This window comes from Allobosea sp. P4_E12, from assembly GCF_056401655.1.
In genome coordinates, this window is the sequence record NZ_JBFUIY010000045.1 from 1 (window position 1) to 41882 (window position 41882).

General features: G+C 64.6%; 48 protein-coding genes and 1 pseudogene. 18 read left to right on the forward strand and 31 right to left on the reverse strand.

Annotated features, from left to right (window positions below):
* Positions 1–449: 449 nt before the first annotated feature.
* Both AC1DW9_RS32285 and AC1DW9_RS32290 read right to left on the reverse strand, forming a co-directional pair.
* Entirely contained in the window at positions 450–1226 is a 777-nt protein-coding gene (locus AC1DW9_RS32285) for an FkbM family methyltransferase (protein ID WP_476777022.1), read from the reverse strand.
* Between the two features lie 161 nt (positions 1227–1387).
* Positions 1388–1555, reverse strand: a complete 168-nt coding sequence (locus AC1DW9_RS32290; protein ID WP_476777023.1) for a hypothetical protein — start codon at positions 1553–1555, stop codon at positions 1388–1390.
* 70 nt (positions 1556–1625) lie between these two features.
* Between AC1DW9_RS32290 and AC1DW9_RS32295 the strand changes: the two genes are divergently transcribed.
* On the forward strand, positions 1626–1892 hold the full coding sequence (locus tag AC1DW9_RS32295; RefSeq protein ID WP_476855305.1) for a hypothetical protein: 267 nt from the start codon (positions 1626–1628) through the stop codon (positions 1890–1892).
* 7 nt (positions 1893–1899) lie between these two features.
* Here AC1DW9_RS32295 and AC1DW9_RS32300 read toward each other — a convergent pair whose 3' ends face one another.
* Genes AC1DW9_RS32300 through AC1DW9_RS32315 form a run of 4 tightly spaced genes read right to left on the reverse strand, consistent with a single transcriptional unit; the run spans position 1900 to position 4553 of the window.
* The gene (locus AC1DW9_RS32300; RefSeq protein ID WP_476777024.1) at positions 1900–2172 is read right to left on the reverse strand and encodes a hypothetical protein; all 273 of its coding nucleotides are present in this window, start codon (positions 2170–2172) and stop codon (positions 1900–1902) included.
* A complete protein-coding gene (locus AC1DW9_RS32305) occupies positions 2169–3230 on the reverse strand; it encodes a hypothetical protein (RefSeq protein WP_476777025.1) in 1062 nt (353 codons plus the stop codon). The genes AC1DW9_RS32300 and AC1DW9_RS32305 overlap by 4 nt, the downstream gene beginning before the upstream one ends.
* The gene (locus tag AC1DW9_RS32310) at positions 3230–3574 is read right to left on the reverse strand and encodes a hypothetical protein (RefSeq protein ID WP_476777026.1); all 345 of its coding nucleotides are present in this window, start codon (positions 3572–3574) and stop codon (positions 3230–3232) included. The genes AC1DW9_RS32305 and AC1DW9_RS32310 overlap by 1 nt, the downstream gene beginning before the upstream one ends.
* 10 nt (positions 3575–3584) lie before the next feature.
* Positions 3585–4553 (reverse strand): hypothetical protein, encoded by a 969-nt coding sequence (locus AC1DW9_RS32315; protein WP_476777027.1) that lies wholly within the window; start codon positions 4551–4553, stop codon positions 3585–3587.
* Positions 4554–4671: 118 nt separating this feature from the next.
* On the opposite strand from AC1DW9_RS32315, the gene AC1DW9_RS32320 reads away from it, so the two are divergent.
* Positions 4672–5094 (forward strand): hypothetical protein, encoded by a 423-nt coding sequence (locus tag AC1DW9_RS32320; protein WP_476777028.1) that lies wholly within the window; start codon positions 4672–4674, stop codon positions 5092–5094.
* 32 nt (positions 5095–5126) lie between these two features.
* Here the strand turns inward: AC1DW9_RS32320 and AC1DW9_RS32325 are convergent, their stop codons facing one another.
* Positions 5127–5525 (reverse strand): hypothetical protein, encoded by a 399-nt coding sequence (locus tag AC1DW9_RS32325; protein ID WP_476777029.1) that lies wholly within the window; start codon positions 5523–5525, stop codon positions 5127–5129.
* Between the two features lie 934 nt (positions 5526–6459).
* Here AC1DW9_RS32325 and AC1DW9_RS32330 point away from each other — a divergent pair.
* The 4 genes from AC1DW9_RS32330 (at position 6460) to AC1DW9_RS32345 (ending at position 7927) form a co-directional block, all read left to right on the forward strand.
* Complete coding sequence (locus tag AC1DW9_RS32330; RefSeq protein WP_476777030.1) at positions 6460–6732, forward strand: hypothetical protein; 273 nt, start codon at positions 6460–6462, stop codon at positions 6730–6732.
* Between the two features lie 28 nt (positions 6733–6760).
* On the forward strand, positions 6761–6955 hold the full coding sequence (locus AC1DW9_RS32335; RefSeq protein WP_476777031.1) for a hypothetical protein: 195 nt from the start codon (positions 6761–6763) through the stop codon (positions 6953–6955).
* A gap of 156 nt (positions 6956–7111) precedes the next feature.
* Positions 7112–7396 carry a hypothetical protein gene (locus AC1DW9_RS32340; RefSeq protein WP_476777032.1) on the forward strand — a complete coding sequence of 95 codons (285 nt, stop codon included), beginning with the start codon at positions 7112–7114 and terminating at the stop codon, positions 7394–7396.
* A gap of 219 nt (positions 7397–7615) precedes the next feature.
* Entirely contained in the window at positions 7616–7927 is a 312-nt protein-coding gene (locus tag AC1DW9_RS32345) for a hypothetical protein (protein WP_476777033.1), read from the forward strand.
* Here AC1DW9_RS32345 and AC1DW9_RS32350 read toward each other — a convergent pair.
* From AC1DW9_RS32350 to AC1DW9_RS32385, 8 genes are all read right to left on the reverse strand, one after another.
* Complete coding sequence (locus AC1DW9_RS32350) at positions 7881–9692, reverse strand: hypothetical protein (protein WP_476777034.1); 1812 nt, start codon at positions 9690–9692, stop codon at positions 7881–7883. The two genes, AC1DW9_RS32345 and AC1DW9_RS32350, sit on opposite strands and share 47 nt — an antisense overlap.
* Positions 9673–11196 carry a cell wall hydrolase gene (locus AC1DW9_RS32355; RefSeq protein WP_476777035.1) on the reverse strand — a complete coding sequence of 508 codons (1524 nt, stop codon included), beginning with the start codon at positions 11194–11196 and terminating at the stop codon, positions 9673–9675. Before AC1DW9_RS32355 ends, AC1DW9_RS32350 begins: the two co-directional genes overlap by 20 nt.
* A 269-nt stretch (positions 11197–11465) precedes the next feature.
* Positions 11466–12158 (reverse strand): hypothetical protein, encoded by a 693-nt coding sequence (locus AC1DW9_RS32360; protein ID WP_476777036.1) that lies wholly within the window; start codon positions 12156–12158, stop codon positions 11466–11468.
* Positions 12159–12170: 12 nt separating this feature from the next.
* The gene (locus AC1DW9_RS32365; RefSeq protein WP_476777037.1) at positions 12171–12446 is read right to left on the reverse strand and encodes a hypothetical protein; all 276 of its coding nucleotides are present in this window, start codon (positions 12444–12446) and stop codon (positions 12171–12173) included.
* Positions 12446–13861 carry a hypothetical protein gene (locus AC1DW9_RS32370; protein WP_476777038.1) on the reverse strand — a complete coding sequence of 472 codons (1416 nt, stop codon included), beginning with the start codon at positions 13859–13861 and terminating at the stop codon, positions 12446–12448. The genes AC1DW9_RS32365 and AC1DW9_RS32370 overlap by 1 nt, the downstream gene beginning before the upstream one ends.
* On the reverse strand, positions 13861–14253 hold the full coding sequence (locus AC1DW9_RS32375) for a hypothetical protein (RefSeq protein ID WP_476777039.1): 393 nt from the start codon (positions 14251–14253) through the stop codon (positions 13861–13863). The genes AC1DW9_RS32370 and AC1DW9_RS32375 overlap by 1 nt, the downstream gene beginning before the upstream one ends.
* A 71-nt stretch (positions 14254–14324) precedes the next feature.
* Positions 14325–15584, reverse strand: coding sequence for a P22 phage major capsid protein family protein (locus tag AC1DW9_RS32380; RefSeq protein ID WP_476777040.1), 1260 nt, complete (start codon positions 15582–15584; stop codon positions 14325–14327).
* Positions 15585–15596: 12 nt separating this feature from the next.
* The gene (locus tag AC1DW9_RS32385) at positions 15597–16466 is read right to left on the reverse strand and encodes a hypothetical protein (protein ID WP_476777041.1); all 870 of its coding nucleotides are present in this window, start codon (positions 16464–16466) and stop codon (positions 15597–15599) included.
* Between the two features lie 232 nt (positions 16467–16698).
* On the opposite strand from AC1DW9_RS32385, the gene AC1DW9_RS32390 reads away from it, so the two are divergent.
* Together AC1DW9_RS32390 and AC1DW9_RS32395 are read left to right on the forward strand one after the other, a co-directional pair.
* Positions 16699–16947, forward strand: coding sequence for a hypothetical protein (locus AC1DW9_RS32390; protein WP_476777042.1), 249 nt, complete (start codon positions 16699–16701; stop codon positions 16945–16947).
* 111 nt (positions 16948–17058) lie between these two features.
* Positions 17059–17757, forward strand: coding sequence for a DJ-1/PfpI family protein (locus tag AC1DW9_RS32395; RefSeq protein WP_476777043.1), 699 nt, complete (start codon positions 17059–17061; stop codon positions 17755–17757).
* A gap of 67 nt (positions 17758–17824) precedes the next feature.
* Here AC1DW9_RS32395 and AC1DW9_RS32400 read toward each other — a convergent pair whose 3' ends face one another.
* On the reverse strand, positions 17825–18055 hold the full coding sequence (locus AC1DW9_RS32400; protein ID WP_476777044.1) for a hypothetical protein: 231 nt from the start codon (positions 18053–18055) through the stop codon (positions 17825–17827).
* A gap of 118 nt (positions 18056–18173) precedes the next feature.
* Positions 18174–18638 carry a GNAT family N-acetyltransferase gene (locus AC1DW9_RS32405; RefSeq protein WP_476855306.1) on the reverse strand — a complete coding sequence of 155 codons (465 nt, stop codon included), beginning with the start codon at positions 18636–18638 and terminating at the stop codon, positions 18174–18176.
* Between the two features lie 283 nt (positions 18639–18921).
* On the opposite strand from AC1DW9_RS32405, the gene AC1DW9_RS32410 reads away from it, so the two are divergent.
* Complete coding sequence (locus tag AC1DW9_RS32410) at positions 18922–19419, forward strand: N-acetyltransferase family protein (RefSeq protein WP_476777046.1); 498 nt, start codon at positions 18922–18924, stop codon at positions 19417–19419.
* Between the two features lie 341 nt (positions 19420–19760).
* Here the strand turns inward: AC1DW9_RS32410 and AC1DW9_RS32415 are convergent, their stop codons facing one another.
* Positions 19761–20339: a cytochrome P460 family protein gene (locus AC1DW9_RS32415; RefSeq protein ID WP_476855307.1), complete on the reverse strand. Its 579-nt coding sequence runs from the start codon at positions 20337–20339 to the stop codon at positions 19761–19763.
* An 851-nt stretch (positions 20340–21190) separates the two neighbouring features.
* Between AC1DW9_RS32415 and AC1DW9_RS32420 the strand changes: the two genes are divergently transcribed.
* Entirely contained in the window at positions 21191–21619 is a 429-nt protein-coding gene (locus AC1DW9_RS32420; protein ID WP_476777048.1) for a CBS domain-containing protein, read from the forward strand.
* A 66-nt stretch (positions 21620–21685) separates the two neighbouring features.
* On the opposite strand, the gene AC1DW9_RS32425 is transcribed toward AC1DW9_RS32420, so the two are convergent.
* The 7 genes from AC1DW9_RS32425 to AC1DW9_RS32455 all read right to left on the reverse strand — a co-directional run bounded on the left by AC1DW9_RS32425 (position 21686) and on the right by AC1DW9_RS32455 (position 31499).
* Positions 21686–22168: a methyltransferase family protein gene (locus AC1DW9_RS32425; RefSeq protein ID WP_476777049.1), complete on the reverse strand. Its 483-nt coding sequence runs from the start codon at positions 22166–22168 to the stop codon at positions 21686–21688.
* Between the two features lie 260 nt (positions 22169–22428).
* On the reverse strand, positions 22429–24801 hold the full coding sequence (locus tag AC1DW9_RS32430) for a S8 family peptidase (RefSeq protein ID WP_476777050.1): 2373 nt from the start codon (positions 24799–24801) through the stop codon (positions 22429–22431).
* Between the two features lie 97 nt (positions 24802–24898).
* Positions 24899–25930 carry an AAA family ATPase gene (locus AC1DW9_RS32435; RefSeq protein WP_441507602.1) on the reverse strand — a complete coding sequence of 344 codons (1032 nt, stop codon included), beginning with the start codon at positions 25928–25930 and terminating at the stop codon, positions 24899–24901.
* A 478-nt stretch (positions 25931–26408) separates the two neighbouring features.
* Positions 26409–28700: a portal protein gene (locus AC1DW9_RS32440; protein WP_476855308.1), complete on the reverse strand. Its 2292-nt coding sequence runs from the start codon at positions 28698–28700 to the stop codon at positions 26409–26411.
* Positions 28697–30436 carry a PBSX family phage terminase large subunit gene (locus AC1DW9_RS32445; RefSeq protein ID WP_476777052.1) on the reverse strand — a complete coding sequence of 580 codons (1740 nt, stop codon included), beginning with the start codon at positions 30434–30436 and terminating at the stop codon, positions 28697–28699. The genes AC1DW9_RS32440 and AC1DW9_RS32445 overlap by 4 nt, the downstream gene beginning before the upstream one ends.
* 117 nt (positions 30437–30553) lie before the next feature.
* Positions 30554–30775: a hypothetical protein gene (locus AC1DW9_RS32450; protein WP_476777053.1), complete on the reverse strand. Its 222-nt coding sequence runs from the start codon at positions 30773–30775 to the stop codon at positions 30554–30556.
* Between the two features lie 421 nt (positions 30776–31196).
* Positions 31197–31499, reverse strand: coding sequence for a hypothetical protein (locus AC1DW9_RS32455; protein ID WP_476777054.1), 303 nt, complete (start codon positions 31497–31499; stop codon positions 31197–31199).
* A gap of 263 nt (positions 31500–31762) precedes the next feature.
* On the opposite strand from AC1DW9_RS32455, the gene AC1DW9_RS32460 reads away from it, so the two are divergent.
* From AC1DW9_RS32460 to AC1DW9_RS32480, 5 genes are all read left to right on the forward strand, one after another.
* Entirely contained in the window at positions 31763–32860 is a 1098-nt protein-coding gene (locus AC1DW9_RS32460) for a YeiH family protein (protein ID WP_476777055.1), read from the forward strand.
* A gap of 562 nt (positions 32861–33422) precedes the next feature.
* The gene (gene dapF, locus AC1DW9_RS32465; protein WP_476777056.1) at positions 33423–34271 is read left to right on the forward strand and encodes a diaminopimelate epimerase; all 849 of its coding nucleotides are present in this window, start codon (positions 33423–33425) and stop codon (positions 34269–34271) included.
* Positions 34272–34475: 204 nt separating this feature from the next.
* Positions 34476–34733, forward strand: a complete 258-nt coding sequence (locus AC1DW9_RS32470; protein ID WP_441507609.1) for a helix-turn-helix domain-containing protein — start codon at positions 34476–34478, stop codon at positions 34731–34733.
* 147 nt (positions 34734–34880) lie between these two features.
* Positions 34881–35171, forward strand: coding sequence for a type II toxin-antitoxin system RelE/ParE family toxin (locus AC1DW9_RS32475; RefSeq protein ID WP_441507610.1), 291 nt, complete (start codon positions 34881–34883; stop codon positions 35169–35171).
* Positions 35172–35174: 3 nt separating this feature from the next.
* The gene (locus AC1DW9_RS32480) at positions 35175–35456 is read left to right on the forward strand and encodes an addiction module antidote protein (RefSeq protein WP_476777057.1); all 282 of its coding nucleotides are present in this window, start codon (positions 35175–35177) and stop codon (positions 35454–35456) included.
* Positions 35457–35639: 183 nt separating this feature from the next.
* On the opposite strand, the gene AC1DW9_RS32485 is transcribed toward AC1DW9_RS32480, so the two are convergent.
* The 4 genes from AC1DW9_RS32485 to AC1DW9_RS32500 all read right to left on the reverse strand — a co-directional run bounded on the left by AC1DW9_RS32485 (position 35640) and on the right by AC1DW9_RS32500 (position 38156).
* Positions 35640–36167 carry a hypothetical protein gene (locus AC1DW9_RS32485; protein ID WP_441492825.1) on the reverse strand — a complete coding sequence of 176 codons (528 nt, stop codon included), beginning with the start codon at positions 36165–36167 and terminating at the stop codon, positions 35640–35642.
* Between the two features lie 95 nt (positions 36168–36262).
* Positions 36263–37168 carry a YdaU family protein gene (locus tag AC1DW9_RS32490; protein WP_476855309.1) on the reverse strand — a complete coding sequence of 302 codons (906 nt, stop codon included), beginning with the start codon at positions 37166–37168 and terminating at the stop codon, positions 36263–36265.
* Positions 37165–37788, reverse strand: coding sequence for a helix-turn-helix domain-containing protein (locus AC1DW9_RS32495; protein ID WP_476777059.1), 624 nt, complete (start codon positions 37786–37788; stop codon positions 37165–37167). The genes AC1DW9_RS32490 and AC1DW9_RS32495 overlap by 4 nt, the downstream gene beginning before the upstream one ends.
* On the reverse strand, positions 37785–38156 hold the full coding sequence (locus AC1DW9_RS32500) for a hypothetical protein (RefSeq protein ID WP_476777060.1): 372 nt from the start codon (positions 38154–38156) through the stop codon (positions 37785–37787). Before AC1DW9_RS32500 ends, AC1DW9_RS32495 begins: the two co-directional genes overlap by 4 nt.
* Positions 38157–38340: 184 nt before the next feature.
* On the opposite strand from AC1DW9_RS32500, the gene AC1DW9_RS32505 reads away from it, so the two are divergent.
* A complete protein-coding gene (locus AC1DW9_RS32505) occupies positions 38341–39024 on the forward strand; it encodes a helix-turn-helix domain-containing protein (RefSeq protein WP_441492821.1) in 684 nt (227 codons plus the stop codon).
* A gap of 99 nt (positions 39025–39123) precedes the next feature.
* Positions 39124–40059 (forward strand): EF-hand domain-containing protein, encoded by a 936-nt coding sequence (locus AC1DW9_RS32510; protein WP_476777061.1) that lies wholly within the window; start codon positions 39124–39126, stop codon positions 40057–40059.
* Positions 40060–40262: 203 nt separating this feature from the next.
* Here the strand turns inward: AC1DW9_RS32510 and AC1DW9_RS32515 are convergent, their stop codons facing one another.
* Together AC1DW9_RS32515 and AC1DW9_RS32520 are read right to left on the reverse strand one after the other, a co-directional pair.
* A complete protein-coding gene (locus tag AC1DW9_RS32515; RefSeq protein WP_476777062.1) occupies positions 40263–40778 on the reverse strand; it encodes a peroxiredoxin in 516 nt (171 codons plus the stop codon).
* A 330-nt stretch (positions 40779–41108) separates the two neighbouring features.
* Positions 41109–41324 (reverse strand): hypothetical protein, encoded by a 216-nt coding sequence (locus tag AC1DW9_RS32520; protein ID WP_476768987.1) that lies wholly within the window; start codon positions 41322–41324, stop codon positions 41109–41111.
* A 411-nt stretch (positions 41325–41735) separates the two neighbouring features.
* Here AC1DW9_RS32520 and AC1DW9_RS32525 point away from each other — a divergent pair.
* Positions 41736–41882 (forward strand): annotated as a pseudogene (locus AC1DW9_RS32525) (IS630 family transposase); the annotation flags it as partial.

Sequence of the window (41882 nt, forward strand, 5' to 3'; positions counted from 1 at the left end):
CCCTCAGGCTCAAGTCTATGGTCAAGCCTAGACACAAAACGACCCTCCAAATCAGGATCGTCAGAGTGGGCGCTCAACGCGCTGCGAAGAAGGTGCGGTCGGAACAGCGCTTACCGACGAGCGACTGATGCAGCTGATTGAACTGGCGTGCGCGAATGCGGGTAAGCCGGCTGGATGGCCTGCGAGGGGTTGCAGCACTCGCCGTCGTGTTCTCGCACCTCGCAGCCGGGTTCAGGCCTGGACTGTGTTTCGGCGCTTGATGCGCTTGGTGCGACACATGTCATCATTCAGAGGTCGGAAGCCTCTGAAGCCAATCCGAATGTCCTCAACAAGGCTTCAGCAGAGCTAGGTCATCGACTGGCAATGAGAAGCGACTTTCGCAAGCTCGATAACAGCCCAGGAAATTAGGCGATGTTCTTTCAAGCGCGTTTCGCGACAGGAACGGCAAACTAGACCCGGGCGACGATGTTTCGGCTCATTCCACGGGGCATACGCTCGACAATCTGCTTCAGGCTCTTTCCTATCGGTCGCCCAGACTCCGTGTAATAACTGTATCCGAGATTATCGAAAAATGACGTGTAGCGGTCTATGTCACCGCCGCGCTCAATGAGCTCGAACGGCATCAATTCCATAATGAAGATAGGTCTGTGACGCTCAAGGAAACCATTGCTACCGTCAAGAACCTGCATCTCGAAACCATCGACATCGAGCTTCACGACGTCCACTCTCTCAATTCCGTGCGTCTGTGCCACCGAACTTAGAGTGCTGCTAACAGCATCCTTGCTAGTCATAAGTTGGCCGAGGTGCTGTTCATGTAGGCTCGTGGTTTCGTCAGCGACCAGGGGCCAGCTCGAGTAGATTTCGGTTGGCCGATCATCGGAGTCGTTCGCCGTCACAAACTGGTTAAGCGCAACGATTCTGCCGGCAAGATCAGGGTTGAGTTCTATATTAGCCGTGAGCTTGCGGAACGCATAACTCGTCGGCTCGAAAGCGAACACTTTTCCAGAGGGGCCAGCAGCCTTGGCCAATGTGAGCGTATGCGCGCCTACATTTGCGCCAATATCCAAAACTGTATCGCCTTCCTTGACAATCCCGGTGATCGCTTGGCGTGTCCTGGGCTCAAAGCTTCTCAGAAGATATATCGAAAAGTCGATCCCTTCTTTAAGGTTGAGCTGATAGCGAATTCCATGCCGTTCGCAAACAAAATCGTCGCTCTTGCCAAGCATAGACCGCATTCCACTTACGGCCCGATAAGCATTACGAGCAAGGAATATCTTATGGGCCGTTTTCATGCTTAGCGCCACCAATGCTACGCGAGTTCGAGGCCGTCAGCGAAGCCATCCTAGCGTAATCCGGTATGGACGATTCTCTCAGATTGAGTCCAGCATCAATTCGCCAGGGGGTTTTGACTCGATATTAGGGCCGCGATGTCCTGATTGGAGGCAAGGAAGGCCGCCAGCTTCTCGACCGGCGATAGTGCCGGCACGACGACCGACTCCTGCCAGCCCTCCTCCGCCATGACGGCTTCGACGGCCGCGATATGCGCCTCCCGCACGGCGGCTCCAGAGACTGTGACAGCAGCGACGCGCAACCCTATTTTCGGCGGCGCCGCAGGACACATGTCGATGCCAATTCCGCTGACGAAAGTTCTTCGCGATACCTGGGAGCTGCCCTCTTCAGCGCTTCAATATTTCCGCTCGCCCAGGCCGCGTCATGCGCAGTGGCATGAGTACAATCCCCCGCCCTTCGAAAAGATCAGGGACGCCAACGGCAAGGTCATGCGCACCTACGAGACGGAACGCCGGTATAGGAACGGGAATTGGGAATACCGAGAGATAGTCGAGACCGATGAAGAAGCGGATGAGCGCGGCGGCAGACCGCTGGTAGGCTAGACAATCACTAGACGGTCCTCAGCGCCTGCGGAGACAACTGCAGAAGCGCCCGTACATCCGGGTTCGAGTTGAGGAATGCCACCAACTTGTCGACGGGGTCTGCCTGCGGCGGCGGGGGCGGCGGCACGTAGGCAGACGGCTCGCCCCACGCGAGCATTGCGACCCACTCTTCCGGCGTATCAACCGCTGAAATCAAAACGGCTGCGGCCTCCTCTGTCATCAGAATAGCCGCGGAGTTGCCGTCATTGGCGTACGCTGCCGAAATGATCGTGTACGTCATGCTTTGATCTCCTCTATGACGAGCGTCGCGCGCTGAGCCCCGCCGAGGTAGCGCAGCAATGTCTGCCCATTGAGAGCGATACTTCCGGCGCTTGCTCCAACTCGGATCGTGAAAGTCTGGGCTGAGGTTGAACCCGGCACGAATTCGTACTCAAGGGTCACATCATAGCCGCCAGAAGCGGTTGTCCCATACGCGGCCGACGCTGCGACGGCGTTCGCCGCACCGTTCACGAACATGGCAGGGATTATAAAGGCGACCGACGCCGGGTACAGAGTCCCGCGGAATCTGGCCCGGAGCTTGTTAGCTGTTGAGGTCGGGGTGATCACAACGGACAGGATCTGCGTTCCCTCACCAACCTGCGGTATCGTGTCGTCGATTGGGATAGTGGCGGCTAGGGCCGCATTGGTCGTGTATTCGCCATAAGCCGAGTTCACGATCGAGCCCGTTGCGGCGACTCCGGATGACGAAAGCTGACCGCCCGAGAGCGTCAGGCCGGCGCCGATCGTGACAAGTCCGCCGCCGCCGGCCGTGCTCGCCCCGAAAAGGCCTGCGCTCGCGAAATTTTGCACCTTGGCGAAGGTGACGGCGTCGTTGACGATGTCGGCGGTCTGAACGCCCGTTGACGCGATGGAGCTCAACCGTGGGCTCATCGGCTGGTAGAAGAGGCTCCCATCCCCGTACGTCACTAGCGATGTCGCCCCACCGCCGCCGATCGTGCGCTTGGCGAAAGTGTTTGTGCCGGTCTGCTCAACGGCGCCTGGCGACGTATCAAGTGTCGCAAGCGAGTCGATCTTTGTTGGCCGGTTCTGGATATTGGCCCAGTCGGTCGAGCCGGTCGGAAGATCGGCAAGGAGCGTGCGGACGAACGCGCCTGTCGTCTGGTTCTGGAGCACGAGAGCATAGGCGCCCAGCGCCGGGGCCGCTTCCTCGCCAACCGGCCGGTAATCGGCCGTGAACAGGTACGTGCCGGCCGTCTTCGTGACGGCGATGGGCGCCGTTGCCTGCACCTGGGCAGGGAAACGAGGGAGGATGCGCAAGCGCATGGCGGGGCGTGGCATTAGCGAAAGCCTCCCTCGAGCACGGGCAATTCAGCGATGACGGGCTCTCCGACGAAGCCCGTGGCGCTGTCGGTGAAGCGGATATTGACGGTGTAGGAGCCGGCGCAGACGCAGCGCATCGAGGCGGCCGGGAACGCGAACTCGAAACCGGTCGGGGTCAGGGCGAGGTTGCCGTCAGCGGTTGAGCCGAACAGGCGCCGGCAGCCATTTTGATCGACCACCTCCATTTCGATCAGGTAGGTCGCGAGCGGCCATGCCATGCCGGTGTCGTCGTCGGTGACTGAGATGGCTTGCGCCCAGTCAGCGGCGTTGGGCGCGGGTTCGAAGGTGCCGAGATAATTCATCGCCCTGCCCTCACAGCTTCAAATGCCAGGTGACGAGCCCGAAGCCCGGCATGTTGTTGAAGGCCGCGCTGGAGCCGAGCGCGTTGCCTGTGAAAGTCAAAGGAGAGCTGAAGGTCACCGGGAGGCTCGACGAATACAGGCCTTGCGCCGCAGAGGTGCCAGCACCACCCGGCGTAATGGAGACCGAGCCGGCGCCCGTGACCGCCGTAATATTGTTGAGTGTCCCCGTCACGGTGCCAGTGGGGGCCACTGCCGGCAGGTTCGCTTGCGCGAGGGTATTGGTCGCCCGGCCGCCATACGAACCTGAAGTGGACGAATTCCCCTGATCGAACGTTGCGCCCGCCAGGCGGTTCGCCGCCGAGTTGCCCATCGTGTCGAGGCCGAAGGGCGCGCGGCCGCGCCAGTCAGGCAGGCCGAGCGTCTTGCCCGCGGCATAGTCGACGGCGCCGCTCACACCGCGCCCGCCAGCGACCGGGCAGACCGTGCTGTCCAGCCGGCTCCACAACCAGATGAAGAGGGCTTCCGTGTCAGCGTTCGCGCGCTCCGTCGCCCCTGACGCCGCATTGCCGATGGTCAGCGCGTTGAGCCGGACGAAGCCCGAAATCTGCCCCGGCTCGAACGACCATTTCGGGTCGCCGGTCTTGAAGCGCTCGCTGTCTGGAACCGTGCCGCCGCCACCGGAGGAGGCCGGCGCCGGGTTGGCGATGCCGTCGTCGTTCCAGAGCAGCACGCCGGCTGCAGAGCGCACCTCCTCCTTGTAGCTCCCGTATGGCAGATAGACCCGCGGCCACCTCCCATAAGCATCCGAGGGGATGAAATCGGGATAGGCCGGCAGCGGCACCGAGAGCGCATCATCGGCATAGGCGATGAGAGGCGTCGTCGTGCCCGCGAGGAAGAAGCGCAACTGCGCCCCGGCCACCGCATTGCCGTTGAGATCGAGCACCGTCTGTCGCGACAGGGGCCATGAAAAGGCTGGCATGAGGGCATGTCTCCAAAAGAAAAGGCCGCTCCGGTGAGAGCGGCCTGGGGTGGTTGGCCTGGCGTGGACTCGTGCCCACGCGTCAGGCAGGATCGGCGCGGCTTGGGGGGCTGGACTGATGGACGACAGATTCTACGCGCTGAAAGCCATGGAGATCGGCCTGACCGAGGACGGCGCCCAGGCGGAAATCACGCTCGAGATGCACGAGACCGCGCCCTCGCGCTTCTATGTGAACCCTGACAGCCTTGGCGTGCTGATCTCGAACCTGCGCTCGCTTGCGGGGGAAAGCACAAGGCGGCTTGTCGCGAGCGGCAAGGCCGAGGACTACAACCTCGCCACTCCAGCGGATGAGGCTGGCGAGGTGATCTCCACCCAGGTGGCGACGGATGACCAGGGCTTTCTGTCGCTTGCGCTCCAGACAGAGGACGGGGCGTTGGTTCGGGTTCGCCTGGCTTCCGAGGCCGCCCGATCGCTGCAATCCGCCTTGACCGAGCGTCTTCCCGAACTGGCGCCAACCGAGCCTTCCAAAAAGGTTCAGTGACCATGCTGCACTCCTGTTGTGCATGGGCAGGATCAGCCACGGTCCTGGCCAAGAAATGCCGTGGACGGACGGCGCTCGATCCGGCAGTTTGCCGCGCGATGACAGAGATCATTCCACCAAGGATTCGTGAGCATGCCCCGCACGAGACGCAGCTGGGGCCGATAACGCCTGCGCGGCGGGTGTTGTGCGGCGTGGTGGGCGGCGCCCTGCTGATCGCGGCCGTCTCCATGCTCGGCCTTGCTGCTGTAGGCGCGCCCGCTCGGGGGTTTTTCTTCCTGGGCGGGCTGTGGGGCGGCTTCGGCGGTCTCGTCCTTCTCGGGTCGGCGCTGTTTCCGCGCTTCACGCTTGCCCGGAAGCCGGTCGATCCCGGCCAGTAGGCGAGAGCGCATCATCCGCGTATCCGGGCCGGCAACGAGCGCGGCCAGCGTCATGGTGCTCCCGCCGCAAATGGCCAGGATCTCCGCCCGGCTGAACCAGGCTGTGATTTGTCAGCACGTGCCGTGGACACGTGCATGCCCCTGCGGCAGGATCGGGAAAGCTGGGGGAACGAAATGGTTGCTGACATCATCGCCGGAAGGAGCGCGCTCGTCCGCGCCATCGCGACAATGCGCTTCGTGCTGCCGAGCGCGAAACCTCACGCCATGGCCCCTTCCCGTCGATGAACCGGAGCGCGCAGCCTTCGCCCATCGGCAGGTCTTCACCCGTGAAGACGCCCTCCAGGCCGCGACCTCGGCGCAGGCGGTCCTGGGCGCGGCTTGGCTTGGCTTTGGCCATTCTCCTTGGATTTATTTCGCTGGGCGGCACCGCAGCGTTCGGCGCCATGTTGGCGCTCGGCACGCTCGACGATGTCGGGGTGGAGTGAGATGCGCACCTGGCTTCTGGCTCTACCACAGCGCAGGTCCATGCCAGGATCAACGACTAGCCGTTCGACGATCGACCCGCTGGACGGCGCTGACTGGAGTTCGGCTGGCATCCCCCGAGATCCCTGTCCGGGCGCAGAGCCTAACCTGAAACGACATGGTTCCCCCTTGTGATGCGCACCACATCCCTCGGCCCCATCATCCCCCCGGAGTCGGCGAGTTGAACTCATCTTGGCGATACCTTGACTGCTCCGGACCGGTCTCGCAGCGACCAGTCAAAGACATCCCCGGGTGCGCGACACAGGTCGTCATGCGCGTGGTTGAAACATCCGGAGACGCAACGCTTGGTGATTACAGCACGGTTCTGATGCTCGCTTTGATCAGCTTGCCATTCGCATTCTGCGCTTGGGTCGTCCTTGGGAATCTCATCTATTGGGCCAGCGGAGCAGGTCAAAAGACGCCGAAATGAGAAGCAAATGACTCTTGCAAAGCTTGGAGGCGGCTAATGACGCTGGTTGAGTGGCTGCTGCTGATCATCGCTATTCCGTGCGCCGCCTTGACTATCGCAGGGCTCGCGATCGGCTATATGGCTGTAGTCATTTGGTGGCGCGACTGGTCGTACAGGATGAAATGCAGGCTTTGGCCTGGATATGAGGAGTACGCGTCCAACAAGTTGAAGAAGGAGATCAAACGCATGATCGCAAAGGCGGAGAAGGAGTTCCGCGAATCGGAAGATGCCCCTCGTGATCCGAAGCTATCCACGAGACGGTCAAGGTGACGCTGCATATCAGTAAAGATGTTCGTCAGTGAAACTCTCCGCCCTTCGCCGTCTGATCAGCCTCGTCCTTTGCCTTGCCATGATCGGGGGCGGGATCTGGCTGTTCAGTCCGGTCATCTCGGGAACCTGGCCGCATAAATGGGTCATGCTTGCTGCGGCCGGCCTGATCGGACTGGGAACCGCCTGGCTCTGGAGCGATTATGCCGAACGGGGAGAAGGCTAGATGACACCTTTTCCAGCAGCCGCACTGTGCAATCACGCTCCGGATTTGCGATTCCGTTCGGAGCTTGGCGCTCACGGATGAGGACGTGGATTAACGCGGACACAAGGCCGGCGTGGTAGTGTTCGCCGTAGACGAAGCAGGGTCGAGGAGGACTGCGTGGTGCTGAAGCTCGACGAGCACGATATCCGCGACGGCGAGAGCAGCCGCGATTATTTGCGGCGGATCCCGCTTTGGCGGCAGGCCCTGTTGCTGTTGATTGGCGTCAGCGCGATCATCGTCCCGGTCTTCGGCCTGGCGTTCGTGTTCGTAACTGCGGAACGGATAATCGAGCAGTTGCCGCTATGGCTGAACCTCACCATCACCGCGAGCTTTCTGGTTCCTTGTGCCGTGGTTTCATTCGTGACGGAGTGGCCCGTCCGGTGGCGACCGCCAGGCCGGTAGCAAATCTCACGATACTCTCGGCAACGAGCGCGCGAATTGGAGAGGGGCGCGGTTGTCGCGGTTGGCCTGATCGGGATCGGACTCGCCTGGCTCTGGAGCGATCATGCCGAACCGGGGGAGTGCTAGATGACGCCCTTTCCTGAGCAGCTGCGCCGTGCAACGGCGATCCACCTGGCGCGAACGGATGAGGGCGTGGATTAACCCCGACAACCCGCTGACATGGCCGCGTTCGCCGTGCCGAAGCGTGAGAGACAGGAGGACTGGTTGGTGCTGAAGCTCAACGAACACGATATCCGCGGCGAGAGCAGCCACGATTATGTGCGGCGGATCCCGCTTTGGCGGCACGCGCTGTGGCTGCTGATCTGCGTCGCGACGATCATCATCATTGTCATCGGCGTGGCGTTCGTGTTCGTGACCGCGCGACAGATGTTCGAACGGCTCCCGCTCGGGCTGAACCTCCTCATCATCGCAAGTTATTTGGTTCCTATTGCCGTGGCAGCCATTGTGATGGCGCTTCGCGCCCGGCGGTAACCGCCAGACCGGTCGCAAATCTCACGATTCTCTCGGCCTTCTGACGTTCAACGCCCTCGGCAACGAGCGCACGTACAAACCGATCGCGCTCGGATCCTGTCGCTACGGAAACGCGGGCCAGTTCCAGGGCAACGCGTTCAGCCCGCCCCGCCCCCAGATCGGACGCGAGTCCTTTGGCGATGAGCTGAAGCCCCGCCTTTTTTAGGCCGTCGAGGCTCAGATCCTTTGGGAGGATGGGTCCGCGCGCCAGCTCGTCCAGTCTATTCGCGAAGCGCTTGTCAGGAGCCGCACCAAGCCCGTTGCGCACGTCCTGCATCGTCTCGGCAAAGCGCACTTCGCGTGCCATGGCGTTCGAGACATTGTCCGTCGGCTCTTTGCCAAAGATGCGCCGCGCGTTGGCGTTGTTCCACTCGACATCCGGTATCGCTTGTCTGAGGGCTGCTGGGTCCTGCGCCTGCGTTCCGACGCGGCGATCGATATCTGCCCGCGCAGCCTGCCGAGTGTCAGCTTGTCGACCAGGCGTCAGCGCATTCCACTGCTCTTCGAACGCAACGGGGTGCACGGCGTCCTCACCGGTGGCAAAAACCTTGCGGCCGCTACGCAGAGCGTCCGAGCGCGCCTGAATTTCCGCCAGTTCGGCATCGATCGCCTTGAGATCGGGGAGCTTTCCGCCGTCGGGAAGTGATGCCCGCCCCAACTCCCGCCTGCGAGCAAGCAATGCGGCGCGTGCCTCCTCGAGGCCGTTTTCGACCTGGGAGAGCACAGGAGCAGGACCAAGATTGGCATCCAGATCGGCGCGAATGCGCGGCAGCCACTCCGCAGAGCGCGTGGCGAACGCGTCGGCGACCTCGTCGCGCGCTCCCTGATACTTGGCCACACCGCCCGCGACATCCTTCCACTCGCCGGAAACATCGGCCAACATCGCGTGGTCGCCAAGCTTGCTGATCTCATCCATCTGACGTTGGACGGCGGCAGGGTCGGAGAGCTTGTCACGGATTTCACGCCGGGTTTGGCGCGAAAAATCGTCGAGCGGGGGAGCGCCCTTCGGCCCGACCATGTTGCGGATGCCGGATACAGCCTTGCCCACTCCTGTGACCAGAAGCGGGCCGCCCAGACCAAATGCACCGCCAATCACTCCACCGTCGATTGCGCCTTCCGCGCGGTCGACAAACCCGCCCTCCGCATCCCCAGCGTTGGACGCTGCGCCTTGCAGAGCGCCCGCCGTCAGCCCGAGTCCCATTGCACCGGGTAGTGTCTTGGCACCGGTCCCAAGCAGCAAGTTGCCGGCTGTGTTCCAGGCACCGGCCGCGCCGGCCGCCGGCGCAGCGGCAATGGTCCCGGCAATGCCCCCGACTACCTTCGTACCCATGGATTGCCAGGGATTGTCCTCGTCGAAAGTGCGGTCCTTGGCGCGCTCATAGGCGAGATTGTCCTCGACCCGATCATCGTAGGTCTCGGCCTGGGAACCACCGACGAAGCCGCCCCCGGCGGCATTCATCCGCGCATTCATCTCATCTCCGAACGAGCCGATGAAGGGGACGCCGCGCGCAAGGCCACGAATCTTGTCGTCGAAGAAGCCGCGCTCCTCGCGCGCCATGATGTCCTGCTCCTCCTTCGACAGCCTGGAAAACCGCTCGCCGGACTTCAGGGCCTGCCCCAGCTCCTTGTAGGAACGCGCCTTCCCGCCTCCCGACCGCTGCGGGGAACCAGGCAGTGCAGCGTTCAGCTGCGCCAGGAGATCGGGGTCAGTGATCGGCTGCGCCATGAGCGGTTTCCTCCTTGGGGTACCAATCCCCATTGCGACGAATGTAGGTCGTGCCGCCGATTGTCTTTTCGTTCGGCTGCTTGTCTTTGCGGACGTCCCCGTCCTTGGGCGCCGCGTGCCTTCGGAACAGAGCCCTTTCATCCTGGCTCTCGAAGAGCGATGTCCGGTCGATCTCGGCGATAAGCCTGCGCGCCTCGCGGGGTCGCAAGTTCCCCGCGTCCCACTGATCGGCGATCTGCGACCGCTTCAGATAAAGTTTGCTCTGCCGAGCAATGGCGGACTGGATGAACTGGCGCCCTTCCTGCGTCTTCGCCAGGCCGTGCAGCCCCTCGAGCAAGCCCTTGAACTCGATGCCCGAAGTCGAGTTGGCGCCTTCTTCACGTTCGGTAGGGACGAGCCTCTTTACCGTGGCGTCGATGTCGTCAGATGCCGCCGCCAGCTTGCCCGGCGAAAGCCCGATAGAGGCCCCATGCCGGTCAAGAAAGACGCGCCGGCTTGTTATGGCGCCGGGAGGCAGGTCGCCGACGGCCGCGGATAGAGCACGCATATGGTCGAGGCGCTGCGAGATCTTCGGGCCGGCCTCGAAGACACCGCTCAGGAACGTTGCATCGATCTTGTCGCGATCGCGATTATCGACCAGTGGTCTCCCCCGCGTTTCGTTGGCGATCGTCGCGCTTGCTGGCCCGACTTTGACGCCGCCGGGCTGCGCTGGGGCTGGAGCGACCTGGGCAGGCGGCGCGGTGAAGCGGCCGGCGGCAGGCGGTTCGTTGGCGAGGAACCTCTGCCCCCCTTGAGCGGCTTGAACAGGCGGCCCCTCGCCCCCGCCCTGCGCGATGATGGTCGCCGCGCTTGGCGCCGGTGTTCCACCGCCCGGCCCGTAGCCATGGGCGAAGAAGCGATGATTGCCGAGGTCGGTACCGGTTCCGTCATCCCAGCGCGGCGCGGGCCGACCGAGCGCCGCCTGCACCTTCGGGGCGTAGAAATGCGTCGCGCCGCCGGTTGGATCGAGCCCCTGCTCGATGACGGGCGCCACCGTGCCGGCGATCTGGTCGAAACGCCGCTGCGGGATCGCCTCCATGCGCGCGCGGGCGTCCGGATCGCCCCAGGGCTCGAACTGCCAGTTGCGCCCGTCATTCTGCTGCGTGATCTGCTCGGGCGTGAGCCCGGCCTGGTTGGCGCGGTTGCGGATGACGGCGGCGACCGCGCGTTGCCCCTCGGGGCTTTCGCGGTCCGCCTCGCCATAGACCGTCCTGACGATGGCATCCCGGTCGGCGTCGGTCGTGACCATGCCGGTTGCGCGCTCGAGGCGCGCCTCATCCTCCGGGGTCAAGGCGACGTGGGCGCCCTGCCTCAGTGCCGGCCCTCGCGCCGTTGCAGCAACACCAGCGTTTGCATCGCCGCCGAGATAGGGGTTCGCCCTGCCCGCCACGCGCTGCGGGGCTTGCCTGACTTTCCCACCGAGGCCGATCACCGTGGCCCCGTCGGAAATCGCGCCCAGCGCCATAAGGCCCCGGCCGACCCTGTCGTAATCGGGATCGCGGGAGGTGAGGTTCCCCAGCAGCTCCTGCTTCTTCGCCTCAACCTGCTGTTTCTGTGCCTCAAGCTGCTGCTTCTGCGCCTCAGCTGCTGCTTTTGGGCCGTTTCCTGCAGCTTGCGGCCGGTCTCGAGCCCGCTGGTGAACTGCTCGCCGATTTTGCCCGCGAGCGTGCCGAGCTGCCCGTAATCGGTCTGGCGCTGGCTGATCTGGAGCGGCGTGATCTGAAATGCCATGGCTCAGCCCTTCTTGGGGGAGAGGATGTTGGTGAACAGGCCGCCGGCGCCGAAGCCGCCGCCCAGCGCCGTGCCGGCGAGGCCCGCGACGCTGCCGAGCGCGCCCAGCATCATCTGCTGGTTCGCGGCCTTGGCCTGGTCGCCGGCCTTGAACGCGTCGGTGCCGAGGCCGACGATGCTCTTCGTCGTGTTGTCCATGATGGAGCCGCGATTGCCGTAATAGTCGCTCGCGGCGGCGGCCTGCTGGCCGTACACGCCGGCCTGGCCGCCAAGCCCCTGCTGGTACATGCCCAGATAAGGCTGCAGCGCCTGCCGCTCCTGATTGAGCGTGTTGCTGGCGAGCCCGCTGGCGAAGGACATCGTGTCGGTGTCGGTATTGCCCGAGTTCAGCATGCCCTGGGCGGCACGCGTGCGCTGCAGCGCCTGCAGGCCCTGATCCATGTTGAACTGGTAGCCGCCAGAACCCTCCAGAGCCTTCTGGATATCCGCACCACTGCCCAGCGTCAGGGCGTTGTAGCGGTCGAGGCCCTGCTGCCCCTGCCCCGTCATGCCGGCATAGAGATCGCCCGCCTGCCCGAGATAGCCGTTTGCGGCACCGTAGCCCTTGTCCAACTCGCCAAGGACGCGTCCCTGGCCGTCGTTGAGCATGTCGGCGCCCCACATCGCGGCGTTTCTGGCGCCCTTCGCTGAAGCCATGGCGATTTCTCCTCAGTTCAACAGAACGCTTTTCAGCGTCCCGCCATCGTTGACGTAAAGGCGCACGGTGCCGGCGCCGGTGTTCTTCCAGATGCGGATGTCGCCCGACGGGATGTCGGCTGCGCCGGGCGCGCCCGGGCTCGTCGTCAGGCTGGTCGCCACGATGCGGTCGTTCAGCGCCGAGAGCAGCGCGGCGAGGAAAATGAAATAGAGCGGGTTCAGAACCGCGGTTCCGGGCTGCAGCACGGGCGTGTCCGAGCCCGGCAGCCCCTTCGTCGCTTGCGTCATCAGCTTGATCCCGGCGTGACGGCGAGATCGCCGCCAAACAGCGAGAAGGCGACCGGGTCCGAGACCTCGACGGCGATCTGGATGCCCTTGGCGCTCGCCATGCCGAGCCGGTTGACCGAGACGACGCGGGCATATTGCCCCTGCCGGCCGATCTCGCGCCGCACGGGGCTGCCGAAGCTGACGCCGCCATCGCGGCTCCAGGCGATCGTGCAATGCGGGTTGGTGGCGATCGGGTCCGGCCCATCGGCCTCGCCGACGCCCGCCATGATGTCGAGCACCAGCCGCGAGGGAAACGCCCTGACCGGGAAGCCGCTCATCGTGGCGGAAACGACCCTGGCGACCAGCGGGTCGCCGAATTCGAGGTGGTGATCGGGGTCGATCACCCCGAATTTGCCGGTCGTCGCGTCGCCAACCACCCATTTGCCGAAGCATTTGACGGAAGCGCAGGCGCGCCAGCGGCGCGAGCCATAGCTCGCCCGCTCCACCCAGGAGCCCGTCGTCATGTCGCAGCACCAGGTCCAGTCCGGCGCGCTCAGCGCCCAGACCGCATGCCCTTCATGGGCATAGACCATGGCCCGCAGCGTCGACATGTCGTCCAGCCGCTCCAGCGCCTTCTGCACGGAGGGTGTCGAGACCGGCTCGGCGACCAGGCCGTTGATACGGTAGACGACATTGTCGTTCCCGGCGAAGACGATGGTGTTCGACCATTCGCTCTCGTGGCCGGCGACCGCGTCCGCACTGGCCAGCCCACGCGGGATGGTTTCCAGTTTCGAGAACGGGAAGCCCACCGGGTTGCCGTTGTTCTGCCAGGCCTCGATCGTCTGGGATCCGAAGGCGAACAAATAACGGCCGATCGAGATGACCCTCAGCAGGCCATCGGGCTTGCTCTCGGCGAAGGCCGTATCGAGCGTGTTGATCGCGGTGTCGTTCAGGCCCGTCGTCCGCATCCGGGCATTGCCGTAGCTGAAGCAGAAATAGCCATCGAACGACGTCACGGAATTCGGCGAGCCGATATCTGCATCGGGATAGGACGAGGCGCCGGTCGTCATGCTGATGACAAAGGCGGTCGAATCCGTCACCGCCACGATATCGGGCGTCGGCGCCTTGTTATTCCGGGCGAAATAGACCGTCTTGGAGCCCGCGAAGGCCCCGATATCGCGGATGATAAAGGCGCCGCCCGACCGGGTGAGCGTGTAGAGCCGGTCATCCAGCGCAGCCAGCACCACGCCGTTGATCTCGATCATGCCGCGGCAATGGGAATGCGCCGTCGTCTCGATGATGGCGCGGATGCCGGCGGCGCCGCTGATCTTGGTGCGGCCATCGGTGAGCGTCTCCACGGAGGCGTTGATCAGCCGGCCGCCGCTTTCGGCAAGCCGGCCTGGCGCCGAAGTACGGGGGAAAGGAACGGCGACCATCAGCCCGAGATCCGCGTGAAGGCACTGATGCGGCGCGGGCGGAACAGGCTGTCGAGACGCAAGCCCCGCGACGGGCTGCGGTTGACCCGGCCGATCAGGCGCAGCCTGTCCTCGGCCTCGTCGGCGCCGGCCTTGAGCGCCCCGTCGTTGCCGAGGCCGAAGCGCGGCGCAATCCGGCGCGCCAGCACGCAGGCGAGATGGTCGAAGATCTCGTCATCGATCTCGTCGCCGACCGGCTGGAGGATGACGTTTCGGGCCAACAGCTCGGCAAAGACCGTGTCCATGCGCGCAAGCACGGTCTGGCGGTCCTCCGCCGATGGCGGCTCATTGACGCCGGTGCGCTGGATCTCCTCCAGCACCGCCTGCACCAGCTCATCGCGGCTCTTACTCATATCCGGCCCCTCCATGGAAAAAGGGCGGCTCCGGAGAGCCGCCCCTGTGATTGTCGCGATAAGCCAGCGACTTACGCCGTGCCGTTCAGGCGCACCGCGAGGTTCGGCCGCACCGGGGTCACGCCGTAGAGCACGTCGAAACGCCAGGTGCTGATATCGTCGGTGATGCCGTAGCCGGAGACGATGCGCACCGAGATGCCATCCTCATTGATCCGCGCCTTGAAGGCCGCGCCCTCCGGCATCTCCATCGGGACGACCGCGAGATGGAAGGCGTCCTTGTGGAAGATCATCGGCTGGCGATAGCCGGTGCCGCCGGTTCCCCCGACCGTGATCGGGGCATTGTCGGCGGGCGCCGCGCTCACCGTCTTGTAGGGGCCCGACGTGATGATCGGCGGCGAGATCGTCAGCGCCGCCGGCCCGGTCGAGGCGCCGGAATCGGCATCGGCCCGGACCACGAACTGGCGCAGGAAGGGCAAGACGTCGCCATCGACCGGGTTGACCGCATAGACGCCGGCAATGGTGACGATGTCGCCCGCCTTGAGGATGCCGGTGGTGGAGTTCGTCCAGCCATCGGTGTTCAGGGTCTGGGTGTAGCTCGCCTTCGAGGCCGCGTAGGTCACGGCCTGGCCGGCACCCTGGACCAAGGGCGTACCGGTCGCGACACCGACGGTATGCGTCTTGACGTTCTGCGACATGTAGACGTCGGAACCGTCCAGCATCGGCAGCCGCGCCTTCTGCAGGGCGTTCCGCGAGACGGCGGTGTCGTAATAGTTGTTGAAGGCGCCCTTCAGGCCGGCATCATCGGCCGGGCTGAGCAGGCCGTAGCGCGCATCCATCGGCACCGCGAGCTCGTTCAGGCGCTCGGTGCCCTTGAGATAATCCGGGTAGGAGTCGATCGTCAGGCCGGGCGTGCCGACATGGTTCGGGACATGGCGATAGAGCCCGGCCAGATCGGAATCGATCCGGTTGGCGAAGGCATGCATCAGCGGCTTGATCTTCTCCTCGCCGATGCGCCTGGCGCCCTTCGGGCCCGACAGGAACAGGGTCAGCTCCTTCGAGGTGAAGGACAGGCCCTTGTTCAGCTGGGTGTCGACGACGACATCCATCGTCGCTTCCTCGGCTTCGGCGACCGAAAGCGTCGCGCCCTCGCCCGGGATGAAGTTTTCGGGGCGCTTGACGCGCACCTTGTCGCCCTTCTTCCAGCCGTCGATATCGGAGGCGAACTCGCCCTCATGGACGCGGGAGACGAGATTGCCGAGCACCAGCGCGTTCTTGAGCTGGTACTGCGCTTCCCGGACGATGATGTCCTGGACCTTCAGATCATTGGCCATTGCGGCTTTTCCTTATGAATTGCGCCAGCGCTCGTAGTCGCTCATCGACTTGCCGAGGCGGGTTGCGGGGGAAGCACTGCCCCGGACCGCCGAGAGCGGGGGGCCAGCGCGCGTGGCAGTGTTTTTGGGGAGCAGAACCCGCCCCTCGATGCGGCCGATCTCACGTGCCGCCGCGAGCGGAGACATCGCGTTGATGCGGGCGCAGAGCTTGGGGTTCTGAGCGAGGTTATAGGCGACCAGCGGGGCCTTATCGCCGGCATCCAGGATGAGACGCTTGACCAGGTCGGTGGTCATGAAACTCGGCGAGGTCACGACCGTCTTGAAATCGGGGATCGATTTCGCGACCTCCTCGCACTGCTCGACATAGTCGTCGAGCATCTCGGAGACACGGGCCTGTTCGGCGTGGTGATGCTGCTCCACGCTTTCCAGAACCTGGCGCGAGACCTGCCGCCTGTCGGCCTCATAGGCGGTCATGGCGCGCTCATAGGCGAACCAGTCTCCGCCATAATCGGCCTCGCGCGGCGGCTCTCCGACTTTTCGGGCAACCGCGGCCTCGAAGCCGGCCTGATCCTGCACGGCTGCGGCAGCCGACCCGGATTTCAGCACGGCAAGCTCTGCCTGCAATCGCTCGTTCTGCCGTCTCAGGCGCTCGGACCGCGATTTTTTGCGCGGCCGGTTCTCGTCCTGGTTCTGGTCGCCGTTCTCGCCCTCTTGGCCCTCTTGGCCCTCGTCGTCATCGCCCTCGCCCGCCTCGCCTTCCGGCAGGGCGGCTTCAGTCGATTGCGCCTCGGGCCCCGCCCCTGGACGGGCGGCCTTGTCCCAGGTCTCCGACAGCGCGCTATCCGCGGCCTCCGGGGCAGCCTGGTTGAAATCCTCGCTCATGCTCTGCTCATGAAAAAAGCCGCCCGGTCAGGGGCGGCGCGGTCATCGCGGCGGCCTCCGCATCATGCGAAGACCTGCCCGAAGCTTTGGGAACGGCGGGGGCTCGCCCCGCGGTTCAGGAATGGAAAGGGCCGCCGGCCAAACGCGGCCAGGCGAAGCCGCTTCATCCACTCGGTCGTTGCGGCAGGTTCCTCAAAGTGTTCAGCTGATCGCTCACGAGGGAGACGGAGCGATGCACGAAGATGACGCTGACGTCCTGGCAGACCTGAGCAGCAGCCAGATCCTGATCGTCACGACCCTGATCGACCTGTTGATCGACAAGGGGCTTGTTCAACGCGGCGAGGTCGTGGCCCGCTACGACCAGCTCCTGGCGAATACCAAGGGCAATGCGGCCAGTATCTCGGTGCTGCAGCCCATCGTCAGCGTGCTGAGCTATCTCGCCCATGACGACACGCGAGGGCTCTCGAAACCGTCCCATTGAGTAACGCGCGCGAACTGCGGCAGCTCTGGTCCTGGTTTCGACGTCATCACCCATGGCGGCCGTCGCGCTGCACGCTATAAGTGCGGCCGGCTCGCCAGCGGGGATCACGAGATGCAGATTGGTTTGGTGCTCTTTCCAAAATTGACGCAACTCGACCTGACGGGCCCTGCGGAGGTGTTTTACCGCATGCCCGGGGCCAAGGTTCATCTGCTTTGGAAAACCATGGAGCCGGTTACCTCCGACCGTGGCCTGTCGATTCTGCCGACGATGCGCTTTGACGATTGCGCCGCGCTCGATCTGATCTGCGTGCCCGGCGGCCCCGGCCAGATCGAGTTGATGAGCGACGAAGAGACCCTTGGCTTTCTCAGGCGGATCGCAGCCGGCTGTCAGTTGGTGACCTCCGTCTGCACCGGTTCGCTGGTGCTGGCTGCTGCCGGCCTGCTCGAGGGTTACAGGGCGACCTCGCACTGGTCCTCGATCGACCAGCTTGCCTTGCTCGGCGCCATCCCGGTCGCAGAGCGTGTCGTGAAGGACCGCAACCGCATCACCGGCGCGGGCGTCACGTCGGGAATCGATTTTGCGCTCACCGTCGTGGCAGATCTCCTGGGAGAGGACATCGCCCGGGAGATCCAGCTCCAGATGGAATATGACCCAAAGCCTCCCTTCGACGGCGGCTCGCCGCGTTCGGCCCCCGCGGCACTGGTCGAGGCGACCCGGCAGAAGATCGCGCCCTTCATCGACCGGCGGCGGGTTGCGACCGAACTTGCCGCCGCCCGCCTGCGCGAGCGAGCTGAAGGTTCGGTCCGCTGATCACGGGACATAAGCTGCGGCGGGCGCCAGGGAGAGATCTCCTCCCCGTCTGGAACCTTGCCCCGCCTCAGCGCTCCCGTCGCGCAATCTCCCGGGCCACATCCAGCCACAGCTTCGTGGCCCGTTTGTCACCGCGCTGACGGGCAAGCAGCGCGATCTGCTGTGCGGTCTCGAAGGCAGAAGGGCCTGCCCGCTTGATCAGCGCGCCAGCTTCCTGCCTGACCAGTTTATGCCGATCGGCAAAATACTCACCACCCCACGACGCGATGTCGTTCAAGAATTGAAGGACGTCGAACATCGCAGAGCCTGGGCGAGGAGAAGTGCCTCAAGGGGCCATATTCCGGTGAGGCCTGCAAGGGCATCCGATGAACCACGATCACGCGAACGGGCTCCATTTGCCTGTCCTTTAAGCCGGCTTATGGTTCATCCCGATCCTGCGGGTCCGTCAGGTTCCGCTCCATGACGATGGTGCGTTCATCGCCATGGTAGCTGTCGCGAACGGCCGTGAAGCCGAGCCTGGCATAAAACGGCTCGGCCGTGACGGAGGACGGAACGGCCAGGACCGCGACGCCCCTGTCGCGCGCCGTCTGTTCGATCTCTTCCATCAGACGCCTGCCGACACCCTGGCCTTGAAGATCGGGGCGCACGAAGACACTCCGCACAACCCGCCCATCCAGGCTCGCCGTGCCGACAAGCTGTTCTGCCTGCATGGCAACGTACATCGTTCGCCTGGCCATCAACTCCGACACGGCAGCGGGGCTGAAGCTTTTCTCCACCCGTTCAATGATGTCCGGGGAATAATCCCTGGCATTGGTCTCGCGCAGCGCGGCGAGGATCACGGCGCTGATTGCGCCGGCATCGTCGGCTCGCGCAGAACGCACCTGGATTCTCATCACTCGCCTCAGCCGAACACGGGAGGGCCAGACCTAGCAGCCGATCCGGCAGACGCCAACGGCTGCCTTCGCCACGACCGAGACACTCACAGCGCCGGACTGCTTGTCTCCTGCCAATCGAGAAGCCGGAATACGGGCGTGCGGTCATCGTGGCGGCATCTCCGCCATCGGTCGCGGCGGACACAGGCTCGCCCCTCCCCACCCTTCCCTCTGGTCGTCGCTTACGGCTCTACTCTGCCCGAGACATGCTGGCCTGAGGCTGAGGACTGAGATGAGTGTCGAATTACGCGATGCCGCCGCGAGCGATCTCGCCGGCTGTCACCGCTGCCTTGATGACGTCGCCCGCGAGGGCCGCTGGCTCTCGCGCCTGAGCGCGCCGCCGATCGAGCGCTACGCGGATTTCATTGCCGGCCTGCGCGAGGCCAACGCGCCGCAGCTCGTGGCGGTCGATCGCGAGGTGGTCGGCTGGTGCGATATTGCCCCGGATGCCTCCCCCGTCCGCGCCCATGTCGGCAAACTGGGGATGGGCCTGCTCGCAAGCCATCGCGGCTTTGGGATCGGCCAGCGCCTGCTCACGCTCGCGCTCGACCGGGCGCGGCAGCGCGGGCTGGAGCGCGTCACACTGTCGGTGCTCCACGACAACGAGCCGGCGCGCGCCCTCTATGAGCGGCTTGGCTTCCAGATCGAAGGACGGCGCCGACGCGACTGGAAACGCGACGGCGTCTATCGCGACAGCATCCTGATGGCGCTGGATCTCGGGGCGCCCTAAAGCATCGGCCCGAAAAGTGGATTGCGGTTTTCGGAAAAGCCGATGCAATCACAAAAGGTTAGATCATCGGACCGGATACGATTTCCTGTCCGATGATCTAGTGGCCGCTCTCCCCTTGTGTTCCTGTGACGCCGCCTCATGAAGGAGCAGACATCGAACCAGGCCCTGGTAAGCAACCGGCCCGGACAAGCTCTGCCCGGTTCCGACCTCCGCCGACGCCCGCCGCTGCGCCGGTCGTCACCGCTGCCTGGCGACATGGCCCGGAAGGCAGCCACGGCGCGCATGATCCCGTGTCCTAAGCGATCGCTGAGCCTGATCGGGCCCATTCACCCTTCCGCCCCTCAGCGCTTGCCGTACTCGGTGAAGACGTAATCCCGGGCCTTCACGCCCGTGTGGCAGGCGAAGCCGCACTTGGCGTCGTTCCCCTGCGGCGGCTGGTCAGTCAGGGTGCCCGGCGTGAACGTATTGGCCGCGGCGTCATGGTTGAACACGGCCCATCCCCATCCGCCGCTATCTGAAAACCTGGTGCTGTCCTTCACCATGAAGTCGACGTCATGGAGTGTGCCCGGCACCGTCGTGTCCGGGAAGTACTGGTTCTTTGCCGGGTTCCAATGGATCTTCGCCATCTTGGCGCCATCGGGGAAAGCTTTGCCGTTTCCGGGAATGCCGGCCAGGTAGGCCTCGATCATCACGGGATTGGCGAGGATCACGGCGACCAGCCTGTCATTCTGGCTGGTGGCGACGACCTGCCAGCTTTCGTATCCCCTGAATTCGGAGAACGCGAGCCCACCCGGCACGCTCAGCGTGTACTTGTCCTGTTGCGCGAGCGCCATGCCGCCCAGGACGACGAGCGCCGCACCAAAGGCGACGGCGGAAGCGGCCGGCAGTTTGCGGGAAGGCGAGCGAGGCTGTTCAGACATGGCTCCCTCTGATGAAGGCGCTCGGAGCGACGCGCCCGTCGCACCATACCATGCCTGCCTTCACCCAGCTTGCCTCGCCCCGGCTGCGCCTCGGCCGCCGCCCGCTGGACGGAGGCCCAACTCGCGGCGCGCGCCCTCTATGAGCGGCTCGGCGTCCAGACCGAAGGACGGCGCCGGCGCGACTGGACGCGCGATGGTGTCTACCGCAACCCATCCTGATGGCGCTGGATCTTGGGGCTGGCCAAGGGTGAGCTTCGCCGCGCGCGGACAGCGGGACCATGCTGGTTCAGATGCAGCTGGGGCCTTGGCGTCGCGCACGGATGCGCCGCGTGAGGCGCCGACAGTCTCGTGGCCAGACATCGTCGCGCGGCCTGTTCGGCATTCCGTCCTGGTCGTTTTCCCCTGCGCGGGTCCTTTCTCGGCTTATTCGTGCGACGTTGGTCGGCTTCTGCAGCCTCGATTCCCCCTCTGTTCCGGTTGCCGAACGCAGGTTCGCGAAGCGTTCTCCCGCCACGGTTGCACAGGCAGGTCACGAGGAGACGCGCAGGTCGATTGAGGTCGCGTCAACTCCTGAGCCCCCGGCATGGCTCCGCTCGCAAGCCATCCCGGCCAGGGGCGCGCGGCAGCTGCGGCGGCCATCCCTGCGCAACATTCCGAGGCGCCATCGGGAACACTCGCCCGCGTTCTTCGTTGGCTGGGGAGTGCCGCCGGGGCAGGACATGCGCAAAGCGGATCGTCTTCGCAACCCGTCATGTCCTCGGTCCCGCCGCATCGATCGCCCGCAATCAGGATCAGCCGAACGGCCTGCCCGAGGCTTTAGGCGCTATCCCGAAGGAATGGAGGTTCAGACCATGATCGTATCGGATGTGATGACCAGGGGCGCCCAGATCGCCCGGCCGGACGAGACCTTGCAGCAGGTCGCCCGACGCATGGCGGCCGAAGATATCGGTTTCATGCCTGTCGGTGACAACGACCATCTGGTCGGCATGATCACCGACCGCGACATCGTCATCCGCGCCGTCGCCGAGGGGCGCGGCCATGACACGCTCGTGCGCGAGATCATGACACGCGACGTGAAATACTGCTTCGACGACGAGAACATGGACGATGTCGCGCAGAACATGGGCGAGCTCCAGGTGCGGCGCCTGCCGGTGGTCAACCGCGACAAGCGCCTCGTCGGCGTCGTCTCGCTGGCCGATGGTGCACTGAAGGACGACCCGGAAGCCATCGGCATCGCGCTGTCGGCTGTGGTCGTGCCCGGACACGCCCAGGCGGCCTGAGGCAATCGGTGCCGGAGCGAAACGAGCAAGGGCCCCTGAGAGGGCCCTTCTCAGCGCCGTGCCTCGCTACAGCCAGCGCCTGACGCGGACCTTGTAGGCGCGATAGACGTCCCCGAATTTGCGATCGAGATAGGCCTCCTCGCGGGCGACCACGCCGTAGCGGATGACGAGATAGAACGGCACCAGCAGGACGAAGAGCCACAGGCTGTTCACGGCGACGGCGAGGCCGATGAGGCCGAGCCCCATGCCAAGATAGATCGGATTGCGCGTGAAACGGTACGGCCCCTCCTCGACGATCGTCGTCGTCGGCTGGGTGGTCTGGATTTGCGTACCTGCGCGGCGAAAAATCGTCGCCGCCCAGATCAGCAGGGCGAGGCCCGCGAGGAACAGGATGCCGCCGAGCGCGCCCGCCGGCATCTCCGGCGCCAGGAACGGAAGCGGAGAGAGCCAGTCGAGCCCGAAACCGACGAGCACCGCGATCGCCCAGGCGATCGGTGGCCGTATCACGGCGCCCGAATTGTCGCGCACATTCCCTTTTGCGTGGCTCATACCGCTGCCTGTCCGAAGCCCGTCCCCACCAGGGACGCCACGGCGTTCGATGTCTATCACCAGCCAGTGTCCGGGGCGCGCCCGAAGGCAGGGTTGGTCCATCGGCATCATGCCGGCCATCGGCTCACAACCTGGTTTCTCGACGACAACGCAACGGCGTGTGCCCTCTACGAGGGCTCGACTTCCAGATTGAAGGGCGGCGCCGGCGCGACTGGAAGCGCGACGGCGTCTACCGCGACAGCATCCTGATGGCGCCGAACTCAAGGCCGCGCGGCAGCGCGGATCGGCGGCCTCACGCGCGCATAGACTTCATCGTACAATGCTACCTCGCCGGGCATGGCCAGTGTGACGGCCAAGCCGAAGATCACGGGCTCGTCAATCGGGGTGCCTTGGTCCGGATCGCGCTGTACGATCAACGGAATGGTCATATCAGCAGCGACGACAGGGGCATCGCTCCCATCCCAGCATCGAGAGAAGATTGTTCCCCGGTTCGTCTGGTTTTCGTCTGGCTGCCAACTGTGGCTGCTCACTCCAAGCTCGCCGATTGACGCGGGTTTCAGAATTTTCAGGCGACACGTGCGATAGCTCTTGCGACCGGGCGCGACCGGCGTGAACCAGGCGAGAGTTGCCGATAGACTGTGCGGGCGCGCTTTGCCACCCATGGCGATAGGCACGGGTACCTCGATCGTGACGTTTCGATCGTTCCGCAGGCTGCCGGTTACGAAGAAAGTGGCGCGATCCGCCGCGCAGGCCACCGCATCCGTGGCATCGACGCAGCCGAAGCCAATGAAACGGCGGATATTATCCTTCTGCTTGCTGGCCTGGCCGCGGCCCCATGGCCCCACCGTCGCCTTGATGAGGTCAGCGACGTTGCGAGGCCAGCGTGCAGGGTGAACGAGCAAGGCCTTCAGCAAGACCGCTCGCTCGATAGGCGGAAGCAAAAGGAATGCATCGCCGTAACTCGCCTCGAGCGCGTCGTGAATCTGATGGCAGGTGCGCGACGCTAGGGCAGCCGCCGCGCTAGTGCCGTTAGTATAACCGTCGAGGTTCTCCCGTCCCCCCGCGGGAGGCGCCGCGACCTTAAGGCCCGCGCCGCGTGACGCCCGCCCAGGACGCACTTCGATATGAGCGTGGTTGCGGACGATCTGCATATGCTCGCGCGCGCCCGGCATCAAGATATCGGGCTTCACTGATCGGGCAAAACCAGGCCCAAGTGTACTCGATGGATTCGCCGCCTCATGCAAAGGATAGGGGTCGATAAGTGCTCGGGCGAGAGCGCGCTCAGCAGGCGGTACGGCATCCCGATTGGACGCGCCGATCGTTAACCCGTTCACAGTCTCGCCTGGAGAGAATATCCGGCGTTCGCCGATGAGCGCGTGGAGCGCACCGATCATCGACGTTGCGCGGTGGTTCCCGTCTGCGACTTCATAGTCGAACCCGGTTGCATAAGCGGGCACACCGAAGTCAGTGGTCGCATTGCCGGCGCTGACGATAAATAGCAAGCCGAAGCGGCCCGCCAGACGGTCGAGAAGGCGAGCCCACGGCGACAATTGCCCGTGGAAGGGCCGAAACCGATTGCCCAGCGACAGGTTCACAATGATTACGTTTGGGCGCTGCTCGCGCAATCGAACGACCGCCAGATAGATGAGATCGACAATCAGCCGATCGCTTGGAAATTCGTCATTGTTGCCCATCACCGGTACAACGTGGATGCGACGCGGAAGCGCTGCTTCCGCCTGGTTGCGATCGCCATGCACGATCAGCGACGCCATCGCCGTGCCGTGAGAGCGACTGGTTACTAGCGCCTCAGGCTCGAGGCCAAAGGGATCGTCGAGATCCATATGGTCTGCGAGTAAGCGGTGGGCCGCGACCGGGACCCCGTCGAGCAGCGCGAGGATCGGGTCTCCCAGCGGGCGTCTCGCTGCGGCGGCTTCGCGTTCCTCAGCCACATCGGCGATTTCGATCGTGGTCGGTGCGCTTTGGGGTCGAATGTGTAAGACCGGCTCGAGGCCGGCAATGCCCTCGGAACGTCGGTCCAAGATCTCCCGGACCGCTCGCACCGGAATGTCCGCCAATAGTGCATGATAGCCGATGTCGCCGATGCGGGCGCGAGTGACGACCGCTCCTCCGCGACCGATAATAGCCGCCCGGACATTCGCCTCCTGCTCATTCGCTACGGCCTCCCGCTCGCGGTAGACCAACTCAACCTCGAGCCTAACCAACTCCTCATCGTCACGGCCATCGATTACAACAGCGAGAAAACTTGCATCGATGCTACTGACGCGATCAAGCGGCCCCCAAGGCCGTAAGTCCCTCAGCAGATCGAATACATTCGCCCAAGGTGTTTCGCCTCGGACTAACTGGCCATTCTGCCAACGGCGCCAGAGGGACTCGAGATTGCGTAGCGCGACGATGTCCGGAACGAGCAGATAAGCATAGGGCTGCTGGTCGCCTTCGTCGGTCTCGAGCTCTTCCTCATCGACAAGTTCGAGCCCGGCGACATTTTGTACGGCGTTGGCGAACGCGCCGATCGAGCCTCGAACTTCGAAGACGAGCAATCGTTCAGGCGCAAGTCCGGACGGATCGGCGCGCAGCTCAAGCGCATTGGCACCGCGCGCAAGAACCTCCGCCAATCGGGTAAATTTGGGACCGAAAGTCCCCGTCTGGCGATCGCGCGGAAATGAGTCAGGAGGTGGGACGTATGCGGGCCGTCCAAGTAGACGCGGTTGATCAGGTTGCGGCGTCAGCCTCAGGAGTGGCTTCGTCGGATCGCTCGGCATTGATGACCTCTGGCGTTACTCGCGAAACCCACAAGTCAAGTTCGGCTCGCAACGCGTCATCAATAGCCATCTCCCCCAACCCCAAAATCTGGCGTCGTCTTACGTTCTGACAGAAATCGAGCGCCTCAGCATAGCTGACCTTGCCCAACCTGGCGGCGATTCTCGCCGGAGTCATCTTCGGCGTATTCGGCCAATCGGACAAGATGCGATCAAGGAAAACCGTCACTTCCTTTAGGTGCGGCGCCGGTATAGCCAAGCGCATCTGGAAGCGGCGCCACACCGCACGGTCCAGCAACTCGCCATGATTGGTGGCCGCGATAACTACAACGTAGCTAGGCAATTGATCCAACTGCATCAGCAGGAAGGATACCACCCGTTTGATCTCGCCCGTTTCGTGGGTGTCACCGCGCTCCTTGCCAATCGCATCGAACTCGTCGAAGAACAAGATGCTCGGCGTCGTACGTACATAGTCGAAGAGCTTGCGCAACCGAGCATTGGTTTCACCCAAATAGCTGCCGATCAACGCATCATAGCGCACGACGTAGAATGGCAGACCAAGTCCTTCGGCAATGGCCTCTGCAAACGAGGTCTTGCCGTTACCAGGTGGTCCGGAAAGCAAGACACGGTGGCGGGGCTCAAAGCCATTGGCACGCAGAACATCGGCGCGCTGGTGCTCCTCGATAAGCTGACCACCGCTCTGCCGAGCGGGAAGCGGGAGCAACAGATCATCGAGCCGCAGCCGAGCTGTGACCTCTAGAATGGCTTCGCGACCATTGACGGGGTTAAGGTGCTGCGAACTGGCGGTCAACGCGGGCGGCGTGACCGGTACAGCCGAAAGGGCCCGCTGTAGACGATCGGCAACAATATAGTGCTTCTTAGCCCGCTCATCTGCGACCAACGCCTCGGCCGTGGAGCGCACCGCCTCACGATCGCCGACCGCGCCAGCGCGAACGAGATTAATAAGAAGATCACTACGAGCCATAGCTGCCTTAATTGATCACTCGCTTCGAACCCATGAGAGATTCGTCCGCTCCCCCACGGTCGTTTGCGTGTCCGTCACAGTTCTGCGCGCCGGGTCGCGTCAAGACAGTGCTGTGTCGAATCCACGAACACCTTAGGTGAAGGTTGGGCAGACGGTAAGTGCTTGAGCTCGCAAATTTGCGACCTGGAGCGTTCGCACTACGCTTGAAATGGGCGGCGTCCGGCTCTCGCGATCTCGTCCGCGGAGCAACTTGGCCGCTTGTGGACTGTCAAGAAGGAACCCAGTCCAATGCGAACGGCAGGTTCATGGCAGCTCTCAATGTCTAGAGGTGACGATCGCAACACCGCGAGGCGCTCCACGAACTCCCAACTGGGACACTCGTCGCGTCGGGCGCCTCGCCTCCGAAATGCCGCCCGATCGGGAGCTTCGCGGTCAACGCCGCCACATCCGCACCCTGCGAATGGCCCGCCCGAAGCGGCTAGAATTGCGGGAGCTGGCCCTGTGGTTCCGCCATTAAAGGCGCCGCCCCGGCGGGCGGCGGCTGGTTGATCGGCATCAGGCCCGCCATCAGTTCAGGCTCCAGCCCAATAGGCTCGCCAGAACCCATCGGCGTACTCGCCGACACCTCACCCGGCGGCGCCCCCTGCAGCGCCTGCACGATCTCCCCGACCACGCCCTGAAGCTCGACAATCGCCTGCGCCATGCCGGCGAGCGCCGGGTCGGCCTGCGGCTCAGCCACCTGCTCCCCCGCCCCCCGCCCCAGCATCTGCGCAACCTGCGCAGCCTCCAGCGCCAGCTCGGCCTTGCCGGCTTCGGCCTGCTTGCGGCGGGCCTCCGCCTGCTTGGCCACCAGCTCCGCCTCGCGCGTCGCCAGCTCCATCTGCCGCGCCGCCTGTTGCGCGGGATCGGGCGGCGGCGGCTGCATCGCTTGCGGCAGCGGCCTGCCCGCCTTTTGCGCCTTCAGCGCGCGGATCTCGGGCGGCAGCACGGTTTCCAGGCGCTCGCCGATCTCGTCGGCCAGATGCCAGTCCTGGGCTTTGGCGACGAGGTCGAGGATCAGCGGCGCGGTCTGCGGCGCCGCCTGGATGAAGGCCGTCATGCCGTCGCGGACTTCCTCGCGCTTGGTCGCATAGCTCGGCCCCATCTGCAGCGCGACATCATAGGCGCCGGTCGTGACGTCATTCGAAAGCCGCGGCGTCATGCCGTCGGCGGCGACGCCGCCGAGCTGGTTGATCCTGATCTCCTGCGTCCTGCCGTCCTCGCCGATGATCCGCAGCACCCGGGCCGTGTCGTAGATTTTTGGGATCAGGTCGACCAGGATCTTGCCGGTATGGCGGATCGCGCGGGCCCAGTTGTCGATATAGACGTAAGTGCCCGTGTCGCCCTCGCGCTGGCGTGCCAGGATCGCCCTGCCGCTGGTCTCGTTGGAGCGCTGGCCGAGCGAAGAATTGTAGATGCCGATGACCGACTGCATGTCGCGCGCCGCCCGCTCGATGCCCTCGGCAATGCCCTGCGACGACACCGCCGGCTGCACGCGCTGCGGCGGAATGCTGCCATTGGCGCCATCGGGCGTATAGGGCAGATAGGCGTGGTTGCGGCGGTTCGCCGTCTCCCAGACATCCTGGTACTGCTCAAAATTCTTCTCGGTGCCGATGAAGGGCGCTTTTGGCTGCAGCGCCGTCACCTCGGTCTGCGCCGATGACAAATAATTGTAGCTGCGCTGCGGGTCCTTGGCGAAGCGCACCACGCCATGGCGCATGATGCGCCGGCCGATGCCGACCTCCTCGCCGATCACCGGGACGATCGGGATATGCGAGCCCGGCCAGAGCTCCGGCCCCTCGACCACCTCATGGGCGGTGACGAGCGAGCGATGGAGCCTGTAGGACTCGCGCTTCTCGACGCGGATGCCACTCGCCTTCAAGGCCTCGGCGCGGGCCTTGTCCCCCGAGACATCCTCGATCGCGCCGTCGTCCAGCAGCGCCAGCGTCTTCCTGACCGGCGTCTTGCACCAGTATTCGCCGACGCGGATCGTATCAGCCGCGATCCAGTCGCCGCGCGTCGCGCCCGCCGCCCCTGAAGGCGCGAAATCGGTGACCGTGGCGTCGGGATAAAGCGCCTTGAACTTTTCGCGCGACATGTCGAAGGGCACGAGGCATTTCACCGCGTCCTCGCGCGTCGGCAGCACGGCGTCGATATCGAACATCACGCCGAGCGCATCCTCGATCGGCGCGATGCGGATTTCCTGGTTGAAGGTGCTCTCGCCGGCATATTCTGTCTTCACGCGCCAGGCGCCGATGCCGCAGGTGACCTGGCTGTCGGCGCCCTGAAAATACACGCCCGGCGCATCGGAGCGGTTCTCGATATAGCGGATCACGCCCGCCAGCGCCTCGGCCTTCTCCTCGTCGCCATGGTCGTCGACGGGGATGACCTTGATCGCCGGCCGCATCTGCCGCATGTCGCCGGTGACCTGGCGGACATATTGCGGGATCTGGTTGATGGTCTGGACCGGACGGCCTTCCTCGATGCGCGCGGCCTCGATCTCTTCAGGCCACTGGTTGCCGGCGCGGAATTCGAGATCGTCATAGCCGGCCTCGATATTGGCCCGCTCGCGCTCCATCCAGTCGTCATAGACCTTCAGCGCGTCGCGCACGATCTTGGCCTTGTCGTCGGCAGCCGTCATCCCGGCGCCCCTGTCGTCGATGGCCATCGCGTCGCCGTCTTGCTGATCACTGTCCCGGCCGATCCCGGCCTTGCCGCTGGTCATGCTCATGCTGCCATCCATCCGCCGGGCTTGCCGGCGAGCCTGAGCTTGCGCTCGCGTTTCGCCATCCGCGGCTCCTCGTAGACGACGCAGGCGAGCCCAAAAGCGTCGGCCGCGTGCGAGGCCCAGTCATGTTCGGGGCCGAGATCGATATCGCGCGCCTCGTGCTTGCGGGCGTGATAGGCGCCAAGCGCCTCGAGCCCGGCCGTCGTCGTCGCCTCGTTGATCCAGATCACCGGGAACAGGCGCCGTGCCGCCTCGATGCGCTGCATCGCCGCGCCCTTGCCCTGGTTCGGCACGACCGTGACCTCGAAGCCGGCTTCCCTGAGCGCGCTTTCGTAGGAGACGTCATAGACCTTGTCATTGCTCGCCCCGTCATGGGGCAGGATGCAGAGCGCGCTGCCGTAGCCGTTCGCGCGCAGCCAGGCGACATGGCTGGCGAGCGGCTGTCCTTGCGCCTCGTAATAGTTCAGCACGCGGATTTCGCGGCCGACGAATTGCATGATCCAGATGGCGCAGGCATCGGCCTTGGCGCCGGTGCCGCCAATGTCCCAGATCGCGCGGATCGTCATCAGCGGGTCGGGGCCGACCGCGCCCACCCTGCCCTGCCGCCGCATCTCGGCGAGCTGCGTCGCGTAATAGGCGCCGACCGAGATGCTGGCATAGCCGCCTTCCCAGATATGGTCGTAGTGCTCGGCATTGTCGCGCAGGCAGTCCTGCCGCTCCCGTTCAAGCACGCTCGGAAACCATGGGTTGTGCCTCCAATTGGCCTGGACGACGACGGCGCCGGTCGGCAGGGCCGGGCCGCGCAGCATCTGGTCGATCGGGTCCTGCCTCCGGCGCGGGTTCCAGCCGCACCAGATCTCGGAGCCTTCCGCGCGCAAGGTCGGGCGCAGCAGGCTGAGCGAGCGGGCCGAGATCGTCTGCGCCTCCTCGATCCAGGCGCGCTTGAACCCTTCCAGCGACTTGATCGATTCCGCCGTGTGGTCCTGCATGCCCTGGAAGATGATGGCTCCGTCGCCCGGCGTCTGGATCGTATCGCGAAAGATCTTGAACCCTTCCGCCTGGCCTAGCCCGAATTCCGCGAGCTTTGTCTCGATCAGGCGCTTGGCGCTCTGTTTCAGTGTCTTCTGGACCTCGCGGATGCAGACAGAAAGCAGCCCGCGCTCGCGCAGGCTGTCCTCGACCAGGAGCCCGGCGAAGAAATGCGATTTGCCGGAGCCGCGCCCGCCATGGGCGCCCTTGTAGCGGGCCGGCTCCAGCAGCGGGGCAAAGACCCTAGCTGTCGGAATCTCCAGTGGGATCAACGATGACACGGCGAATGGCCTCGATGCGGGCACCCTCCGCGGTGGGCGCAGTCGGCGGCGGCTTGTCGCTGTATTTCTGCGGCTGGAGCCTTGCGGCCATCCATTTGCGGGTTTCGATCTGCAGCTTGCGCTGGTCGGCGCCCCGGGCGGTCTCAGGCGCAGCCTTGTCGGCCTGCCCGCCTCACCCTCGGCGGGCGCGTCGGAAATCTCCAGGATCTCGTCGAACAGCGTATCGGCCCGGAACTCGCGCGCCCTGGCATATTGCCCGCGAAACCCCTCGTTCTCCTCCAACCAGCGAAACACCGTGCCGGTCGTGGGCATGCCGGCTTCCGCGCAGATCGCGCGCAGGCTCTGGCCATCGGCGATGCGCTCGCAGATCAGATCCGCGAGATTTTGCGTGAACAGGCAGGAGCGCGCCATCGCTGCGGGTCCGGACATGAAAAACCCCGCTTGGGGCGCGGGGTGGGAGATGGGCAAGCCATGCGCTGAACGACTTGGTGCCGCGAGATCAATCACGGACGATTGAGGACCGATGTTCACGCCTTCGAACAGGCGTCACACATAGAAAACGAGGTAGATAACGACCACCCAGAAATGCCAGGATTTCAGGGTTGCGTGTCTCACAGCTGATGCGAAGTTGCCCTTCCGCCACTCCGCCACCGCATCGACAAACGAGCAGAGCAACCCAAAGATCACGTATATTGGGATAATGATGACGACCCAGGCAAAGGCCCATACGGAACGGGCGATATCTGACGCAATCTGCTTCAGCATCATTCAGCGAGCAATGCGGGCGCAAGGGCGCGAACATCAATGGAATGTTGGCCTGTACGCTTAGCCCCCGGATAGGCGACAGCAAATTCTTGCTTGCTCATCGCGGGGACTTCTTGCTCAGCCACCGTAATCCCCCAAGCTTCCCTTGGAGGAATCATGGCATAATCGGGGTGTGGGTCAACAGCTCCCAGTTCAGATACTTAATGTGAGCACGTTGCGCCGGAGGCTCGCAAAGACCTGGCGGACCGGCAGAGAATGCGCGCGGTCTGAAACGCAAAAGCGCCCGGCCATCCCTGGCCCGGGCGCAAATCACCACCTTGAATAAAGGCATAGCATGCACAAAAAACGCATGTAAAGCCCCTGTATGCGATTTTTGTGTATCACTTTCGGCCTGAGCCAACGGAGCGCTGCCGGGCGTCTCCACTCACGCCGGCGGCGTGGCGTAGCCGCGCCTGGCCATGCAGTCGTCATAGACCGCCTTCATGGCGTCGCTCCGGCGGGCGGTCGCCTGGTCTGCGCCGGCGCCCCTCGCCCCACTGACCGGTTTCGCCGCCGCCTTGTTGGATTCGCGGATGCAGGCGGCGGCGTCCCTGTTCGCCAGCGCCTCGAGCGTCGCATTGCCGGCGCCCGGCCGGACAGCGGTGCGCTGCGGCCCCGGCGAAGCGTCGCTCGCGGCCTGGCACCCGGCAAGTGCGAGCGAGACGATGATTGCGGCATGGCGAAGCATGAAACCCTTCCTCCTGCGCCGGTCAGAGCATAGGCCGCAGCGGCTTTCAACCGGCGCCCTGGTTCGCTGGCCTCGTCATCCCTGCGGCTGCGCGCGCTATTGCGGCGGGCTCGTCTCCGAGAAGCGCGCGGATGGCCTGCGCGGCCCGAAAGGAGCCCCCGGCAAGAATGATCGATCGGATCGATCGAAACAAGACAAACAACATGTTGGATTGCTTTAATGAAAGAGCCCAGGCACGGCGCATCGAACTGCCAGGTGCCGCCATGACGCTGCAAAGCCACAATCAAACGAGCTCGGCCGGCCGGATCCCCGGCAGCCTGAAGCGCCTTGGACCTGGCCTTCTGCTCTGCCTGGCCGTGTCGGGGGCTGCTCTCGCCGTCGAGCATCTGGAGACCGCCTTCTTCCAGCGCGCCTGGCTCGAGGCGCTCGTGCTGGCCATTCTCTTGGGAACCCTGGTCCGGTCGCTCTGGAGCCCCGCCAGAAGCTGGCGCGCCGGCATCTCGTTCTGCGCGAAGACGCTGCTGGAGGTCGCGGTCGTGCTGCTCGGGGCGTCGCTCAGCGCCGCCACGATCGCCACCGCCGGCGCACCGCTTCTGCTTGGCATCGCCGCCGTGGTCTTCGTCGCGATCGGGCTGAGCTACGGCATCGGCCGCCTGCTCGGACTGCCGCAGCGCATGGCCATCCTCGTCGCCTGCGGCAATTCGATCTGCGGAAATTCAGCCATCGCGGCCACCGCGCCGGTCATCGGCGCCGATGGCGAGGACGTCGCCGCCTCGATCGCGTTTACCGCGGTGCTCGGGGTCGCGGTCGTGCTGTGCCTGCCGCTCCTGATCCCGGCGCTCGGCCTCAGCGTCCACCAGTTCGGAATCCTGTCGGGCCTGACGGTCTATGCCGTGCCCCAGGTCATCGCGGCGACGGCGCCAGCCGGCCAGGCGGCGATCCAGATCGGGACCCTGGTCAAGCTGGTGCGCGTGCTGATGCTCGGCCCCGTCATCCTCGTGCTCTCGCTGCTGTCAGGCCGGCTGCGCGCGGAAACGGACGCGCCGGCGCCGCATGTGACGGCTGGCGATCGCCCTGCCCCGCACAGGATCGCGCCGCATCATATCGTGCCCTGGTTCATCCTCGGCTTCCTGGTGCTGGCGGCGCTGCGCTCGGCCGGGCTGATTCCGGCGGTCCTGCTTGCGCCACTCGCGACCATCGCGAACCTGCTGACCATTGTCTCGATGGCGGCGCTCGGGCTCGGCGTCGACATCCGCTCCGTCGCCCGGGCCGGCCCCCGCGTCGCAGCCGCCGTCATCCTCTCGCTGCTGGCGCTCGCGGCGACCTCGCTTGGCCTCATCCACCTGATCGCGGTGCCGTGAGGCGGAGGTTCTCGGGCCCCGACCATGGAGGGGAGCGCCGCGCCGCTCAGCGCTGCTTCAGCCTTGTGATCGTTGCCTCGGGAACTCCGGGGACGTTGTTGGCCAGGAGATAACGCGGGCTGGACTGCACCCATTTGTCGCGCTCACCCGCGACGGAGCATTGAAAGCCGAGATCGGCGAGGGAAGACCGGCGCATCGTGCATGTGAGACTTCAGTCAGGGTCGCACGGTTGCGAGACCGGAACGCCGAAGCGCCGGTCATTCCTGGCGCGGGCGCAAATCACCCGCGCCGGTCCAACGTCCTGGGCCTCGTCGCCGGCCGTTATCTTGTGCGGGTCGGCAGCCACGCCCGCGCTCAGCCGGCAGCAAAGGCGCGACCAGCGCCCATGCATCCTCCGCCAGACCGATCCGCTCGCCCAAGGCTTCCGCCAGGACGACGCGTTGAATCGACATGTCAGCCGTGCGTCAAGACGCGCCGTTATTGCCTTGGGCAGGCAGCCCACGTTCAATGCCGGGGTCTGGGCAGCGCATGGCTGCACCGTCGGATTTGACTGGGAAAGCGCATGACTCTCAGCTTCGTAAAGATGCATGCCAACGGTGATGACTTTGTCGTCGTCGATGCACGCACGAGCCCCAATCCGGTTGATGCCGATGTCGCGAGATTCCTTGGCGACCGGAACCGCGGCGTCGGCTTCAACCAACTGGCGGTGGTGCTTCCCTGCGACGATGCCGCCGCTCGTCTCATCTTCTGGAATCCAGACGGCACGACCTTGGGTGCGTGTGGCAGTGCAACGCGCGGCGTCGCTCACCTGATGATGAAGGAGGCCGCGAGCCAGGAAACGACCTTGCGCACCGAGCGAGGCGTGTTGCGCTGCCTGTCGACACAGGACGGGCCTATTAGCGTCGATATGGGCGCACCTCGGCTCGATTGGCGCGACATTCCCCTCGCCGAGCCTTGCGACACATTGCGATTGCCGCTCGATGGCGAGCCTGCCGCTTGCAGCATGGGCAATCCGCACTGCACGTTTTTCGTTGATGATCTCTCGGCGATCGACCCTTGGTCGGCAGGGCCGCAGATCGAACACCATCCTCTGTTTCCTGAAAAAACCAACGTCCATTTCGTTCAAGTGCTGGACCGCAAGCGCATAAGGCTGCGCATTTGGGAGCGAGGCGGAGGCGTGCCGGCGGGATCAGGATCTTGCTCGTGCGGCGCGGCCGTGGCGGCCATCCGCCGTGGGCTTGTCGACGAGGAAGTCGAGGTCATCTGTGATGGTGGAAGCGTGGGTGTTTCCTGGAAGGCTGGAAGCGGCGTGTGGCTGACGGGCAGGGTCGCGACCGTTTTCCGTGGCGAAATCGCGCTCCCAGGCAAATCCATGCATCGTCAGGACGGCAGCTTTGTCGACAAGGCCTAGCTCAGGCTGCGTTCGGGCGAGATCGTCCGAACGCAGAAAACCTGCTCGACTCCGATAGTTTAGAGCGTCTTCGTCGAAACAGGACGCAAGGCACGTTTGATCGCCTGACCGGTCGCCGGTTTTTTCGTATGCTCCTTCAGCCGGGCGGTCGCCTCCCCGGCTGCAGCGCTGCCCGGAATCTGCCGCCCCAAGCGAGGTTGCCCGATGACCCGTGCCGAGTTCGCCGCTCTTCGCCAGGCCTGCGGGTTGAGCCAGGACGACCTTGCCCTGGAGTTCGGCCTGAGCCCGGAAGCCGTGCAGGAGATCGAGACGGGGGCCGATGGGGAGGAGGTCAACACCCTTCACGCCCTGGCGATGGAACGCGTTTCGCTCCAATGCGCCGTCTGCAAGGAAAACCCCACGGTGGCGGCCGCCTCGGTGCGCTCCGACGCGCTCGACCTCGCCTGGATGATCCGGGGCTGAACCGCGAAAGCGCCCGGCCATCGCTGGTCCGGGCGCAGCTCGCCACCGCCATGATCCTGTCGGCTCGCTCGCCTCGCTCGCGGCGGGACTGCAGCCCTTGTTTCCCGATCCGTTGACGCTCATCGCGCCGTAACTTATAAGTTACGAATGTTCGAAGTCCGCCAGACCAGGATCTTCTCCAGCTGGCTCGGGGCCTTGCGCGACACCAACGCTCAGCTGCGAATTGCGACGCGCATCCAACGGATGGAGGACGGCAATTTTGGCGACGTCAAGCCGGTCGGCGAAGGCGTCAGCGAAATGCGGATCAGCTATGGGCCGGGGTATCGGGTCTATTTCATCCAGCAGGGCAGGACGATCGTTGTCCTGCTGTGCGGCGGCGACAAGAGCAGCCAATCGGCGGATATCGCCAAGGCAAAGCGCATGGCACAGGAGGCCTGAGACATGCCCCTCGAAACGACCCGCTTCGACATCCAGGAGCATCTCAAAACCCCTGAGCAGCAGCTCGCCTATATCGAGGCCGCCCTCGATGAGGATGACCCGGCGTTTCTTGCCAAGGCTCTTGGCGAGGTCGCGAGGGCGCGCGGCATGACCCAGGTGGCGAAGGATGCGGGCGTGACGCGCGAAGCTCTCTATCGCGCGCTCAGCGAGAAGGGAGACCCTCGCCTTTCTACCCTGATGGGCGTGATGAAGGCGCTCGGGCTGAAGCTGCGGATTGCAGCGTGAACGGAAGCGGCAAGGCCGACGCGATGCCGGCTTGCCCCGTGAACCTGTCGGGGATGGTTGTGGGCTGAAGCAGACGCCAGCGGGACGCGTCTGCGAGGGGCGGCAGCATCCTCGTTGTACCTGAAACGAAGAAGCGCCCGGCCATCGCTGGTCCGGGCGCTATCGCCATCACAAATTACGGCATCAGCTCAAGCGCAGCCGATGCGCGATCACATTCAGCGCGCAGCGGAAAATGCCCATGGTCGCGTGGTCGGTGATGTCGCGGTCGAGCACGCAAACCCGCATCAGGATGGCGTTGCCGTCATGGTGCAGGCCGGAATCGGCAAGCGCATCCTGCAGCTCGCGATACTCCGAGCGGATCTTGGCGACCGTCTCGACGTCGAGCTCAGGCCCCTCGCCTGTCGTGCCCGCGACCAGCTCGGCGACCATGCTCGGCAGCTTGGGGAGGCTGTCGGTGATGTGGCGGTGATAGCGCACGAAACGGCGCGTCACCGTCTCGGCCGCCTCGAACTGGCGCCGGTCGATCATCCCGCCCAGAAACATCCGGCCAAAGGCATAGCCGGCCATCGGCGAGGCATTTCCCTTGCGGTGCGGCTGCGCCAGCGCCACCGCCATGATCTTCTCGGGGCGCTCGCCCCGCTCGGCATTCCTGATCCGGCCATTGCGGTAGCGGCCGACATCCGTGCGGGGTTTGCGTCCTGCGCGTGCCATCGTCTCGTCTTTCTCTGCTGGGGTTTGCTCTGCTGGGGTTTGGGGGCTTGGTGCGGCCCGTGCGGCGACGCCCGCCGGCGGGTTTTGTGTCTCGGTCATGCTGTTGGCTCGCTTGCTTGCGGGGTGGTCGGGGGAAGCCGGCTGGGCACGGTCCAGCAGCCGGTCCTGTCGGTCGGAAGCGGCCTGCCGCCCCTCGCCTGCCGCCAGGCATCCCAGGCCTCGGGATCGTCGATCGGCGAGATCCGGACGCCGGCCCCGGCATCGCTCCCGGACTGGCCCGGCTGGGCTGCAAGCGCGAGCCCGGCATTGACGCCCCATTCCGGCGCAAAACCCTGCCAGCCGCGCAGGATCATCAGGTCGGCGGCGCGGTCCGGCTCGGCGRCCAAAGCGAGCTGGCTCGCCAGCAGCCTGGCGGCATGCAGCGTCAGTGGCTTCTTCAGCGTCCGGCGATGGGCGATGACGGCCTGAGCCTGCTCCTTCGAGAGCACGGCGCCGAGCGCAGCCTCGATCTCCCGGTGCTCAGGAAGCGCCCTGGCGCGCCCAGTCCCCCTGGGGGCTGGGGGTGATTGTTTATGTGATTGTGATTGTGATTGGCATGCCTCCGGCATATGCCCCGGCAGTGCTCCGGCATCTGCTGCAGCATCTGCCCCAGCACATGCCTGAGCATCTGCCCCGGCATCTGCCCCAGCATGGACCTGCCAGCGCTTGACGGCCTTGGCCCGTGCCTTCCCGCTGACATCGGCGGCGGCCTGCAGCTCGGCATCGATGCGCTTATGGACCCAGCCCTCGGCGAAGAGATCGGCCAGCGTGTCACGGCTCGCGCTCCATTCCGCCGGCGACATCCGGGCGATGCGGGCAAGCCGGCGGTCCTCGGTGGGGAGCCCGCTATTTTGCCAGTAATGCATGATCAGCAGGAGATAGCCGCCATGCTCGGCCGCGCTGAGATGGCCGGTATCGGCGAGATAATCGGCGACATAGAGCGGCATCCAGGCCCGGCTCATCGCCTGCCTCCGCACTCTGGCGCCCGGTTCCCAGGTTTCTTGCCCTCGGTCCGGGCAACGGGAACGCCGCCATAGCCCCGCACATCGGCGCCGCGGCGCTGATTGGTGACGCGAATGGCGTGAAGAATGGTGGTGTGGTCGCGGTGGAACAGCCGCCCGATCTCGGAGAGCGACAATTCGGTCTCATCAGCCACCCGCCAGATCGCGAGCTGTCGCGCCCCGGCAATGCGGGCGACGCGCTGCTCGCCTTTGAGCGCATCGATGGCGATGCCGGTCTCGGCAGCGACGGCCGCGATGATCGCGCCGGCCTGCATCTTCCCGCGCAGCGGCGTGCTGGCATGGTGCAGACGGTATTGCTTGCGCACCACGGCCCAGGGCACGGCGCCGGGCCGGGCCTCGTCCTGCGACTTACCCGCCTCGCTGGTGACGGCCTCGCAGGCGCCTGTCGTGGGCTTGGCGCGGGTTTCGCGCTCCGGCCGTGCGGCCACCACGACCGGCGCCGGCTCCTCCGGCTTGGCCGCCTGTTTCCACGGCAGGGCCTGCCTGGCGCGATAGGCTGCCAGCATCTCTTCGGCGTTGCCATACTCCCTGGCATAGCCCTTGATCGGGAGAGCGGTCATCGGTGCCCCCTGTCCAGCGGGAAAGCCAGTTGCGCCTCGCATGGCGGGCGAAACCGGGCGATGCGGCCAGGCTGCGCACGGGTGCAGGGCGCCGCGGGCTCCGGCGGCGTAGAGGGCACGCCGTCGGCCGGCCAGAGATCGGGCCGCCAATGCTGGCGCGAAACGCCGGTCGCGGCCTCGAGCCGAAGCGCCATCCAGGGCGAGACTGAAGCGGCGCGCTTGGCCTTGTTGATCGCCACCTGCGAACAGCCGACGGCAGCCGCGAGCCTGGCTTCGGAACCGGCCCGGTCGATCTCACGACGCAGGAGATCGCGCGGCGTGACGAGAGCGACTGGCGTGATGGAGACGACGGGCGTCGCTGGCGGCACTGGCGTGGCTGGCGCGACTGGCGCGACTGGCGCGACTGGCGTCGCTGGCGCCACTTGAGTGGCTGTGAGGGTTGAGGGTGGGTGAGCGGTTGGGTTCATGCCTCATATTTATAACTTAAGTTATGATTAGTCAATCACAAAAGTTATCGAGACGTTCTCGATATCCTAAGTTATTGATTGCCCTATGGAACTCGGCCCGCTCATCAAGGATGCCCGCAATTCGCTTGGCTGGTCCCAGGCCGAGCTGGCGCGGCGCATCGGCGTCTCCCAGGTCGCGATCAAGAAGATCGAGGACGGCCAGACAAGGCGTTCAAAGCATCTGACCAGCGTGCTCGCCGCCGTCGGGCTGAAGCACCTGATCCTGGACGGCGCCCTGATGGCGGGCGATGACGAGCCCGAGCCCAATGCCGCGATCGCCGGCCAGCCGGAGCTTTTGAAGCCGCTCGGCGGCGCGCGCGACCTGCCCGTGATGGGCACGGCGGTCGGCGGCAGCGAGGAGGACGGCGATTTCCGGCTGAACGGCGATGTGCTGGAGCGCACGACGCGGCCGCCGGCGCTGGCCGGGCGCAAGCGCGCCTTCGCGGTCAACCTGATCACCAACAGCATGTACCCGCTCTACCGCGCGGGAAAGAAGATCTATGCCGACGAGGACGGCCGCCGCCCCGAGATCGGCGACGAGGTTTTGCTCGAGCTCTATTCCGACGAGGATGGCGAGCCCGGCCCGGTCTACGTGAAGACCCTGGTCTCGCGCGGCGCCAAGACGATCGTCGTCTCCCAGTACAACCCGCCGAAGGAACTCCGCTTCGACGCCATGCGGGTGAAGCAGATGCTGCGGATCATTCCCTATGACGAGCTGCTGGGAGTTTAGGGCTGGGAGGCTGCGTCTGAGCCGCTCATTGGAACGATCGGCTCGAAGCTGCTCCTGTCACCTTCAAGCTTGGTTCGCGATAGCCGGGGAAGCGTCAACATGCGCGTGGGATTGATCGGCATCGCACTCGGGCTATTGCTCCCGCTCCACTCCCAAGCCGAGGACATTCGCCCCGATCTCCCGCCCCCCGTGATCACGCGCTTGATCGTTCAGCCGGGTATCACGTTGGATATATCCGGCGTGGCCATTCGGGAAGTGTTTCGGCAGCTTGATGCCAATGGCGATGGCCGCTTGGACGAGGCCGATGCGAAAATGCATGAGGCGCTCACGATCGCGGGATTGAAGGCGTCGAACGCATACTCTGTCATGACCTCGGATATCGATGGCGACGGCTTTGTCACCGAGGCGGAGTTCCGTGCAAGGCACGGGTACGATGTGCGGACCCAGGACGTCACCCCCAGTCTGGCGGACAGGATCGAGCAGGACCTCAAAATGCTAGGAGAGGCCGACGCCGATCGCGACGGCCGTATCTCCTGGGCCGAAGCGTCGGCCGTGCCGCTGTACAAAATCTCCTCCGAGATTCTGGCTTTGGGCCCGCCCGGGCAGGTTCGCGACGTCCTCACCTTTGCGGGACGTGCCAAGGGACCATTGGATCTGGCACAGCTGAGGAGCCTGGTGGCTCCGTTTCTCAAGTCAGTCGACGTCGACAACAACGGGATTATCTCATCCGAGGAACTGGCGGCACTTCAGCAGCGGCGGCGCGAAGCAGAGGCAGTGGCCGAGCGCGCCGTGCCAGGGAAGCCCGAACAGCGTGCGCAATGCCGAAGGCCGCCGCAGGCGGGCCAGACGATGCCTGCCGATGAGGACCGACATTGCCCGGAGATCGCCGACGGGTTGCTGCGGAGATTTGTTCCGCTGGGGATGGCGAGCCCGGCCCAGCCTCTATCAAGACGCGGGTCTTACGCGGCGCAAAGACGATCGTCGTCTCCCAATACAACCCGCCGAAGGAACTCCGCTTCGACGCCATGCGGGTGAAGCAGATGCTGCGGATCATTCCCTATGACGAACTGCTGGGGGTTTAGGTTCGGGTGGCCCTGCAGCCGGAGCGACGTGGCTTCCTGCTCCTGGCCTTTGCCGTTGGACTGTTCCCGATCGCGCAACAAGCGGCCCCATGCAAGACCCGGAAGCAGACGTTGCCAAGGGTCTCGCCTGACTTCGGTTCCCGCCCCAAAGCGAAACTAAACCTGATGCTCTGACAGCCATTCAAGCGTGTCTTCCGCACTCTTTTCGGGCCTGGTTACCGGATGCAAGACGTGTTCGATCGCTCCGTCCTTGACGACCAAGGTCAACCGCTCAATGAGGCGCATTCCGTCCGCGACGAAAGTTGGAAGCGACAGCGCATCCGTCAACTGGAAGTCCTCATCGCTCAGCACTTCAAATGGTAGGTGCAGACGTGTCGCCATCTCTTGCTGATAGGAGGTTGCTTGGGTGCTGAGACCGAACACGGTCGCTCCAGCGCGAGCCATATCGTCATGATGGTCACGAAATGCGCAGGCCTGCGGGGTACAGCCTCGAGCGCCGGGAATGACATCCCAGCCAGTAGGCGCAGGCGTCCCCGGTTCACTCGTCCGAGGGTAACAATAGATCACCGTGCGTCCTCCAGGCAGTGACGCCAGATCGACCTTTCGCCCCGTTGTTGAACGCAGAGCGACCGCGGGCATCCGAATACCGACCAGACGAGAGCTTAGGGACATTGATTGCCTCGGTCAGATTTTGATCTTGGCCGATTCCATCGCATGCCGGATGTCCGATTCCCACCGAGACATAGGCGGCGCGTCATCGCTATTTCCGGAGTCGACCCAAGTGAGACATTAGCCGATCAATGTCCGGCGACCGGAGTTGGCCACATTTTGACTCTTGCAAAAGTCCAGTCAGGAAGTCTGGCTGTCGATGCCGGTTAACGGTCGACGGAGGCCGAGCGCCGACCGCGGCCCCTGGCGGCCCCCGACGATGCTGTCCGGGAATCAAGTAGCCTGAGCAGATCCTTGGTTAGCGGCACCCGCAGCGCTATTAGGCAGCGCTCTTCATCGCCGCGGTTCCTTGATCACGTCAGGGTGCTCCCTTTCCCATACGCCGATCGCGTTTTTGAGCGCTACTGACTCGCGGTAACTGCTCCCGTCCTGCACCGAGAGCGTTTTGATGCGCCGCTTTGCGAGTTCGTAGTCTTCAACGGTCTCGATCGTGAAAGTCGGCGCGTCCGACCGGCACGACTCCGGAGTGTGTTTGATCGTGGTTTTCATGGGCCACCTCTGCGGTTTGAAATGCTGACGATCGGCAACGAATTGCCAATCTTGCTACAGGGGTGACTGCTCGGCGCTGCGTCAGATCAAGCAGTGCCCCCGAAGGGCCGGCCGCGGCATGGCGGATGATGCCTGCCACTCATGGATGGTCCAATGCGTCCTGCGCCAAGCCAAGTCGCGCATACCCTTTAACGATCAGATCATATTTCACCAACGAAACGGCCAGACTACGAGCCCAGTCGACCACATCATTCCAGGGATCAACGACCTTCCCCGTCGCCGAAAGAAAGGTGATGACTGTGGCGATCTCTGTCTGCCCGCGAACGACAAGAACGCTCCCTAGTGGTCTCTGCCTGACGGAAGAGTCCTGCTTGGGATTCCCCTCGGTCGGCGCGTATGCGAGTCTGGCGCATGCGCACCGGGGTTTCGATCACCATCACGCCGTCTGATCGCCACCGCCTTGAGGCGGTGGCCAGGGACCGCAACGCCGCCCAGAAGCATGCGTGGCGGGCGCTGATCGTGCTGCTGAGCGCGGACGGCATCGGCACCAACGAGATC

Bases quoted from the DNA above. Each gene is read 5' to 3' on its own strand.
- AC1DW9_RS32320 (WP_476777028.1), top strand. From the start codon at position 4,672: ATGGACGACAGATTCTACGCGCTGAAAGCCATGGAGATCGGCCTGACC.
- AC1DW9_RS32505 (WP_441492821.1), top strand. From the start codon at position 38,341: ATGGAACTCGGCCCGCTCATCAAGGATGCCCGCAATTCGCTTGGCTGG.
- AC1DW9_RS32350 (WP_476777034.1), bottom strand. From the start codon at position 9,692: ATGGCGCAGCCGATCACTGACCCCGATCTCCTGGCGCAGCTGAACGCT.
- AC1DW9_RS32495 (WP_476777059.1), bottom strand. From the start codon at position 37,788: ATGACCGCTCTCCCGATCAAGGGCTATGCCAGGGAGTATGGCAACGCC.
- AC1DW9_RS32485 (WP_441492825.1), bottom strand. From the start codon at position 36,167: ATGGCACGCGCAGGACGCAAACCCCGCACGGATGTCGGCCGCTACCGC.
- AC1DW9_RS32445 (WP_476777052.1), bottom strand. From the start codon at position 30,436: ATGTCCGGACCCGCAGCGATGGCGCGCTCCTGCCTGTTCACGCAAAAT.
- AC1DW9_RS32345 (WP_476777033.1), top strand. From the start codon at position 7,616: ATGGCCGCGTTCGCCGTGCCGAAGCGTGAGAGACAGGAGGACTGGTTG.
- AC1DW9_RS32520 (WP_476768987.1), bottom strand. From the start codon at position 41,324: ATGAAAACCACGATCAAACACACTCCGGAGTCGTGCCGGTCGGACGCG.
- AC1DW9_RS32395 (WP_476777043.1), top strand. From the start codon at position 17,059: ATGCAGATTGGTTTGGTGCTCTTTCCAAAATTGACGCAACTCGACCTG.
- AC1DW9_RS32360 (WP_476777036.1), bottom strand. From the start codon at position 12,158: ATGGCTTCAGCGAAGGGCGCCAGAAACGCCGCGATGTGGGGCGCCGAC.
- AC1DW9_RS32375 (WP_476777039.1), bottom strand. From the start codon at position 14,253: ATGAGTAAGAGCCGCGATGAGCTGGTGCAGGCGGTGCTGGAGGAGATC.
- AC1DW9_RS32285 (WP_476777022.1), bottom strand. From the start codon at position 1,226: ATGCTTGGCAAGAGCGACGATTTTGTTTGCGAACGGCATGGAATTCGC.
- AC1DW9_RS32480 (WP_476777057.1), top strand. From the start codon at position 35,175: ATGCCCCTCGAAACGACCCGCTTCGACATCCAGGAGCATCTCAAAACC.
- AC1DW9_RS32365 (WP_476777037.1), bottom strand. From the start codon at position 12,446: ATGACGCAAGCGACGAAGGGGCTGCCGGGCTCGGACACGCCCGTGCTG.
- AC1DW9_RS32300 (WP_476777024.1), bottom strand. From the start codon at position 2,172: ATGACGTACACGATCATTTCGGCAGCGTACGCCAATGACGGCAACTCC.
- AC1DW9_RS32440 (WP_476855308.1), bottom strand. From the start codon at position 28,700: ATGAGCATGACCAGCGGCAAGGCCGGGATCGGCCGGGACAGTGATCAG.
- AC1DW9_RS32515 (WP_476777062.1), bottom strand. From the start codon at position 40,778: ATGTCCCTAAGCTCTCGTCTGGTCGGTATTCGGATGCCCGCGGTCGCT.
- AC1DW9_RS32390 (WP_476777042.1), top strand. From the start codon at position 16,699: ATGCACGAAGATGACGCTGACGTCCTGGCAGACCTGAGCAGCAGCCAG.
- AC1DW9_RS32355 (WP_476777035.1), bottom strand. From the start codon at position 11,196: ATGGCGCTGGGCGCGATTTCCGACGGGGCCACGGTGATCGGCCTCGGT.
- AC1DW9_RS32295 (WP_476855305.1), top strand. From the start codon at position 1,626: ATGCCAATTCCGCTGACGAAAGTTCTTCGCGATACCTGGGAGCTGCCC.
- AC1DW9_RS32415 (WP_476855307.1), bottom strand. From the start codon at position 20,339: ATGTCTGAACAGCCTCGCTCGCCTTCCCGCAAACTGCCGGCCGCTTCC.
- AC1DW9_RS32460 (WP_476777055.1), top strand. From the start codon at position 31,763: ATGACGCTGCAAAGCCACAATCAAACGAGCTCGGCCGGCCGGATCCCC.
- dapF (WP_476777056.1), top strand. From the start codon at position 33,423: ATGACTCTCAGCTTCGTAAAGATGCATGCCAACGGTGATGACTTTGTC.
- AC1DW9_RS32325 (WP_476777029.1), bottom strand. From the start codon at position 5,525: ATGACGCTGGCCGCGCTCGTTGCCGGCCCGGATACGCGGATGATGCGC.
- AC1DW9_RS32315 (WP_476777027.1), bottom strand. From the start codon at position 4,553: ATGCCAGCCTTTTCATGGCCCCTGTCGCGACAGACGGTGCTCGATCTC.
- AC1DW9_RS32330 (WP_476777030.1), top strand. From the start codon at position 6,460: ATGACGCTGGTTGAGTGGCTGCTGCTGATCATCGCTATTCCGTGCGCC.
- AC1DW9_RS32305 (WP_476777025.1), bottom strand. From the start codon at position 3,230: ATGCCACGCCCCGCCATGCGCTTGCGCATCCTCCCTCGTTTCCCTGCC.
- AC1DW9_RS32410 (WP_476777046.1), top strand. From the start codon at position 18,922: ATGAGTGTCGAATTACGCGATGCCGCCGCGAGCGATCTCGCCGGCTGT.
- AC1DW9_RS32380 (WP_476777040.1), bottom strand. From the start codon at position 15,584: ATGGCCAATGATCTGAAGGTCCAGGACATCATCGTCCGGGAAGCGCAG.
- AC1DW9_RS32470 (WP_441507609.1), top strand. From the start codon at position 34,476: ATGACCCGTGCCGAGTTCGCCGCTCTTCGCCAGGCCTGCGGGTTGAGC.
- AC1DW9_RS32370 (WP_476777038.1), bottom strand. From the start codon at position 13,861: ATGGTCGCCGTTCCTTTCCCCCGTACTTCGGCGCCAGGCCGGCTTGCC.
- AC1DW9_RS32425 (WP_476777049.1), bottom strand. From the start codon at position 22,168: ATGAGCCACGCAAAAGGGAATGTGCGCGACAATTCGGGCGCCGTGATA.
- AC1DW9_RS32400 (WP_476777044.1), bottom strand. From the start codon at position 18,055: ATGTTCGACGTCCTTCAATTCTTGAACGACATCGCGTCGTGGGGTGGT.
- AC1DW9_RS32475 (WP_441507610.1), top strand. From the start codon at position 34,881: ATGTTCGAAGTCCGCCAGACCAGGATCTTCTCCAGCTGGCTCGGGGCC.
- AC1DW9_RS32450 (WP_476777053.1), bottom strand. From the start codon at position 30,775: ATGATGCTGAAGCAGATTGCGTCAGATATCGCCCGTTCCGTATGGGCC.
- AC1DW9_RS32420 (WP_476777048.1), top strand. From the start codon at position 21,191: ATGATCGTATCGGATGTGATGACCAGGGGCGCCCAGATCGCCCGGCCG.
- AC1DW9_RS32455 (WP_476777054.1), bottom strand. From the start codon at position 31,499: ATGCTTCGCCATGCCGCAATCATCGTCTCGCTCGCACTTGCCGGGTGC.
- AC1DW9_RS32510 (WP_476777061.1), top strand. From the start codon at position 39,124: ATGCGCGTGGGATTGATCGGCATCGCACTCGGGCTATTGCTCCCGCTC.
- AC1DW9_RS32385 (WP_476777041.1), bottom strand. From the start codon at position 16,466: ATGAGCGAGGATTTCAACCAGGCTGCCCCGGAGGCCGCGGATAGCGCG.
- AC1DW9_RS32310 (WP_476777026.1), bottom strand. From the start codon at position 3,574: ATGAATTATCTCGGCACCTTCGAACCCGCGCCCAACGCCGCTGACTGG.
- AC1DW9_RS32435 (WP_441507602.1), bottom strand. From the start codon at position 25,930: ATGGCTCGTAGTGATCTTCTTATTAATCTCGTTCGCGCTGGCGCGGTC.